Source organism: Streptomyces sp. NRRL S-31 (genome assembly GCF_000718775.1).
Lineage (GTDB): Bacteria > Actinomycetota > Actinomycetes > Streptomycetales > Streptomycetaceae > Streptomyces.
Genome location: NZ_JOCB01000073.1, coordinates 1 through 45,434, shown reverse-complemented (window position 1 = coordinate 45,434; position 45,434 = coordinate 1). Strand labels below are relative to the sequence as shown.

At 73.0% G+C, this 45,434-nt stretch carries 40 protein-coding genes, 1 tRNA gene and 2 pseudogenes; 23 read left to right on the top strand and 20 right to left on the bottom strand.

Going from position 1 to position 45,434, the window contains the following annotated elements:
* The 5 genes from IF37_RS0126020 to IF37_RS0126000 all read left to right on the top strand — a co-directional run.
* Nucleotides 1-1,317, top strand: a 1,317-nt coding sequence (locus IF37_RS0126020) for an NAD(P)/FAD-dependent oxidoreductase (RefSeq protein WP_037857046.1), incomplete at its 5' end; no start/stop codon positions are given.
* Between the two features lie 27 nt (nucleotides 1,318-1,344).
* Nucleotides 1,345-2,256 (top strand): dihydrodipicolinate synthase family protein, encoded by a 912-nt coding sequence (locus IF37_RS0126015; protein ID WP_030747270.1) that lies wholly within the window; start codon nucleotides 1,345-1,347, stop codon nucleotides 2,254-2,256.
* A 33-nt stretch (nucleotides 2,257-2,289) separates the two neighbouring features.
* Nucleotides 2,290-3,291: a proline racemase family protein gene (locus IF37_RS0126010; protein WP_030747257.1), complete on the top strand. Its 1,002-nt coding sequence runs from the start codon at nucleotides 2,290-2,292 to the stop codon at nucleotides 3,289-3,291.
* 13 nt (nucleotides 3,292-3,304) lie between these two features.
* A complete protein-coding gene (locus IF37_RS0126005; protein WP_106981853.1) occupies nucleotides 3,305-3,997 on the top strand; it encodes a GntR family transcriptional regulator in 693 nt (230 codons plus the stop codon).
* 182 nt (nucleotides 3,998-4,179) lie between these two features.
* Complete coding sequence (locus IF37_RS0126000; protein ID WP_030747251.1) at nucleotides 4,180-5,595, top strand: amino acid permease; 1,416 nt, start codon at nucleotides 4,180-4,182, stop codon at nucleotides 5,593-5,595.
* Here the strand turns inward: IF37_RS0126000 and IF37_RS0125995 are convergent.
* From IF37_RS0125995 to IF37_RS45020, 3 genes are all read right to left on the bottom strand, one after another.
* A complete protein-coding gene (locus IF37_RS0125995; protein ID WP_253915851.1) occupies nucleotides 5,575-6,777 on the bottom strand; it encodes a sensor histidine kinase in 1,203 nt (400 codons plus the stop codon). The genes IF37_RS0126000 and IF37_RS0125995 overlap by 21 nt on opposite strands.
* A gap of 82 nt (nucleotides 6,778-6,859) precedes the next feature.
* Nucleotides 6,860-8,614, bottom strand: coding sequence for a cation acetate symporter (locus IF37_RS0125990; RefSeq protein ID WP_030747245.1), 1,755 nt, complete (start codon nucleotides 8,612-8,614; stop codon nucleotides 6,860-6,862).
* Nucleotides 8,615-8,666: 52 nt separating this feature from the next.
* Nucleotides 8,667-9,044, bottom strand: coding sequence for a hypothetical protein (locus tag IF37_RS45020; RefSeq protein ID WP_030747242.1), 378 nt, complete (start codon nucleotides 9,042-9,044; stop codon nucleotides 8,667-8,669).
* A 920-nt stretch (nucleotides 9,045-9,964) separates the two neighbouring features.
* Between IF37_RS45020 and IF37_RS43810 the strand changes: the two genes are divergently transcribed.
* On the top strand, nucleotides 9,965-11,038 hold the full coding sequence (locus IF37_RS43810) for a transglycosylase family protein (protein WP_052845375.1): 1,074 nt from the start codon (nucleotides 9,965-9,967) through the stop codon (nucleotides 11,036-11,038).
* A gap of 173 nt (nucleotides 11,039-11,211) precedes the next feature.
* Here the strand turns inward: IF37_RS43810 and IF37_RS45265 are convergent, their stop codons facing one another.
* The 4 genes from IF37_RS45265 to IF37_RS0125955 all read right to left on the bottom strand — a co-directional run bounded on the left by IF37_RS45265 (nucleotide 11,212) and on the right by IF37_RS0125955 (nucleotide 14,952).
* Nucleotides 11,212-13,254, bottom strand: coding sequence for a glycoside hydrolase domain-containing protein (locus IF37_RS45265; protein ID WP_253915850.1), 2,043 nt, complete (start codon nucleotides 13,252-13,254; stop codon nucleotides 11,212-11,214).
* 63 nt (nucleotides 13,255-13,317) lie between these two features.
* On the bottom strand, nucleotides 13,318-14,328 hold the full coding sequence (locus IF37_RS0125965; RefSeq protein WP_030747236.1) for a DUF6528 family protein: 1,011 nt from the start codon (nucleotides 14,326-14,328) through the stop codon (nucleotides 13,318-13,320).
* A 9-nt stretch (nucleotides 14,329-14,337) separates the two neighbouring features.
* Nucleotides 14,338-14,535: a hypothetical protein gene (locus IF37_RS0125960; protein WP_030747233.1), complete on the bottom strand. Its 198-nt coding sequence runs from the start codon at nucleotides 14,533-14,535 to the stop codon at nucleotides 14,338-14,340.
* Nucleotides 14,536-14,643: 108 nt separating this feature from the next.
* A complete protein-coding gene (locus tag IF37_RS0125955) occupies nucleotides 14,644-14,952 on the bottom strand; it encodes a hypothetical protein (RefSeq protein WP_253915849.1) in 309 nt (102 codons plus the stop codon).
* A 209-nt stretch (nucleotides 14,953-15,161) separates the two neighbouring features.
* Here IF37_RS0125955 and IF37_RS0125950 point away from each other — a divergent pair, with 209 nt between their 5' ends.
* The 3 genes from IF37_RS0125950 to IF37_RS40935 all read left to right on the top strand — a co-directional run bounded on the left by IF37_RS0125950 (nucleotide 15,162) and on the right by IF37_RS40935 (nucleotide 18,839).
* Nucleotides 15,162-16,142 (top strand): helix-turn-helix transcriptional regulator, encoded by a 981-nt coding sequence (locus IF37_RS0125950; RefSeq protein WP_030747229.1) that lies wholly within the window; start codon nucleotides 15,162-15,164, stop codon nucleotides 16,140-16,142.
* A gap of 366 nt (nucleotides 16,143-16,508) precedes the next feature.
* Nucleotides 16,509-17,378 carry a hypothetical protein gene (locus tag IF37_RS42490; RefSeq protein ID WP_079165884.1) on the top strand — a complete coding sequence of 290 codons (870 nt, stop codon included), beginning with the start codon at nucleotides 16,509-16,511 and terminating at the stop codon, nucleotides 17,376-17,378.
* Nucleotides 17,379-17,450: 72 nt separating this feature from the next.
* Nucleotides 17,451-18,839: a hypothetical protein gene (locus IF37_RS40935; protein ID WP_052845373.1), complete on the top strand. Its 1,389-nt coding sequence runs from the start codon at nucleotides 17,451-17,453 to the stop codon at nucleotides 18,837-18,839.
* Between the two features lie 431 nt (nucleotides 18,840-19,270).
* On the opposite strand, the gene IF37_RS0125935 is transcribed toward IF37_RS40935, so the two are convergent.
* The 3 genes from IF37_RS0125935 to IF37_RS0125925 are packed head-to-tail and all read right to left on the bottom strand — an operon-like array spanning nucleotide 19,271 to nucleotide 21,587.
* Entirely contained in the window at nucleotides 19,271-20,125 is an 855-nt protein-coding gene (locus tag IF37_RS0125935) for a phosphatase PAP2 family protein (RefSeq protein ID WP_030747221.1), read from the bottom strand.
* On the bottom strand, nucleotides 20,122-20,940 hold the full coding sequence (locus IF37_RS0125930) for a polyphosphate polymerase domain-containing protein (protein WP_052845372.1): 819 nt from the start codon (nucleotides 20,938-20,940) through the stop codon (nucleotides 20,122-20,124). Before IF37_RS0125930 ends, IF37_RS0125935 begins: the two co-directional genes overlap by 4 nt.
* A complete protein-coding gene (locus tag IF37_RS0125925) occupies nucleotides 20,937-21,587 on the bottom strand; it encodes a DUF4956 domain-containing protein (protein ID WP_052845371.1) in 651 nt (216 codons plus the stop codon). Before IF37_RS0125925 ends, IF37_RS0125930 begins: the two co-directional genes overlap by 4 nt.
* A gap of 153 nt (nucleotides 21,588-21,740) precedes the next feature.
* Between IF37_RS0125925 and IF37_RS0125920 the strand changes: the two genes are divergently transcribed.
* Both IF37_RS0125920 and IF37_RS0125915 read left to right on the top strand, forming a co-directional pair.
* Nucleotides 21,741-22,412, top strand: a complete 672-nt coding sequence (locus IF37_RS0125920) for a response regulator transcription factor (RefSeq protein ID WP_052845370.1) — start codon at nucleotides 21,741-21,743, stop codon at nucleotides 22,410-22,412.
* Nucleotides 22,409-23,815, top strand: a complete 1,407-nt coding sequence (locus tag IF37_RS0125915) for a HAMP domain-containing sensor histidine kinase (protein ID WP_052845369.1) — start codon at nucleotides 22,409-22,411, stop codon at nucleotides 23,813-23,815. Before IF37_RS0125920 ends, IF37_RS0125915 begins: the two co-directional genes overlap by 4 nt.
* A 255-nt stretch (nucleotides 23,816-24,070) precedes the next feature.
* Here the strand turns inward: IF37_RS0125915 and IF37_RS46660 are convergent.
* Nucleotides 24,071-24,262 (bottom strand): annotated as a pseudogene (locus IF37_RS46660) (hypothetical protein); the annotation flags it as partial.
* A gap of 74 nt (nucleotides 24,263-24,336) precedes the next feature.
* On the opposite strand from IF37_RS46660, the gene IF37_RS0125905 reads away from it, so the two are divergent.
* From IF37_RS0125905 to IF37_RS0125890, 4 genes are all read left to right on the top strand, one after another.
* Nucleotides 24,337-25,413: a sodium-dependent transporter gene (locus IF37_RS0125905; RefSeq protein ID WP_037857043.1), complete on the top strand. Its 1,077-nt coding sequence runs from the start codon at nucleotides 24,337-24,339 to the stop codon at nucleotides 25,411-25,413.
* 254 nt (nucleotides 25,414-25,667) lie between these two features.
* Nucleotides 25,668-26,321 carry a response regulator transcription factor gene (locus tag IF37_RS0125900; protein WP_030747200.1) on the top strand — a complete coding sequence of 218 codons (654 nt, stop codon included), beginning with the start codon at nucleotides 25,668-25,670 and terminating at the stop codon, nucleotides 26,319-26,321.
* On the top strand, nucleotides 26,312-27,580 hold the full coding sequence (locus IF37_RS0125895) for a HAMP domain-containing sensor histidine kinase (protein WP_030747198.1): 1,269 nt from the start codon (nucleotides 26,312-26,314) through the stop codon (nucleotides 27,578-27,580). Before IF37_RS0125900 ends, IF37_RS0125895 begins: the two co-directional genes overlap by 10 nt.
* A 38-nt stretch (nucleotides 27,581-27,618) precedes the next feature.
* On the top strand, nucleotides 27,619-28,893 hold the full coding sequence (locus tag IF37_RS0125890; RefSeq protein WP_030747195.1) for a hypothetical protein: 1,275 nt from the start codon (nucleotides 27,619-27,621) through the stop codon (nucleotides 28,891-28,893).
* Nucleotides 28,894-29,093: 200 nt separating this feature from the next.
* On the opposite strand, the gene IF37_RS0125885 is transcribed toward IF37_RS0125890, so the two are convergent.
* Genes IF37_RS0125885 through IF37_RS45955 form a run of 5 tightly spaced genes read right to left on the bottom strand, consistent with a single transcriptional unit; the run spans nucleotide 29,094 to nucleotide 34,305 of the window.
* Nucleotides 29,094-29,855, bottom strand: a complete 762-nt coding sequence (locus IF37_RS0125885; RefSeq protein ID WP_052845368.1) for a response regulator transcription factor — start codon at nucleotides 29,853-29,855, stop codon at nucleotides 29,094-29,096.
* 38 nt (nucleotides 29,856-29,893) lie between these two features.
* Complete coding sequence (locus tag IF37_RS0125880; protein ID WP_030747189.1) at nucleotides 29,894-32,545, bottom strand: FtsX-like permease family protein; 2,652 nt, start codon at nucleotides 32,543-32,545, stop codon at nucleotides 29,894-29,896.
* The gene (locus IF37_RS0125875; protein ID WP_030747186.1) at nucleotides 32,542-33,204 is read right to left on the bottom strand and encodes an ABC transporter ATP-binding protein; all 663 of its coding nucleotides are present in this window, start codon (nucleotides 33,202-33,204) and stop codon (nucleotides 32,542-32,544) included. The genes IF37_RS0125880 and IF37_RS0125875 overlap by 4 nt, the downstream gene beginning before the upstream one ends.
* Nucleotides 33,191-33,901: an ABC transporter ATP-binding protein gene (locus IF37_RS0125870; RefSeq protein ID WP_037857049.1), complete on the bottom strand. Its 711-nt coding sequence runs from the start codon at nucleotides 33,899-33,901 to the stop codon at nucleotides 33,191-33,193. Before IF37_RS0125870 ends, IF37_RS0125875 begins: the two co-directional genes overlap by 14 nt.
* Before the next feature lie 5 nt (nucleotides 33,902-33,906).
* Nucleotides 33,907-34,305, bottom strand: coding sequence for a hypothetical protein (locus tag IF37_RS45955; protein ID WP_253915848.1), 399 nt, complete (start codon nucleotides 34,303-34,305; stop codon nucleotides 33,907-33,909).
* A 406-nt stretch (nucleotides 34,306-34,711) separates the two neighbouring features.
* Here IF37_RS45955 and IF37_RS0125860 point away from each other — a divergent pair, with 406 nt between their 5' ends.
* Nucleotides 34,712-36,037 carry a HAMP domain-containing sensor histidine kinase gene (locus IF37_RS0125860; protein ID WP_030747177.1) on the top strand — a complete coding sequence of 442 codons (1,326 nt, stop codon included), beginning with the start codon at nucleotides 34,712-34,714 and terminating at the stop codon, nucleotides 36,035-36,037.
* 354 nt (nucleotides 36,038-36,391) lie between these two features.
* Here IF37_RS0125860 and IF37_RS0125855 read toward each other — a convergent pair.
* Together IF37_RS0125855 and IF37_RS0125850 are read right to left on the bottom strand one after the other, a co-directional pair.
* Nucleotides 36,392-36,465, bottom strand: a tRNA-Pro gene (locus IF37_RS0125855).
* 144 nt (nucleotides 36,466-36,609) lie between these two features.
* Entirely contained in the window at nucleotides 36,610-37,125 is a 516-nt protein-coding gene (locus IF37_RS0125850) for a hypothetical protein (protein WP_030747174.1), read from the bottom strand.
* A gap of 130 nt (nucleotides 37,126-37,255) precedes the next feature.
* On the opposite strand from IF37_RS0125850, the gene IF37_RS0125845 reads away from it, so the two are divergent.
* From IF37_RS0125845 to IF37_RS0125835, 3 genes and pseudogenes are all read left to right on the top strand, one after another.
* Complete coding sequence (locus IF37_RS0125845) at nucleotides 37,256-37,600, top strand: cupin domain-containing protein (protein ID WP_030747170.1); 345 nt, start codon at nucleotides 37,256-37,258, stop codon at nucleotides 37,598-37,600.
* Between the two features lie 149 nt (nucleotides 37,601-37,749).
* Nucleotides 37,750-38,042 (top strand): annotated as a pseudogene (locus IF37_RS45950) (gfo/Idh/MocA family oxidoreductase); the annotation flags it as partial.
* Nucleotides 38,043-38,209: 167 nt separating this feature from the next.
* A complete protein-coding gene (locus tag IF37_RS0125835; RefSeq protein ID WP_030747167.1) occupies nucleotides 38,210-39,214 on the top strand; it encodes a Gfo/Idh/MocA family oxidoreductase in 1,005 nt (334 codons plus the stop codon).
* A gap of 49 nt (nucleotides 39,215-39,263) precedes the next feature.
* On the opposite strand, the gene IF37_RS0125830 is transcribed toward IF37_RS0125835, so the two are convergent.
* Nucleotides 39,264-39,461 carry a hypothetical protein gene (locus IF37_RS0125830; RefSeq protein ID WP_030747164.1) on the bottom strand — a complete coding sequence of 66 codons (198 nt, stop codon included), beginning with the start codon at nucleotides 39,459-39,461 and terminating at the stop codon, nucleotides 39,264-39,266.
* 124 nt (nucleotides 39,462-39,585) lie between these two features.
* Nucleotides 39,586-40,488, bottom strand: a complete 903-nt coding sequence (locus IF37_RS0125825) for a sugar phosphate isomerase/epimerase (RefSeq protein ID WP_030747160.1) — start codon at nucleotides 40,486-40,488, stop codon at nucleotides 39,586-39,588.
* Nucleotides 40,489-40,801: 313 nt separating this feature from the next.
* Here IF37_RS0125825 and IF37_RS0125820 point away from each other — a divergent pair, with 313 nt between their 5' ends.
* The 4 genes from IF37_RS0125820 to IF37_RS0125805 all read left to right on the top strand — a co-directional run bounded on the left by IF37_RS0125820 (nucleotide 40,802) and on the right by IF37_RS0125805 (nucleotide 45,433).
* On the top strand, nucleotides 40,802-42,115 hold the full coding sequence (locus IF37_RS0125820; protein ID WP_030747157.1) for an ABC transporter substrate-binding protein: 1,314 nt from the start codon (nucleotides 40,802-40,804) through the stop codon (nucleotides 42,113-42,115).
* Nucleotides 42,116-42,123: 8 nt separating this feature from the next.
* The gene (locus tag IF37_RS0125815; protein WP_030747154.1) at nucleotides 42,124-43,104 is read left to right on the top strand and encodes a carbohydrate ABC transporter permease; all 981 of its coding nucleotides are present in this window, start codon (nucleotides 42,124-42,126) and stop codon (nucleotides 43,102-43,104) included.
* The gene (locus IF37_RS0125810; RefSeq protein ID WP_030747152.1) at nucleotides 43,101-43,988 is read left to right on the top strand and encodes a carbohydrate ABC transporter permease; all 888 of its coding nucleotides are present in this window, start codon (nucleotides 43,101-43,103) and stop codon (nucleotides 43,986-43,988) included. Before IF37_RS0125815 ends, IF37_RS0125810 begins: the two co-directional genes overlap by 4 nt.
* A gap of 68 nt (nucleotides 43,989-44,056) precedes the next feature.
* A complete protein-coding gene (locus IF37_RS0125805) occupies nucleotides 44,057-45,433 on the top strand; it encodes a glycoside hydrolase family 5 protein (RefSeq protein WP_030747149.1) in 1,377 nt (458 codons plus the stop codon).
* Nucleotide 45,434: the final 1 nt, after the last annotated feature.

Sequence of the window (45,434 nt, the reverse complement as noted above, 5' to 3'; positions counted from 1 at the left end):
GGCCAGTTCCACCGGCAGCCCGCCGCCGCCCTCGGCGCCCGCCGGCCCCGGGCCCCGCGCCACGGGGAGCGCGCCTGGGAGCGGCTGCGGGCCGGCCTCGACCGGCACCGGGCGGCCGGCCGGATCACCCACCTGGCGGAACACCACGTGTGGTGCGTGGCGCGGGACCCCGCCTCCGGGGCGTTCGCGGTGCACGCCCTGCGCGGCCCCGCCGAGGAGGAGGGCGTCACCGTCCGCGCCGACGCCGTGCTGCTCGCCACCGGCGGCTTCGAGCGGGTGCTGCCCTTCCCGGGCTGGACGCTGCCCGGGGTGGTCACCGCGGGCGGCGCGCAGGCGATGCTCAAGGGCGGCCTGGTGCTGCCCGGGCGCACGGCCGTGGTGGCCGGGACCGGGCCGCTGCTGCTGCCGGTGGCCACCGGGCTCGCCGCGGCCGGTGCCCGGGTCGCCGCGCTGGTGGAGTCGGCCGGTCCGGCCGCGCTGCCGCTGCGGGTGTCCGCCCTGGCCGCCCTGGCCGCCCAGCCCGGCAAGCTCGCCGAGGGCGCCGGGTACGCGGCCCGGCTGCTGCGGCACGGCGTGCGCGTCCTGCCCCGGCACACCGTCGTGGCGGCGCACGGCACCGACCGGGTGACGGCGGTGACGGTGGCCGCGCTCGGCCGGGACGGGCACCCGCGGCCCGGCACCGCCCGCCGGCTGCGCTGCGACACGCTCGCCGTGGGGCACGGCCTGCTGCCGCACACCGACCTCGCCGAGGCCCTCGGCTGCGCCCTGTCCGGCACCGCCGTCCGGGTCGACGACGAACAGCGCACCGATGTCCCCGGCGTCTGGGCCGCCGGGGAGAGCACCGGGGTCGGCGGCGCGGCCGCGGCGCTCGCCGAGGGGCACGTCGCCGGGTGCTCGGCCGCCGCGCGGCTGTCCGGCACCGCCCCGGATCCGCGCGGCTGGGCCGCCGCCGCCCGGGCGCGGGCCCGGGCGCGGGAGTTCGCCGCGGTCCTCGACGCGGTGTACGCCCCGCCGGCGGGCTGGGCGGACCGGCTGCCGGACGACACGGTGGTGTGCCGCTGCGAGGAGGTGACCGCCGGGGAGGTGCGCGACGCCGTCGCGCTCGGCGCCGGGGACCCGCGGACCGTGAAGCTGCTGACCCGGGCCGGGATGGGCTGGTGCCAGGGCCGGATGTGCGGGCCCGCGGTGGCGGGGCTGACCGGGTGCCCGCCCGGCGCCGGACGCAGGCCGTTCGCGCGGCCGGTCCCGCTCGGCGTCCTGGCCGCGCTGCCCGTGACGGACCCCGCCGAAGACACCGCCGAAGACACCGATCAGTGATATGTCACACCCTACCAAAGGGGAATCATGTCCGACGCACCGAACCGTCCCTGGCGCGGCCTCCTCGTGGCCACCGCCCTCCCGCTGCGCGCCGACCTCTCGGTCGACTACGACCGCTACGCCGAGCACTGCGCCTGGCTCGTCGCGGGCGGCTGCGACGGCGTCGTACCGAACGGCTCGCTCGGCGAGTACCAGGTGCTCGGCCCCGAGGAGCGGGCCCGGGTGGTGGAGACCGCCGTGGCGGCGGTCGGCGGCGAGCGGGTGATGCCGGGTGTCGCCGCCTACGGCAGCGCCGAGGCCCGGCGCTGGGCCGAACAGGCCGGCGAGGCCGGCTGCGCCTCGGTCATGCTGCTGCCGCCCAACGCCTACCGCGCCGACGACCGGTCCGTCCTCGCCCACTACGCCGAGGTCGCGAAGGCGGGCCTGCCGGTGGTGGCGTACAACAACCCCGTCGACACCAAGGTCGACCTGGTGCCCGAGCTGCTCGCCCGGCTGCACGGCGAGGGGCTGGTGCACGCGGTCAAGGAGTTCTCCGGCGACGTCCGCCGCGCCTACCGGATCGCCGAACTCGCCCCCGGGCTGGACCTGCTGGCCGGCGCCGACGACGTGCTGCTGGAGCTGGCGGTGGCCGGCGCCAAGGGCTGGGTGGCCGGCTACCCCAACGCGCTCCCCCACGCCTCGGCGGAGCTGTACCGTGCCGCCACGGCCGGCGACCTCGGCACCGCGCTCCCCCTGTACCGGCTGCTGCACCCGCTGCTGCGCTGGGACTCGCGGGTGGAGTTCGTGCAGGCGATCAAGTTGTCCATGGACATCGTCGGGCGGTACGGCGGCCCGGTGCGCCCGCCGCGCGTCCCGCTGCCGCCGGAGCGGGAGGCCGCGGTCCGCGCGGCGACGGAGAAGGCCATGGCCGTCAGTCTCGTCGGACACGGACGAGACTGAAGCGGCCGGCAAGGCCGACAAGGAGGCCGGAACATGCGCAGCAAGCTCGTCCTGCACGCCGTCGACTCGCACACCGAGGGCATGCCGACCCGTGTGGTCACCGGCGGGATCGGCACCGTCCCCGGCGCGACGATGAACGAACGGCGGCTGTACTTCCGGGACCACCGCGACCACGTCAGACGGCTGCTGATGGACGAACCGCGCGGCCACGCCGCGATGAGCGGCGCGATCCTCCAGCCGCCGGCCCGCCCCGACTGCGACTGGGGCGTGATCTACATCGAGGTCTCCGGCTATCTGCCGATGTGCGGGCACGGCACGATCGGGGTGGCCACCGTGCTGGTCGAGACCGGCATGGTGGAGGTCGTGGAGCCGGTGACCACCATCCGGCTCGACACCCCGGCGGGGGTGGTGGTCGCGGAGGTCGCGGTGGAGAACGGCGCGGCGCGCGACGTGACGCTGCGCAACGTCCCCTCGTTCGCCGTCGGCCTGGACCGGCGGGTCACCCTGCCCGACGGCCGCACGGTCACCTACGACCTCGCCTACGGCGGCAACTTCTACGCGATCGCGCCACTGGACGCCTTCGGGTTGCCCTTCGACCGGGCCCGCAAGGACGACATCCTGGCGGCGGGGCTCGCCCTGATGCGGGCGATCGACGCGCAGGGGGCGCCGGTGCATCCGGAGGACCCCTCGATCCGCGGCTGCCACCACGTCCACCTGCTCGCGCCGGGCGCCACGGCCCGGCACTCCCGCCACGCGATGGTCATCCACCCGGGCTGGTTCGACCGCTCCCCGTGCGGCACCGGCACCAGTGCCCGCATGGCCCAGCTGCACGCGCGGGGCGAGCTGCCGCTGGGCACCGAGTTCGTGAACGAGTCCTTCATCGGCACCCGCTTCACCGGGCGGCTGCTGGGCACCGCGGAGGTCGCCGGGACGCCCGCGGTGCTGCCCAGCTTCACCGGCCGCGCGTGGATCACGGGCACCGCGCAGTACCTGCTGGACCCCACCGACCCGTTCCCGGCGGGGTTCGTCCTCTAGACTCACCCCGGTGATGCGTGACATGGCACAGGACACCGCGGGGGCGGAGACGCCCGCGCTCCCCCGGCTCGGCGGACGGCGCAGCTACCGCGAGCGGGTCGCGGACGCCCTGCGCGCCGCGCTGACCGCGGGCGAGCTGCGGCCGGGCGAGGTCTACTCGGCGCCCTCGCTGGCCGCCCGCTTCGGGGTCTCGGCGACGCCGGTGCGGGAGGCGATGCTCGACCTGGCCAAGGAGGGGCTGGTCGACACCGTGCCCAACAAGGGCTTCCGGGTCACCGTCGTCTCCGACCGGCAGCTGGACGAGTACACGCACGTCCGCGCGCTCATCGAGATCCCGACGGTGGTGGACCTGGCCGGCACCGCCGACCGGGTCTCGCTGGAGGCGCTGCGCCCGGCGGCCCGGGAGATCGTCGCCGCCGCGGCGGCGGGCGACCTGATCGCCTACGTCGAGGCCGACAACCGCTTCCACCTCGGTCTGCTCGCCCTCGCGGGCAACGCCCACCTGGTCGAGGTGGTCGCCGACCTGCGCAAGCGCTCCCGGCTGTACGGGCTGACCGCGCTGGTGGAGGCGGGCCGGCTGCTCGCCTCCGCCGAGGAGCACCTGGAACTGCTGGACGCCCTGCTGGAACGCGACGGCAAGGCCGTGCACGCGGTCATGACCCGGCACCTCGGCCATGTCCGCGGCCTGTGGGCCGCCGGGGACTGACCGCCGGCGGGCGCACGGCACCGCACATCTCGCTGCCCACAGGGCCTCTCACCTCAGTTTTTCCCTGTTCCGGGAGGCGATACCGGACAAGGAACGGCGATTTTGCGCCAGACCGGGGCATCCCCGACCATGGCTGCGTCCCGGCACCCTGGGACAGCTGTTCGTTGAGAGGCGCACCACCCATGCACGTCACCGGAACCGCCCCGCAGCCGGCTCCGGCCCCCTCGGAGTCCCCCGCCGCACCCGGCGCGGAACTCCGCCCCGGCAGCAAGCACGCCCGGAGCTTCGGGCTCCCCGTCGCCACCGCGCTGGTCATGGGCAACATCATCGGCGGCGGCATCTTCCTGCTGCCCGCCTCCATCGCCCCGTACGGCACCGTGAGCCTGGTCGCCTTCGGGGTGCTGACCGTCGGCGCGATCGCGCTCGCCCTGGTCTTCGGCCGGCTCGCCGCCCGGGACCCGCGCACCGGCGGCCCCTACGTCTATGCCCGCGAGGCGTTCGGCGACTTCGCGGGCTTCCTCGCCGCCTGGTCGTACTGGATCACCACCTGGGTGTCGAACGCCGCGCTCGCCGTCGCCGCCGTCGGCTACCTCGACGTGCTGATCCCGGTGGGCGGCCACCGCTGGACCGCCTGTCTGGCCGCGCTGGCCCTCCAGTGGCTGCCGGCGCTGGCCAACTTCGCCGGCACCCGGTACGTGGGCGCCGTCCAACTGGTGTCCACGGTGCTGAAGTTCGTACCGCTGCTGCTCGTCGCGGTCGGCGGGCTGTTCTTCTTCGACCCGGACCGGCTCGGCCCGTTCAACTCCAGCGGCCAGGGCGCGATCGGCGCGGTGTCCGCCTCCGCCGCCCTGCTGCTCTTCTCCTACCTCGGGGTGGAGTCCGCCGCCGTCAGCGCGGGCGAGGTCCGAGACGCCCGCCGCAACGTGGGCCGCGCCACCGTCATCGGCACCGCGGGCGCCGCGCTGGTGTACCTGCTGGGCACGCTGTCCGTGTTCGGCACGGTCCCGCACGACCGTCTGGTGGCCTCCACCGCGCCGTTCTCGGACGCCGTGAACACGATGTTCGGGGGCGGCTGGGGCGGTACGGCGGTGGCGCTCGCCGCGCTGGTGTCGATGACCGGCTGCCTCAACGGCTGGACCCTGCTGAGCGCGCAGACGCCGTACGCGGCGGCGCGCGACGGCCTGTTCCCGAGCGCCTTCACGCGCCGCCGCCGGGGCGTGCCGACGGTCGGGGTCGGCGTGACGGTCGTCCTCGCCTCGCTGCTCACCGTCTACAACTACTCCTCCGGCTCGGGCCGGGTCTTCGAGGTCCTGGTCCTCGTCACCACGTTCACCGCGACCGTGCCGTACCTGCTGGCCGCCGCCGCGCAGATCTTCCACCTGGTGGCCGGCCGGAGCGAGTCGGTTGACCGGGCGCGGCTGGTACGGGACTGCGTGGTCACCGCGGTCGCCGCCGTCTTCTCGGTCTGGCTGATGGCGGGCGCCGGCTACGCGGCGGTGTACCAGGGCGTGCTGTTCCTGTTCGCCGGGATCATCGTCTACGCGGTGATGGCGGCCCGGCGGCAGCGCACGCGGACGTCAGCGGCCGGGGCGCCCTGACCCACCGGTGTCCCGCGCCGCCGTGCGCGGCGGCGCGCTGTGCACCCCGGGCCGGTACTTGGGAACCCGCAGGGTGATCTTCATACCGGCCCCGACGCCGGTCTCGATCACCAGCCCGTGCTCGTCGCCGTAGACCTGGCGCAGCCGCTCGTCGACGTTGCGCAGGCCGATGCCCGACGACGGGGTGTCCGCACCGCTGAGAATGCGGCGCAGCCGGTCCGGCTCCATGCCGACCCCGTCGTCCTCGACGACGATCCGGGCCGTCGCCCCCTCGTCCTGCGCCGTGAGGGTGATCCGGCTGCGCTCGACGCTCTCCTCCAGCCCGTGCTTGACCGCGTTCTCCACCAGGGGCTGGAGGCACAGGAAGGGGACCGCCACGGGCAGCACCTCGGGGGCGATCCGCAGCGTCACCTCCAGCCGCCGCCCGAACCGGGCGCGGACCAGCTCCAGGAACTGCTCGACGGAGCGCAGCTCCTCGGCCAGGGTGGTGAACTCACCGTGGCGGCGGAACGAGTAGCGGGCGAAGTCGGCGAACTCCAGCAGCAGGTCGCGGGCGCGTTCCGGGTCGGTGCGGACGAAGGAGGCGATCGCCGCCAGGGAGTTGTAGACGAAGTGCGGGGAGATCTGCGCGCGCAGCGCCCGGATCTCCGCCTCGATCAGGCCGGTGCGGGCCCGGTCGAGGTCGGCGAGTTCGAGCTGGACGGACACCCAGCGGGCCACCTCCTCGGTGGCCCGGACCACGGGGGCGGACTCCCGCGCGCCGAGCACGACGAGGACGCCGGGCACCCGCCGGTCGACGGTGAGCGGCGCCGCGGCGCCCCAGCGCACCGGGCAGTCCGGGTCCGGGCAGCCGACCGCGAAGGTCTGCGTGCGGCCGGTGTCCAGCACCTGGCGGACCCGCTCCAGGACCGCGTCCTCGTGGTGCCGGCCGGGCCCCTCCCAGGCGAGCAGCCGGTCCTCGGCGGTGAGGCCGAGCGTGGCCGTGCCGAACAGCGGCCGGAGCCGGCGCACCGCCTTGCGGGCCGCCTCCCCGGTGAGCCCGGCGCGCAACGGGGGCGCGGCGGCGGAGGCGGTGTGCAGGGTGCGGAAGGTGGCGCGTTCGACGGGGGTGCCGAGGTCCGAGGCGTCCCGGGCGGCGCGGCGGGCGAGGAGGCGTCCGGTGGCGAGGCCCGCGACGAACAGCAGGGGGGCGCCGGCGGCGACGAGGGGGAGCCCGTTCACGGGCGGGCGCGGTGGGGCGTACGGGGCGCGGGCCGGCGGTTCGTCATGGGGTCGTCACTCCTCGGCGGGCGGGGCGCGCGGTCCGGTCGGCCGGGCGTTCGGGCAGGTGGAGGCGGGCCATGGCGGCCTCGGTGCCGGGCGGGACGCGGTCCCGGGTGGCCAGGGACACCAGGATCATGGTCAGGAAGCCGAGCGGTACCGACCACACGGCCGGCCAGGCGAGCAGGGCGTGCGGCCAGCCGCCGGCCGGGGGCCCGGCGATGGTGAGGGCGACCGCGGCGAGGGCGCTGCCGCCGCCGGTGAGCAGTCCCGCGACGGCCCCGGGGGCGGTCAGCCCGCGCCACCAGATGCCGAGCAGCAGCAGCGGGCAGAAGGAGGAGGCGGCCACGGCGAAGGCGAGCCCCACGGCGTCGGCGACGGGCAGTCCGCCGGCGGCCACGCTCACCGTGCCCGGCACGGCGACTGCCAGCGGCGTGGCCAGCCGGAAGTGCCGGACGCCGAGCGAGGGCAGCACGTCCTGGCTGAGTACGCCGGCCACGGAGAGGGTGAGCCCGGAGGCGGTGGAGAGGAAGGCGGCGCAGGCGCCGGCCGCGATCAGCGCGCCGAGGAGGTCGCCGCCGAGGCCGCCGAGGAGGCGCTCGGGCAGGACGAGGACGGCGGCGTCGGTGTTGCCGGTGAGCAGCAGGTCGGGGGCGTAGAGCCGGCCGAGGAGACCGTAGAGGGGCGGCAGCAGGTAGAAGCCGCCGACGAGGGCGAGCACGATCACGGTGGTGCGCCGGGCGGCCCGGCCGTCGGGGTTGGTGTAGAAGCGGACGAGGACGTGCGGCAGTCCCATGGTGCCGAGGAAGGTGGCGCAGATCAGCCCGTACGTCGTGTAGAGCGGGTGCTCGTCCTTGCCGCCGGACAGCGGTGCCGTCCAGCCGGAGGCGGAGCCGGGCCGGCCGTCGCCGGGCTCGCGCTCGGGCACCGGGGTCCCGGGCGGGAACCGGAGGGTCGTGCCGGCCCCTATCTCGTGCACGCCGGGGTCCAGCACCAGCGGTCCGCCGGTGTACTCCTCGCCGTCCACGGCACCGGTCGCCCCGGCGCGCAGCGGCGCCTCGATCCGGACGCGTACGGTGCTCTCCACGGTGACCTGGGTGTACCGGCGGAAGGTCGGCGGCTCGTCCACGGCGCGGGCGGGGCCCGGATCGCCGCGCCAGGCGAGGAGCAGGAAGACCGCGGGCACGAGCAGCGCGGCCAGCTTCAGGCAGTACTGGAACGCCTGGACGTAGGTGATGCCGCGCATGCCGCCGGCGGCCACGGCGAGGGTGACGACGACGGCGACGAGCACGCCGCCGAGCCAGCGCGGGGCGCCGGTGACCAGGCCGAGGGTCAGGCCCGCGCCCTGGAGCTGGGGCAGCAGGTAGAGCCAGCCGACGCCGACGACGAGCACGCCGGCGACGCGCCGGGCGGCCCGGGAGCCCAGCCGTGAGTCGGCGAAGTCGGGCAGGGTGTAGGCGCCGGAGCGGCGCAGCGGGGCGGCGACGAACACGAGCAGGACGAGGTAGCCGGCGGCGTAGCCGACCGGGAACCAGAGCATCTCGGCGCCCTGCGCGGCGACCAGTCCGGCCACGCCGAGGAAGGAGGCCGCCGAGAGGTACTCGCCGCCGATGGCCATGGCGTTGAGGTACGGCGGGACGGTGCGGGAGGCGACGTAGAAGTCGGACGTGGTGCGGGAGACGCGCAGCCCCGCCGAGCCGATCACCAGGGTGGCCACGACCGCCGCGGTCACGGCCACGATGCCGTAGGTCTGGTTCACCCGGCGGCCCCGGGGGCGCGGTGGGGGCCGCGCGGCCGTGTGCCGGTCACCGTCAGCTCCTTCCGAGGAGGTCCGCGGCGTCCCGCTCGGCGCGTTCGGCGCGGACGACGTACCACCGGCCGACGAGGACGAGCAGGGGGTAGACGGCGACGCCGAGGACGGCCCAGACGATCACCGCGCCGCCCGGCCGGGTCGCCGGGTCCGGCAGGGCGGTGAAGGCGAGGGGCAGCGGCCCGAGCAGGGCGAGGAGTACTCCGAAGGCCGTGAGCCCGAGCTGGAGTTGACGCCTCATCAGGGAGCGCAGGGTGAGGGCCTCGACGGCGGGGAGTTCGTCGTGCGTCCGGACGGGGCGGGTGGGTGCGCGACCGGCGCGGGGGGTCCGGGGGGCCGCCGTGACCACTTCACGCCGAGGAGTCCCAGGTGCACTCATACCGCGTCCTCCGACCCGGGAAGATCAGACTTCGCAGTGGAGTGTACGCACCGGGGGGCGGAAGGGACAGGTTCCGGTCACGCCCGGCGGGAAGGACGTCCGGACCGTCGAGCCGGGAGCGGCGGAGCCGGACGCGCGGGCTGTTCCGGGTCGTTCCCGAAACGCCGTCACCGTCCGCTCACGGTCGCACGGCTGAGGACGTGGCGTTGATGAACGGCATCGCGCCGACACCAGGCCCGCTGCTGCCGCTCTCGGCCCCGCCGGGTCCCCCCGCGATGCCCGCCCACGTCTTCCTCGCGATGGTTCGGGGCGGCGAACACGCCTGCGGCCCCGCCCCGTTGTCCTGCGAAGAGACCCGACGCCTGACCATCGCGGTCACCGACCGCCGCGCCCCGAGGGCTGGTCCACCGGCTCGGCTGGGCGCGTCGGCGGCGGCTTGCCCGGCGGCCATCCCCCACCGGCCTGACCGGCGGCAGGCCGCGGGGGCACCGCTGCGCCGGTGTCGCGCGTGCGGATCGGCACCGCACGGCCGCGCCGGCTCGTGAGGGCGGGGCGCTTCGCACTGGCCCTTACCGTCCAGGGCCCGTTCCGGCCGACCGCGCCCCCTTCTCCCGGGTGAGGGCCCCCGCCAGGCTGGGGCGAGCGATGAATCCCGCAGAACGATCCGCCTCCTGGAGTACGCCGTGAATCGCCTGCCCGGCCTGCCGAGGCTTTCCCGCCCGTTGGGTGCCCCGGGGGTGGCGGTGGGCGCGGCCTCGCCTCTGCGCGGCCTCTCCGGCGCCCGGCGGATCGATGGCGGGGGCGGCGTGCGCGCCGGCACCCTCGCCTGATTCCTCGCCGCGCCGTTCCCCGCCGCTTCCGCAAGGGACGGTTCCCCCTTTCGGAACAGCACTCCCCGTTCTCCCAGCATCGGAGTAGCCATGCCTCGATCCAGTACCGCGCGCCTGCCCCTCATCACGCTGTCCCTGGCCGGCGCCACCCTGGCGCTCCTGCCCGGCACCGCCGAGGCCGCGTCCGTCACCACCTGGGAGAAGGTCGCCGACTGCGAGAGCGGGGGCAACTGGAGCATCAACACCGGCAACGGTTACTACGGTGGCCTCCAGTTCTCCCTGAGCACCTGGAACGCCTACGGCGGCAGCGCCTACGCCGCCTATCCCCACCAGGCCACCGAGAACGAGCAGATCCTCATCGGTGAGAAGGTGCTCGCCGCGCAGGGCGAACAGGCATGGCCGCTCTGCGGTCCGCGGGCGGGCCTGGGTGCGGACACCGCCGACCCGTTCCCGGCCGACCCCGCACCGCCGTCGGGGAAGGTGTACGACCGCACTCGGTCGGCTTCGGGCGCCTGGTCGTCGGCGGCCAACATCGACGGCAACGCGGCGATCACGGAGATCGCCGCGTCCGGCCTGCCGGACGGCTCGATGCACGTGCAGTCCGTGGTGAACGGGAAGGTGTACGACCGCACCCGGTCGGCTTCGGGCGCCTGGTCGTCGGCGGCCGGCATCGACGAGAACGGCGCCATCACGAAGATCGCCTCGGCGAGCCTGCCGGACGGCACGCTACACGTGCTGACGGTGGTCGATGGTGACATCTGGGACCGCACCCGCTCCGCCTCCGGCTCGTGGTCCTCCGCGACGAAGATCGACGACAACGGCGGCATCAAAGACCTCGCCGCGTCCGGCCTGCCCGACGGCACACTGCACGTACAGGCGCTCGTCAACGGCGACATCTGGGACCGCACCCGCTCCACCACCGGCTCGTGGTCCTCCGCCACGAAGATCGACGACAACGGCGGCATCGCGACGGTCTCCTCCGGCGCGGTGTCCGACGGCACCATGCACATCCAGGCCGTCGTCAACGGATGCGTCTGGGACCGCAGGATGTCCGCGGCCGGGAGCTTCTCCGGTGCCACTCGGATCGATGACAACGGCGGCATCATCGCCACCTACGCGGCCGGGCTGCCGGACGGCACCTTCCACGTCGGCACCATCGCCTGATCCGCCGCCGGAGCCTTCGGGACAGGGGGGCACCGGCCGCTGGGATCGCAGCACCGGACACAACAGGCGCGAGGGCCCGTCGTCGGCTGTCGGCGCGGAGACGGAGGTCGTCGTCCACGCCGGGCCGGCGGGGGCCCTCGCGCGATGTCCCGGCTTCTGCGGCGGGACGGTGCTCAGACGATCGTCTGGAGGTGCACGGTTCCGTCGGGCAGGCCCGAGGACTGGACGGCGAAGACGCCTCCGTTGGCGTCGATCTTCGTGGCGGAGCCCTGCCAGGTGCCGGAGGCGCTGCGGGCGCGGTCCCACACGCCCGAACCCGGTACGACCGCGTCGACGGTCATGCTCCCGTCGGGCAGCGCCGCCGCGCTCACCGCGCTGATGTCGCCGTTGGTGTCGAGACGGGTGGATGCCTGCCAGTCGCCCGCGACGGTACGGACGCGGTCCCAGATGCCCGAGCCGGGCACGACGGTCTCGATGCGCTGGGTGCCGTCGGGCAGCGCCACCGCGGCCAGCGCGGTGATGCTCCCGTTGGTGTCGATCTGCGTCGCGGAGGTCTGCCACGCGCCGGAGGCGCTGCGCACCCGTTCCCAGACGCCGGAGCCGGGCACGAGCGCCTCCAGGTGCAGGCTGCCGTCGGTGAGACCCGCCGCCGCGATCCGGGTGACGGACGGGTTGTCGTCGATCTTCGTGGCCGCCGTCCAGGTCCCGTCGGTGTTCCGTGTGCGGTCCCACACGCCCGAGTTCTTCACGACCACGTCGACGTGGAGCGTGCCGTCCCTGAGCGCGGCGGCGGCCACGGCGACGATGTTGTCGTTGTCGTCCGTCTTCACGGCGTTCGCCGCCCAGGTCCCCGAGGCGGCGCGCACACGCTCCCAGACGCCGGAGCCGGGAACCACCGTGAAGGTGTGCAGGGTGCCGTCGGGAAGCGCGGCCGAGGCGACGGCGGTGATGGCGTCGTTGTCGTCGATCTCGGTGGAGCCGGCTGCCCAGGTGCCGGAGGAACCGCGGGTTCGGTCCCAGACGGTGCCGTGCGGGACGGCGGAGGCGGTCGGGGCGACATCGAGGTAGTCGGAGTCGATGTTGATCGAGACGCCGCCGTAGGTCTCCGTGTGTCCGCCGCTGTACTGGTGGACGCGCTGGTGGTTCGCCCACAGCGTGGACGGGACGGCCGGGTCGCCGGTGTCGGCGCTGCCGTTCCACAGCGCGTCGTAGACGACGTCGGGCATCTGGTAGCCGCTGCCGTAGTGGTCCGCCAGGTCGGAGATGCCGGAGCTCGAACTGCTGTAGACGCCGGAGTCGTAGCCCCGGGCGTGGAGTTCCTTGGTCCAGGCGGACAGCAGGCTCAGCACCTCGGAGGAGTCGGAGGAGCTGTACGCCTCCATGTCGTAGTAGAGCACCGAGCCGGCCGGGAAGCCGAGCGAGGCCGCCTGGGTGATCGCGTCGTCGGCCGCGCTGGTGCCCTGGGCGGTGGGCGAGGTGATGCCGGCAGCCTGGACGCCGACGTAGATCGGCATGAAGTGCCAGCCGGCGGCCGCCTGTTGGGAGACCCATGAGGCGGTGAGGTTGGGCTGGCCGCAGGCGCGGTAGGCCCCGCCGATGTAGATGCCGACGGCGCCGTACGGGGACGAGCTGTTCCAGGTGTTCATGGCGCTCGACGAGGGCGCGGCGCAGGCGTCGAAGCCCTTGCCGGTGTAGTGGGTACTGGCGCCGGAGACGGACGCGGCGGTGAGCGCGGCGGGCGCGGGCTCGGGCGCGGAGGCGGCCTGGGGCGTGAGGCCCGCGTCCGCGGCGATGTCCTCGATGAGCCCCGGGTCGCTGTCATAGGTGCCGGTGAGCCGCAGCTGGCTGTCGCCGGCGGCCAGTTGGTGGGCGGCCCTGTCGGTGCGCGCCTGGTCCACACCTCGGGACCCGGCGGGCTGTACGAGCAGTGCCTCGGTGCGTCCGACCAGGTGGGAGGGGCAGTCCTGGTCCGTGGAGGGGGTGCCGTAGTACAGGGTGTGGCGGTCGAAGCGGACGCAGGTGTGCGGGGCGTCGTCGAGGTCGACCGTGTCCCAGCCGGCCGGGACGGTGAACTGGTGGCCCCGGTAGGTGACGGTGTGGGACGGGGGCTGGGCCGCGTGGGCGGCCGGGAGCGCGATGGCGGTGAGCACAGCCGCGGTGGCGGTGACCGTGAGGGGTCTGCGCAACGCTCTGCGCAGGGCGGCGGGTACGGGCACGGAGAATCGCTCCATTTCCAGGCACGGGCCTGACGAGGGAGGGGGCCGGGTCGGATCAGCGGGCTACGGCTGCCACCAGCGGGCCTTGTAGATGCCGCCGTCCGCGAGCGTGTACGGGGCGACGGTGCCGGAGGCGTTGCGGACGTGGCGGGTCAGCCAGTCGGGGCTCAGATCGCCGTCCGGCATCGTGAAGATGACGCTGCTGCCGTAGTTGCTCACGGCCTTCACACCGCCCCACAGGCCGCAGGCCGAACTGCCGTAGGGCGTGAAGGTGCGCGCCGACTTCGAGTACTGGTACAGCGCCGACCCGGTGGACACCCACAGCAGGTCGGACGAACCCGCCACGGTGCCCACGTCGTGGCCGTCGGGCGTCGGGAGGTCCACGGAGGCGGAGGTCTTCTCGGTGAGGCCGGGCTGCGCCGGGGTGCCGTCGAGGGTGTACGCGGCGAGCTTGCCGCCCCCCACCGCCCACAGCACGTTCGCGCCGGAGTCCCAGTGCACACCGTGAGCCGTGGTCAAGGGAGTGGTGAACTGGGCGGTGGCGGCGGGGCCCTGGGAGGCGGCGTAGACGCGGACGGCGTTGCCGGTGCTGCACGCCACGGCGACGTTGCCGTCCGGCAGCAACTCGATGCTGTGCGGGTTGAGGTCGTCGCCCGGTCCGGAGCCGGCGACCAGACCGGCCCAGCGACGGTTGCCGGTCGGGTACTCGACCACGGCCGCGAAGCCGTACGAGGCGGTGACGAGCAGCAGTACGGAGCCGCCCGACGTGCGCGCCTTCACCTCGCTGACATAGGTGAAGCTGGAGGCCGGCTGGAGGTCCGCGTACCGGGAGTCGCCGTCCGGGCTGAACGACCACCGCACGACCGACGGATCGGCCACCGGATCCCAGCCGGTCCTCGACGAGTCGAGCAACAGCACCTTGCGGGCCTTCTGGTCGCCGACCAGAACCGGGGGGAGCGTGGCGGCGCGGGCGTTGCCGCCGAGCGGCAGAGCGGCCCCGACGGCGGCACCCGCTCCGGCGAGCAGGAGCGAACGTCGGGAGGGCAGGCGTGAGGGCGGGTCGGAGGATGCCATCGTGGTGCCTCACTGCCAGATCATGTCGTCGGTGGCCATCGCGGTACCGGCCGGCTGCTCGTCGGTGGCGGTGACGGCGGGCGACTGTTCCCGGGCGGTGACGGCGGTGGAAGCGGGGTGCGCGATGTGAGCACCGGCGACGGCGAGGACGCCTCCCAGGGAGAGGGTCGCGACCGCGGCGGCGACGGCGAGGCGCAGTTCGGGCATGACGAAACGTCCTTCTGGTCAGGGGAGTCGGAAGTACCGGCCACGGACCGAGGTCAGCGGACAACCTCTTCGGACACGTCCCGCGGTGACGCGCCCTGTGGCCCGGAACTAATCTCCGTCCTGGTCAGGACGTTCGGAAGGGCTGATGTCAGGCCGGAAGGGGCTGTGGCCCGAAGGGGCCAGCAGCGGTACTTCGGCGCCCAGCAGCGACCAGCCGGCGAATGCGGGCACGTCGGCCAGCGCCCGCAGGCAGAGGTCGGCCGCCACCTGCTCGGCCTCACGCAACGACTCCACGCGCAGCCACAGTCCGACCACCGCGCAGGGCTGGGCGGCCGGTTGGAGGCTGATGTGCTCAAGCCGGTCCTCGGCCCGAGCGGCGGCGCGCAGCAGGTCGGCGGCCACGGGGGGCAGAGGCACGCCGCCTCCCGGCGGGCGCAGTCGTGCGTGAACGAGATACATACTGGTCAACGCTTTCAAAAGGATTGCATTTCACGCTACTTGCCGGGCTTGGACGGTTGTACCGGAGGCCGGAAAAGGCCACACCGCTTCACACATCGACCACAACCAAGCATGCTGTGCGATGATCCTTTCGATTTGGGGAACATCGCTGATGGCCGGGGGGATGAATGCTGACAGCACTGGGAGTCGACCCGGTCACGGAAGCGGTCTACCGGGCCATGCTCAAGCACCGCGCCGAAGGCGTTGCCGAGTTGGCGACACGACTGGAACTGACAGAGGACGAGGTGCGCCGCGCACTCGACCGGCTCAGCGAACTCGCCCTGGTCCGCCACTCCTACGACGCGTCCGGTGCCCTGCACGCCGTCAGCCCCGAGGTGGGCCTGGAGTCGCTGCTCGCCCGGCAGCAAGCCGAACTGGCCGCTCAGCAGCAGCGCGTGGAGGCCTCCCGGGCCGCGGCCGCCCAGCTGATCGCCGAGCACGCCGCCCAGCGCACCACCGCCCCCGGTGTGGAGCAGCTCACCGGCATCGACGAGATCCGTGACCGGCTGGCCCGGCTCACCCGGGACGTGGCCGAAGAGGTCATGACCTTCGCCCCGGACGGTGAGCACACGCCGCAGTCCATCGCCGCCGCCCGGCCGCTGAACACCTCGCTTCTGGAGCGTGGCGTGCGGCTGCGCACCGTCTACCTCGACAGCGTCCGCAACAACCCGCGGACACTGGAGTACTTGGAGTGGCTGAGCGGGCGCGGCGGTGAGATCCGTACCATCGCCACCCTGCCCACCCGCCTGATCATCGTCGACCGCAGGCTCGCGGTCTGCCCCGTCAGCAGCGACGACACGGCCGCCGGCGCGGTCCTGCTCAGCGGCCAAGGCACACTGACCGCGATGTGCGCGCTCTTCGAGAGCGTCTGGCAGGCCGCCAAGCCGCTCACCGAGAACGGCCGGCGTGGCCCGGAGGGGCTCACGGACACCGAGGCGGCCGTGGTCAGGCTGCTGGCCGAGGGCCACACCGACGAGGCCATCGCCAAACGTCTGGGCGTCTCTCCCCGTACCGCCCGCCGGATCGCGACGGGACTCATGCACCACCTGAACGCGCGCAGCCGCTTCGAGGCCGGGGTACGCGCGGCCCAACGCGGCTGGCTGGGCTGAGCCGAGGCAGCAAGGCCGGCCGAGCCGGCACCCGCCGACACCGCCCCTCCCGGCCTCCCGCCGGAACTCGCCCCCGCTCGCGGTTCCGCCGACGCACGGTCGTCCGCCCGTGCCGATCCCCCTGCTCGTCCCTCTGCCCACACCGGGCGACCTGCTGCTGGCCGGAACCGTCCGCGGACGCATCTGTCCAGCTCAGAGCCATACCGCTGACTCCGTCCAACGGTCAGTCTCTTTACGGCGCCTGCGGCGAGAGCCTCATGCCGCAGACCGTTCCGGCGCCCGTCGCCGTCCCTTCGGCGCGTCGACGAACCGTGCCCGCCGCACGCCGTCCTGCCGGCACGCCCCCGCCCGTGAAGGAGACTTGCCATGTCCAGCCGCGTTCGAGGCCGCCTCCGCGTCACAGCCCTTGCCGCCGTGCCGCTCGCCGCCGCGGCGGCCGTCGGTGCCGTCAGGTACGCCGCCGATCCGGCGCCCCCCGCAACGGCCGCCGCCACGCTGCCCGTTGCGACGGCCTCCCCGGTCCAGGCCAAGCCGGACACACGCGGCGACTGGACCACCACCGCGCCCGGTACCCCGGCCGCCCCCGCCCACAGCCCGTCCGCTGCCCACCCCACGTCGAAAACCACGTCGAAAACCACGTCGAAGGCCCCGAAGAAGGCCACGAGGAAGGTTACGAAGAAGGCTTCGCCGGCCGGGCGTCCACTGCCCGCCGCGCAGCTGCCCGACGCCCACCACTCGGGCTGGAAGGAGGTCGGTCCGCCGCGCACCCGGCCGACCGGCCAGGACGTGGGCGTCAGCGAGTGCGGCTGGGTGCACGGGGCCGTCAGCTGGCGGCAGCAGGGTTACGTCGGCAAGACGAACACTCCGGCCATCCAGGACACGTTCACCTTCGACTCCGCCACGGCCGCCGACGCCGCCTACCGCGACCTCGTCACCGCCTTCGACGGCTGCCGGCACGACCTGCGCGCCTTCCAGGCACAACGCGGCGCACCACGGGACGCCGTGGTCACAAGGACCGCGTCCACGACCGGCGGAACCGCCTACGCACGCTCCTGGACGGCCGTGGCGGGCATCTCCATGCCCGGTCGGCAGACCAACCACTACTACGTCGTCAGGCGTGGGGCGGCGCTGACGGTCGTGCAGTACACCGAGCCGGGCGAGACCGCCGCGGCCGACCCGGCCCACCAGCGGTCGGGTGACCGGGCGGAGCTGTCCGTCATCGCCGCGCACATGTGACCCCCATCGCCGCGCACATGTGACCCCATCGCTCCGCTCCGCTTTTCCCTTTCCGAAGAAAGCGAGTTCACCATGCGGATTGCCCGCACGTCCCGACTGCGCGCCCTGGCCGTCCTCGCGGCCGTCACGGCCACCACGACCCTCGGGGCGGCCCTGCCCGCGCACGCGGACTCCGGCGTCGACGGACCCATCACCCGCAGCGAGGTGCTCAACAGGGCGCAGAGCTGGGTGGACGCCGGCGTACCGTACAACCAGGGCGGCTACTACGGCGGTTACCGCGAGGACTGCTCGGGCTACGTCTCGATGGCCTGGCACCTGTCGTCGAGCCTGGTCACGTGGACCCTGCCGGACGTCTCCACCAAGGAGAGTTTCTCCAGCCTCCTGCCGGGCGACATCATGGACTACACCGCCGAGCACACCTTCATCTTCGCCGGCTGGACGAACAAGTCGAGCGGGGACTTCACGTACTACGCGGAAAGCAACCCCAACAACCCCACCCACGGCCCGACCCGCGCCAACATCAACTGGTCGAGCATCGAAGGCTGGCCCACCAGCTACTACGGCGCGTACCGCTACAAGAACATCGTCGACGACCCGGTCACCCCGGCCGGCACGGTCTGGGACCGCACGCGCAGCGCCTCGGGCACCTGGGACGCGCACGCCACCGAGATCGACGACAACAACCACATCACCGCGGTGGCGTCGGCGACGCTTCCGGACGGCACCGTGCACGTGCTGACCATCGTGCCCGGCTCGGGTGTCTGGGACCGGGTGCGCAGCGCCTCCGGCACCTGGGCGGGTTCCGCCACGCAGATCGACTCCAACGGCAACGTCTCGGCGGTCTCGGCCGCCGCCCTGCCCGACGGCACCCTGCACGTACAGACCCTCATCCCGGGCGCCGGTGTCTGGGACCGCACCCGGAGCGCGTCCGGCAGCTGGTCGGCCAGCACCCAGATCGACTCCAACGGCAACATCACCGCGCTATCCGCCTCCGGCCTGAAGGACGGCACCCTGCACGTCCAGGCCCTCCTGCCGAACTCCGGCATCTGGGACCGTACCCGCGGCTCCTCGGGCAGCTGGAGTTCCGCCACCAAGATCGACGACAACGGCGGTATCTCCGCCATCGCCTCGACGGCGCTCCCGGACGGCTCGATGCACGTCGACGCGGTCGTACCGGGCTCCGGCGTCTGGGACCGGGTGCGCAGCGCGTCGGGTACCTGGGCCGGTTCGGCCACACAGATCGACTCCAACGGTGACGTCACCTCGGTGTCCACGGCCGCCCTCCCGGACGGCTCGATGCACGTCGACGCGGTCGTACCGGGCTCCGGCGTCTGGGACCGGGTGCGCAGCGCGGCCGGTGCGTGGTCGAGCGCCACGAACATCGACAGCAACGGTGACATCTTCGACACCTACACGGCCGGGCTGCCGGACGGCTCGATGCACGTGGGCACCATTGCCTGACCGGCGGCGAGACGCGTAACCCTCGACCGCCGGTCGAGATGATCAAGGGCCGGTTTCGGATACCTCCGAAACCGGCCCTTGACCTGCGACTCTCACGAGTCGGGACGACAGGATGTGAACCTGCGACCCCTTGCCCCGGACACCGTGTGGCCCCCAACTGGCCCCCAAGCCGTCCCCGTCGCTCCCTGCAACGGGACCCGCACGTCGCCGCGCCGCGGGCGCCTGGTACCGCGCCACGGACGACTCCGTCGTCGCGAGCGCGCTGCGGCTGATGCACGACCACCCCGCATCACGCCCACTCGACACCGGGCCGCCGCTCCGCGCACCCGGGAACCGAGGCTCGGTGAGGCCAGGGCTGAGTGGAAGTAGCGCAGGCTCTGCACGCCCCACGTGAGTCGCGGGGCGGGCAGATCGCCGGGACTTCAGGGAAGTCAGCGTCCGCTGACGGCGAGTTCGTAGTCGCCGATCAGGTCGCCGAGGAGAGTGCCGGCGGTGAGGTCGCCGGTGACGTGGCCGGCCATGTAGAGGCGGGAGTAGAGGACCTCGTCCCGCATCCACCGATAGTCCTCGGCGCGGTGCGGGGAGAGGGCGCTGAGGAAGGTGACAGCCGCGGCGGAACGGGCCGCGTGCCGGGAGGGGTAGGAGTACGGGCCCTTGGCGCCGGGCTTGATGTGCTTGTCGGGGCGCAGGCTCGGGTCCAGGACGAACGGGGCCGGCTGCTTCTCCTTGGCCGCCAGTCGGTCGCTGATCGTCTTGGCCATCTTCAGCGCCGCCTTGAGCTCGGCCTTCTCCGCCCTGCCCTGCGCGGCGGGGATCAGTTCGCGCTGGTCGTGCAGGTAGAGCTTCCAGACGTCCTTCTTGCCGTAGAGCTCCAGCCAGGTCGCGGCCTTCTTCCCCGCCGCCGTGCGGGCCTTCGCGAGCCGCTGGTCCTGACGGAGTTCGGCGGTGCGCTGCGCGGCCGACGGCGGTGCCGGGATCTGCTGGGCGGCCCAGGCGGCGAACGCCTTGTCATCGCGGGTAGTGCCGTGTGCCTTCTTCCACTGGGCGAAGAGGGCGTCCGCCTTCTCGCGCTGGGCCGCCGCCTGCTTGCCGATCGTGGCGATCTCGGCGTCGGTGAAGAGCGTGGGCGGCGGGTTCTGCTTGATCAGCGCCGTCGCGCCGGGCTTCTTCTTCGCGCCGGTGGCGGCCGAGACCAGTTGCGGTCGCACCACGCCGACGGCGACGGCCGCAACGGCGAGCAGCGCGATCAGGGCGTACGGCCATGTGATGCCGCGCGGGACGTTCATGCGGCGGGGGTCCTTTCGTAGAGCGCTACCGTGCTCGCCCCGGTGGTGAAGTGGGTGCGGGCGAGGCGGCGTACGTCGTTGTCGGGGAGGCCGGGGGTGAGCAGGGACTGGCCGATGACGTACTTGCTGAGGGAGACGGGCCTGCCGCCCAGGCTCTGCAGCAGCCGGTCGGCCGGGGCCGGCCGGACCCCGCCCTTGGTCTCGATGAGCACGTGGCCGGAGTCGAGCGCTGCGGTGCGGTCGCCGTGGTGGCAGGTGAGTGCACCGTCGAGGGTGACGCGGGTTCCGTGGCCCAGGTCGGCGAGGGCCGCCCGAACGTAACGGACCTCCGCCGCGGGCGCCAGTTCCTCGGCCGTGACGGGGATGCCGGCTGCGGCCAGCACCTCGTCCACGAACTCGGTTGCCCGCGCGTCGAGTTCGCCGTACGCGGCGGCCGGGACCTTCAGGGCGTGCTTGACCGTGGCGCCGCGGCCGTCCTTGGTCTTCACCTCCACCCGGCACAGCCCGTCCTCCGCGTACAGGCGGGTGCGGACCTTCCAGCACCTGCGGCGCCGCTGCACGTGGGCCCGCCAGGCGCCGAGCCGCTCGGTGTCGAAGTAGGTGCTGAGGTAGCTGGTCGTACGACGGCCGGACAGGTCCAGGACGCGGTGGCTGTCCGCGAGCCGGGCGACGAGGTCGCGGGCGCGGTCGAGCGGGAGGAGGTACTTGCGGTCGGTGCGGTGCTGGAGGGCTGCCGCTGCGTCGACCTCGGCCAGCGTCGCGCCGCGCAGTGCCGAGAGGCCCAGCCCGGCGGCGAAGGTGGACGCGGAGGTCATGACGTCACCTGCTCGCGCTGTTCGGCGTCGGGAGCGGCCACCGGCTCGCCTGATGGAACGGGATAGCGGGCGGAGACCCGGGTGGTCTCACGGACGTAGTCCACTTCGTCGACCACGACGGACAGGGGCGCCCGGCCGAAGCGGAGCGCCACGTCGTGGGCGATGAGTGCGGGCTCCGGGTAGATCCGATCGAGGGTGAGTCTGACCGTGCGGGTCGGGGGCTCGTAGGACTTCGGGTCGTCCACCAGCAGCACCGCCAGCAGTACCACGGCGTCCAGTGCGGCGACCAGCCACATCTGCCGGTGCGGCAGCCCCGTGCACAGGGCGGTGACCAGGGTCACGAAGGTGTAGGCGACGTCCCGGAGGGTGAACGCGGCGCTGCGCAGGCGGACCAGGGAGAGGATGCCGAAGAGGCCGAACCCGACCCCGGCCGGGAACTTCCCGGCACTGATCGTGCTCATCGCGGCGAACAGGCCGGTGTTCAGCGCGACCAGCACCAGCGGCATCGCCGGGGCGCTGGGGCGGCGCCGGTAGAGCCAGCCGACCAGGATCAGCAGCGCCATGACGTCGAGACCGCCTCGGGTCATCAGGTCCATGGGCGCGATGTGGCTGGTGATGCCCTTGGCGGCGAGCACCAGTGCGTGCATGTCTGTCCCTTCCGTCCCGGCGCGTGGGAACGGCGGACCGGTCGCGGTCCGCGGTGCACCGCGACATGGACGACGGTAGGGATGTCACATGAACAGACCATGAAGCCTCCCGGATGCCTCGGGCGGGGCGCGCGGCCGGTTAGCCTGGCCGCCATGCACTACCTGGTCGTCGACGACGAGACCCGCCTCACGGACCTGGTCGTCCGCTACCTCACCGAATCCGGACACACCGCCGAGGGCCACTACGACGGACCGTCCGGGCTCGTCGCCGCCCGCGACCCGCGTGTGGACGCCGTGGTCCTCGACGTCATGCTGCCGGGCATGGACGGGGTGGAGGTGTGCCGGACACTGCGCGAGGAAGGCATACACATCCCCGTCATCCTGCTCACCGCGCGCGCCGCAATCAGTGAGCGGGTCGCCGGCCTGGACGCCGGTGCCGACGACTACCTGGTCAAGCCGTTCGCCATGGAGGAGCTTCTGGCCCGGCTGCGCGCGATATCCCGGCGCCGCCCCGAACACTCCGGGCGCCTGAAGGTCGGCGACCTCGTCCTCGACTCCGGGCAGCAGCGCGCCTGGCGGGCGGGCACCGAACTCGACCTCTCCCGGCGCGAGTTCGACGTACTCAGGGTCCTGATGGAGAACGCCGGGTGCCTGGTCACCCGCCTCCGGCTCCTCAACGAGGTCTGGGACGGCGAGACCGACCTGCGCAGCAACGCCATCGACGTTCACGTCTCCAAGGTGCGCGCCAAGGTCGACCGCGCCTTCGGCCGTACGACGATCACGACCCTGCGCGGCCGCGGCTACCGCCTGGAGACCACCCCATGACCCTGCCCGGCCGGTTGCGGCCGTGGTTCAGGCGGCTGCCCGTCGTCACGCGCCTCGTGCTGGCCGTCGCCATCACCATGTCCCTGGTGCTGACCGGGGCGGCCGGACTGGTCTACTGGCGGGTCAGGACCGCCCTCGACCAGCAGCTGAACGACGACCTGACCACCTACCGGCACAGTCTCGACCAGGCGGTGCGCGCCGGAACCCGGGTCCCTCCCGGCCCCAGCGGCAGCCTCCAGCAGGTCCTCGACGCACACGGCCGGGTCCTGCGCTCCAGCGACTCCCTCAGCCACCAGCCGCTGCTCACCCCCGCCGAACTCAGCGCCGTCTCGCGCGGCGCCACCATCCGGCGTGACGTCGGATCCCTGCTCCCCATCACCCCCGGCACCCTGCGCCTCCAGGCGAAACGCGTCACGGCGGACGGACAGCCCCGGATCGTGATCGCCGCCGTCCGGCGCGGCCACCGCGACGAGGCGCTGCGCGAACTCCTCGCCCAACTGGCCCTCGCATCCGGCCTGACCCTCGTCGCCGCCTCCTACGTCGGCTACCGCACCGCCCGCGCCGCCCTGCGCCCCGTCGAGCGCTACCGCAGCGGTGCCGCGACCCTCGCCGACGGTGCCCAGAACCTGCGCCTGGACGTACCCGCCGACCACGACGACGAGATCACCCGCCTCGGCCACACCCTCAATCACATGCTCGACCGCCTCGAGGAGTCCGCCGAACGCGAGCGCCGCTTCGTCGCGGACGCCAGCCACGAACTGCGCACGCCGCTGTCCCTGCTGCGAGCCGAGGTCGACGTCGCCCTGCACCGACCGCGCTCCGCCGGGGAACTCACCGAGACCCTGCGCTCCGTGGACGCCGAGGTCCAGCGCCTGATCGACCTCTCCAACGCCCTGCTGGACCTGGAAGAACTCGGCAGCACGCAGCACATCACCCGTGCCCCCGCGGAACTCGCCCACCTCATCGCCGCCGCCGTCGCACCGCATCTGCGTACCGCCGAGCTGTCGGGGCGTACGGTGACCGTCGACGCGGCCCGCGTGACCGTCGACGTAGACGCCCGCTGGCTGCGGCCCGCGATCGGCAACCTGCTCGACAATGCCCTCCGCCACGGCCGGGGAGCCGTCCGCCTCACTGCCACCGTCCACGACGGCAGGCTGCGGCTGTGCGTCACGGACGAGGGGACCGGATTCCCGCCCGAGTTCCTGCCCCGGGCGTTCGACCGCTTCGCCCGCGCCGAGGCCAGCCGCACCAGCGAGGGCTCCGGCCTCGGGCTTGCCTTCGTCCACGCGGTGGCCACCGCCCACGGCGGCACCACCCACGCCGAGAACACCGGGCGCGGCGCCTCCGTCATCCTCGACCTGCCCTGCCGACCAGGGCACGAGCCCGGCCGCCGCGTACGGTGAGGGCATGGCCCCGCGGGCACCAGCGGCGTGCCCTGGCGCCGCTTCCTCGTCCTCAACGCCCTCGGGGCCACGCTGTGGGCCGGCCTGTGGGCAACCCTCGCCTACGTGGCGGGCATCCACGTCACCGCCCTCTACGACGAGGTCACCCGCTGTCAGCTCTACGCGCTCATCGCCCTCGGCGCCCTCGTGGCCGCACTCGCGCTCCGGCATGGCAGCGGTGCACTCCTTGAGCCGCCGGCCCGCCTCGGCGGCCTCCGGCGCGCCGAACACATCGCGGGCCGTCAGGTCACGGTGCCAGCGCTCAGCCCGAGGACGCCCTTCTCGTTCGGAAGGCCGGCGGTGGTCTCGCCGACCGTGGTGCACAGTGGCATCGGGTGCCTGAACACATCCTGACTGCCGCCGTGTATCACCCGCCCCGCCGGTTCCGTGCGCGCACCATGGCTCCATGCGCACGCACGCCCACGGTCTCCGCATAACGGTCTTCCGTCCCGCCCCCGCCCCCGCGACGGAAGAAGACCGCCATGCACGCACCGGCTCCCACCGCCGCACCGGCGCCCACTGACCGTGCGACCGCCTGGCTGCGGCGCCGTCTGGGCCGGGCCGTCGTCCTGTCCTACGCCGCAGCCCTGCTCGTGCCGGGCCCCGGCCTGTGGCTGCGCCACTCCCACGCACTGCCGCTGGGACCACCGATCAGGCTGCCGGTGTCCACCGCACCATGCCTGCTGTGGCTGGTGTTGTTCTCATCCGGACTCCAGGTCCCCGTCCGTGAGCTGGTCCGGGTCCTGCGGCGCCCGAGTGCGCTGCTCGCCGGGCTCGCGCTGCACCTGGCGATCCCGTTGCTGGTCATCCCGCTCATCGCGGTCCTGCTGCACGCCTCGCCCGACTCCGACGGCGGCAGCGGCCTGATCGCCGCGATGATCCTGATCACGGCGATGCCCGTCGCGGCCGGCGCCACGGTGTGGACCGGCAAGGGCGACGGCGACCAGCCGACCATGGTCGGCCTGGTCCTCGCCTCCACCCTCATCAGCCCACTCACCACACCGCTGCTGATCGAGCTGCTGTCTCCGCTGCTCACCGGCGGCTACGCCGGCTCGCTCGCCGCGAGTGTCCACACCGCGGGCGGTGGCTTCACCTTCGTCGGCGTGGTGCTGCCCTGCGCGGCGGGCGTCCTGGTCCGGCTCGCCCTGCCCGCGTCGCTGCTCGGCCGGGCGCTGGGCGCAGTCGTGCCTGTGGCCCTGGCCGGCTCACTGGTCCTGACGTACGTCAACGCCAGCGGCGCCCTCGGCTCCTTCGTCGCCCGGCCACGCCCGCTGCTGCTGGGCGCCGCGCTGGTCGTGGCTGCACTTGTCTGCCATCTGTCGTTCGTGCTCGGCCGCTGCGCCGCGCGGCTGCTGCGGCTGGACCTGCCCGCCGCCTCCTCGCTCACCCTCGCCTGCGGCATGAACAACAGCAGCGCCAGCGCCGTGCTGATCACCGCCGTGCTCCCGGACAAGCCACACCTACTGCTCCCGGTCCTCGCCTACGGCCTGTTCCAGAAGACAGCCGCCAACCGAGTCGTACGGGTCCGGCCGTCCACAGTCCTGCGTTCCATCGCCTAGAACATCGCGCGCACATTCAGCCGCGAGGGCGGAAGTCGGATCGGGCCATCCGGGGGCCGCCTGGCTGCGCCTGCGTGCAGGGCCGGGCCCCCGGTCAGGGCTTCGGCGCGGCACGGATGAGAGCGCGCAGTTCATCGTCGGTGACGGCCGCCATTCCGTGATGTGCGGCCTGCGCCTTTCGGCTGCGGCCCCAACCGTCAGGGGGTTGACCTGGGAAGATGGAGAACTGGGCCGGGAGTATCTAGGGTCGGCCCGTGGCTTTCATCATGGTGTGCGAAGACGACGCGGCGGTCCGCGGTGTCCTCAAGCGCGCCCTGGAGCACGACGGCCACACCGTCTCCGTCGCCGCCACGGCCGACAGCCTGCTGCGGCAGCTCGCACCGGCGCCCCATCTGGTCGTCCTGGATCTCGGGCTCCCGGACGCCGACGGCCGCGACGTCTGCCTGGCCCTGCGGGCACGTGGTGTCGACGCGCCGGTGTTGATGCTCACCGCCCTGGACGGCCTGCACCACAAGGTGGGCGGCTTCGAGGCCGGCGCCGACGACTACATGACCAAACCCTTCGACATCCCGGAACTGCTGGTCCGCGTCCGGGCGCTGCTGCGCCGGGCCACCGTGGCGCCCGCACCGCGCGAGGTCGTCCTCGATCCGGCGAAGCACGTGGTGACCTACGATTCGGTGAGCATGGGTCTGACCCCGACCGAGTTCCGGCTGCTGGGCCGTTTGATCGCCTCGCAGGGCGACGCGGTACGGCGCCACGCCCTCGTCGCTGCCGGCTGGCCGCACGGGGCGCAGGTCAGCGACAACACCCTCGACTCCTATGTGCGCCGGCTGCGGGCCAAGCTCGGTTCGCTGGGTGTGGCCGAGCGTCTGGCGACCGTCCGCGGCGTGGGCTACCGATGGCAGTGACGGGATTCCGTAAGCGGGTCGTCGCACTCACCGTGCTGATCGCCACCGCCGTCGTCGCGATCCTGGTCGTGGTCTCGCACGTGCTGCTGAGCCGGGTGACGGACGCCGACGCGCACGACCTGGCACGTACCCGCGCCGAGGCGGTCGCGGCGAACGTCACCGCCGAAGGCGGCCGCGTCGTACTGACGGAGAACGGCAGCGAGGCGCTGGACGAGGTCGCCTGGGTGTATGCCGACGGCCGCCTGGTCGACGGAAACGTCCCGCCGAGCCTGGTCGATCGCGTCGAGGAGCTCGCGGACTCCGGGCGACCGCAGACCGCGACGGTCGACGATTACCTCCTGTACGCGCGGCAGATCCCGATCCACGGCCACCACGTCATGGTGGTCGTCCGGGTCGACCTCACTCCCTACGAGACATCCGAGCAGCGCAGCCTGACCTTGTCCCTGATACTGGGCGGCCTCACGGTCCTCCTCGCCGGCGGGGTCGCACACCTCGTGGTGCGCCGCGCGCTGCGGGTCGTGCACGAGATGGCCGCCCTCGCCGACGACTGGGGCCGGCACGAACCCGGGCGCCGCTTCAACCTCGGCGTCCCCCGCGACGAGTTCGGGGAACTGGGGCGGACCCTGGACCACCTCCTGGAGCGCGTGGACAACGCGCTGGCGGACGAGCGCCGGCTCACCGACGAGATCGCCCACGAGCTGCGGACACCGCTCACGGTCCTGCGGGCCGAGGCGCAGCTGGCGCAGCTGTCCGGCGAGCCGGTGCCGACGGAGGCGGTGCTGAGCGAGGTCGACCGCCTCGATACGGCGATCACGACGCTTCTGCGCGCCGCGCGCGCACGGACGGACAAGGGAACCCGGTGCGATCTGCGCTCCGCCGCACGGCAGGCGATCGCCGGCCGCGCGGTCGAGGTCGCCTTCCCCGCGAAGGTCGAGGTCGCCGTGGCGGCCGACGTCGCCGTGTCGCTGCTGTCACCCCTGCTGGACAACGGCCTGCGGCATGCGAAGTCCCGGGTGTGGATCACCGCCCGCGACCAGGGCGAGGCCGTCGTGGTCGATGTCCTGGACGACGGCCCCGGATTCGATCCCGCGGACGTCGACCGCGTCTTCGAAGCGGGGGTGACCGGTGGCGACGGGTACGGGCTGGGGCTGCCGGTGGTCCGGCGCATCGCCGCCTCGGCCGGTGTGGAGGTCCGCGGGATCGCGGACGGCCGCGGTCACGTCGAGGTGACACTCCCGGCCGCCCGCGCAGCCACGTAGTCAGGTTATGTGCAGATTCCCCGCGTCAACCTCCCCGCATGACAACGACAACGGAAGCACGCACGCGCAGCGGGCGTCTCATGCTCAACAAGGTTCCCGAGGTCACCGTCTGGTTCTGGGTGATCAAGGTCCTGTGCACGACCGTCGGTGAGAGCTTCGCCGACTGGATCAACATGAAGCTGGGCGTCGGCCTGGTGAACACGGCATGGATCTTCACCGCGGTCTTCGTGGTGGTCCTGGCCGTCCAGCTGCGGCTGAAGCGGTACGTCCCGTTCCCCTACTGGCTGACGGTGGTCGTTGTCAGCGTCACGGGCACCCTGTACACCGACATCCTCACCGACCAGCTCAACGTGCCGCTGTGGATCAGTTCCGCGGTCTTCTCGGTACTGCTGGCGGTGGTCTTCGGCGTGTGGTGGCTGCGGGAGCGCACCCTCTCTATCCACTCGGTCACCACGCTGCCGCGGGAGTCGTTCTACTGGCTCGCCGTTCTCGTCACCTTCGCGCTCGGCACCGCGACCGGCGACTGGACCCTGGAGCTCACCGGCTGGAGCCCGGGAGTCTCGGTCCTGTTGCCGCTCGGCCTCATCGCGGCGATCACACTGCTGTGGAAGTTCGGCGCCAACCCGGTGCTGTCCTTCTGGCTCGCCTACATCCTGACCCGCCCGCTGGGCGCGAACATCGGCGACTGGCTCGCCTCCCCCAAGGTCGCCCAGAACCCGGGCGACCCGACCGGTCTCGCTCTGGGCACGTTCACCACCAGCCTGATCTTCCTCGGCCTCATCCTGGCCACGGTGGTCTACCTGACGGTGACGCGCTCGGATGTGACCGAGAGCCACGAGGCGACCCACGACGCACCGGCCACCGGCGACCCGCGCAAGGAGCGCGTCGCGCTGGCCGGCTTCGGACTGCTCGCCGTCGCCACCGCGGGCTTGCTGGTCTGGGCCCACGGCCAGCCGCACGTCGGCCCGGCACCGGAGGAGGACAACACCTCCGCCGTCCGGATGGCTCCCGGCCAGGCGGTGAAGAAGTTCCCGCCCGCCAAGGTCGCCGCGCTGAAGACGCTCGCCTCCACCTCGCTCAAGGACGCACGCTCGGGGGACGCGACCGGGGCCCACGCGGCCGCCCAGAAGCTGCGTGACCTGTGGGACGCCGACCAGGCGTCGTTGCAGCCGCTGGACCAGACCGGCTGGACCTCCATCGACGCCCAGATGGACAAGATGCTCAAGACGTTCGGCATCGACCACTCGAACCCGCCGATGTCGCCTGCCCAGCAGGAGAAGGAACTGGACGCCCTCCTGACGGACATGGGCTGACAGGCCGCACAGCACCCGGCCGGCCCACCCGGCCGACGGGCTCGGTGTGCCGAGGCAGCGCAGAGAACCGCGCTTCCTCGGCACATGCCGGGGCGTTTCGGACACCGCCATGCGGCCGCAGCCTCGCGTGGAGCGGTCGCTGACCGGATGGCGTGGGCCGGATGAGTGAGGGCCCTACCGCGCGAGCAGGCGAGGGCCGCTCAGCTCATCGCTCCAGCCCCGTCGCTCCAGCCGCAGCGCTCGAGACGGTAGCCATGCCCTCGGAGCGTGCTGATGTGAGGCAACCGGCAAGGGCGGTCGGATTCCTCGGCGGCCTGGGTGAGACGTCGGCGCAGGCCGGCCATGGTGACGTCCAGGGTCTTGGTGGGGCCGAACCAGTTCTCGTCCCACACCTGCGCCATCAGCGTTTCTCGCGAGACGGCGGTGCCGGGGTGCCGGGCGAGCAGGGCGAGAAGGTCGAATTCCTTCGGCCGTAGAGGGACGTCCGTGTCGTGCAGGGTGCAGCGGCGGGACGCGGTGTCGATGACGAGGTCGCCGAGCCGTAGGGGTTGCCGGGGTGGTGACGTGCTGGTCTGGCGGCGCAGGTGGGCGCGCAGGCGTGCCAGGAGGACGGTGAGGCTGAAGGGCTTGACCAGGTAGTCGTCCGCGCCGGCGTCGAGGCCGGCGATGACGTCGATGTCGTCGGCACGCGCTGTGAGGATCACGATCAGCAGGTCGGGGAAGCGGGTGCGCAGGGTGCGGGCGAGGTCGAGGCCGTCGAGGTCGGGCAGGCCGAGGTCCAGCAGGACGGCGTCATGGGAGGTGCGGGTGGCCTCGGCCAGCGCCGAGGCGCCGGTGCGGCTCCAGGTGGGGGCGTAGCCGTTGACGCGCAGGCCGGTTTCCAGGTGGCGTCCGATGGTGTCGTCGTCCTCGACGACCAGGATGTGCAGACGGCTGCGGTCCGGTGCGGCAGGCGTGCCCATGGCAACAGAGTAGGCAGGTCGCTGCCCCGCTGGCGGGCTCACAGGTCGCGGAGTTCCTCCACCGCGGGGCGCCGGGCACCGCGGATGCCGTTCAGGGCTGCGGCCAGTACGGCGATCAAGGCGGCCAGTCCGGCCAGGGTCAGGTAGACGCCGGGCACCGCCAAGGCGGCGGGCGGCGGGTCGAACACGCCGGTCAGGACCTTGACCAGCATCTCCGACAGCGCCCATCCGATGACCGCGCCCCCGGCCAGGCCGCCCGCGGCCAGCAGCAGGGCCTCGGTGAGGACCATGCCGCGCAACTGGCGTGTGCGTGCGCCGAGGACGGTGGCGATGGCGAAGGTACGACGGCGTTCGGCGAGCCCGAGGGCGAGGACCAGTCCCCCGGCTCCGGCGGCCAGCAGGACCGCGAAGGCGAGCTCGATGCGGGTGAGTCCGGCCAGGTCGATGGAGGTCAGGCTGGTGCCGACGGTGCCGCGGGTCTGGGTGAGGTCGCTGACGGTGGCGCTGGTGCCGAGCTGCGAGCGCAGGCGCGCGGCGATCTGCTTCTGGTGGGTGCCGCCGGTGTCGAGGAGGAAGGCGCCGACCGCGTCGCTGCCGGTCGCCTTGGCGATGTAGGAGGCGTTGGCGACGAAGAAGCTGTCCTTCGGTGCCGTGGGGAACTCCTTGGCGATGCCCGCGTAGTGGAAGGGGACGGTGCGCAGGGCCTTGGTGCGGGCGTCCTGGATGCGCAGGTTGACGGTGTCGCCGGGCGCGAGCTGGAAGTCGTTGACGGTTTCGACGCTGACCAGCAGGTTGTCCGGGCGCTGGGCCAGCTTGCGCATGAGCTGCTGGGTGGTGCCGCCGGCGAAGTAGGCGTCCTGGAGTGAGGTGGCCCGGGCGATGGTGCCGGGGCGGACGCCGTAGAGGTCTTGCAGGTCGGAGCCGACGTAGGCGAAGCGGTGCTGGAGGGGTTCGACGTGCCGTACGCCGGGGACTTTCAGCGAGCCGGCCGCACTGGGTGCGACTCGGGAGCCGGGTGGTTCGGTGACGGTGACGTCGGCGCCGTTGGTCAGGCGGGCGTCGACCTCGGCCTGCTGCCGGTAGGTGGCGTTGAAGACGGCGGTGGACAGCGCGAAGGAAACCGCGAGGGCGAGCAGCACCACCGAGCGGGCCAGGGGGCGGCGGCGCCGGGAGAGGGTGGCGGCGGTGGTGCCGGCCAGGGTCGCGGTCAGCGGGCGGGCCAGCCGGGCCAGGGCGGGGCGGCCGTGGGTGAGGGCGAGGAGCGTGAGCCGCCACAGCAGAAGGGCGGCGCCGGTCCACAGCAGAGCGGGGCCGAGGAAGGCCCAGTACGACACGGAGATGCTGGGCACGCCCTCCGGGGCGAGGACGAGGGCGTACTGGTTGCCGGAGGAGGCGCGGAAGACGAGCCAGGAGCCGATCAGGAGGGCGAAGTCCAGGCCGTACCGCATCCACCAGGGGTTTCGTGTGCTTCGGGCGCCGGACTCCTTGCGGGTGTCCGCGACGGTCACCGTGCGCAGGTCGCGCAGGGCGGGGACGAGGACGGCTCCCGCGGCCACGACCGCGCCGAGGACGAATGCGATGCCGTACCAGCCGGCCCAGGTGCCCGCGCCCGCTCCGAAGGAAGCAGCACCGAAGGCGAGGCGGCCGGTCAGCGCGGCGACGCCCAGTCCGGCCAGGCCGCCGAGGAGGCCGATCAGCGCCGCTTCCAGCCCGGCGAGGGCGGTGATCTGGCGGGGGCGCAGGCCGCGCAGCCGGAGCAGGCCCTGCTCCTGCCGGCGCCGCTCAGCGCCGGCGGCGGCGACCGCGGCAGTCAGCGCGGCGGCCAGGACCGCGCCGGGGACGCCGAGGAAGAGGAAGAGGATCTGGGCGTACAGGGCGTCCTGGCGGGCGGAGTCGAGGGCGGCACCGACGTTGTTGCCGACCAGTGCGGCGCCCGCGGCGCGGGCCTCCAGGTTGTGGGCCGCGCGGGTGACCGCGGTGAAGGCGGCGGCCGGGTCGGAGGGCAGGCGTGCGTCGTCGCGCGCCACGTGGATCTGGGTCGTGACCGCAGAGGCGCCCCGGGTCAACGCTGCGAACCTTGCGGCGGGCAGCAGGACGACGTTGTCCGGGGGTGCGGTCGGCTGGGACTGGCTGGGTGCGCCGACGGTCTGGAAGAGGGAGTCGGCCTGGGGCAGGTCGACCACGCCATCCACCCTCACCGGCCTCAGCCCGGTGCCGGGAAACCGGACGCCGATGGTGTCGCCGGGAGCGGCGTGCAGGTTCGAGGCGGTCTGCTGGGCCAGCAGGACACCGTTCGGGGAGCCGGAGAGAGCGCGGATGGCGTCGGGGAAGAGGGCGCGGTAGCCGTCAGGCAGGCCGAGGGCCATGCCGGGACCGGTGTTCTGGGTGCTGCCCTGGACGTGCGCGGTGAAGCCTGTGGTGTGGGCGAAGCCGACGGGCAGGGCGGCGCGGGTGCCCGGCGCCGTGCGGACCAGGGACATCACCGCGCCGGGGTCGGCACCGGGCTGTACCTGGACCTGCCAGTCGACGGCGACCGAGCGCACGGCACGTTGGGTCATGGTCGCCTTCGACGCCGTGAGGAAAGAGCCCAGCGCGGCGACCAGGGCGACCGCGAGGGCGATCCCTGCCAGCGCAGCCAGCAGACGTCCGGTGCGGTGGCGGGCCAGGCCGGCCGTCCACGCGCCGATCATGGCACCTCCTCGGGTGCGAGCAGCCGGCCGTCGCGCATGGCGCGCCGGGTGGTGAGGCGGGCGGCCACGGCGGGATCGTGGGTGGTGACGACGAGGGCCGCGCCCGTGTGGTCGGCGGCGGTGAGGAGGGCGTCGAGGACACGGCCGCCGGTGGCGTGGTCGAGGCGGCCGGTGGGCTCGTCGGCGAGGATCAGGCGCGGGGACTGGGCCAGCACCCGGGCGACGGCCACCCGCTGGGCCTGACCGCCGGAGATCTCCTCGGGCAGCCGGTCCGCCAATCCGGCCGCGTCCACCAGCGCGAGCGCCGCCAGGGCGGCCGGGCGGGCCTCTTGCTCCGTCCGGTCGGCGAGGACCAGGGGCAGGGCGGCGTTCTCGACCACGTCGAGCGCGGGAATCAGGCTGTCGCCCTGGAAGACCAGTCCGATGTCGTACGGCCCCAGGGAGGCGGCCCGGGTCACCGTGCCGCTGGTGGGTTGCTCGAGCCCGGCCAGCAGATGCAGCAGCGAGCTCTTGCCCGATCCGGAGGGGCCGACGACGGCGAGCCGATCGCCGGACCCGATCTCCAGGTCGGCACCGTGTACGGCCACCACCGCCTCTGTGCCCCTGCCGAAGGTGAGAGCCGCGTCGATGCAGGTCACGAGCGCTTCATCCCGTGACATCGGGCACCCCCTGCGCCGCGGGACAGGAGGCGTCGGTTGCCCTGCCGTCCTCCAGCCTGATCACCCGGTCCGCGCTCCGGACGACTTCCGCGCTGTGCGTCACGATCAGCACCGCGCACCCCTGTGCGGCCCGCTCCCGCAGCATGGCGAGGACCACCCGCTCGGTCTCTCCGTCGAGTTCGCCGGTCGGCTCGTCGGCCAGCAGGACAGCGGGCGCGTTGGCCAGTGCCACGGCCAGCCCGGCCCGGGCCAGCTCGCCACCGGACAGCTGCCGGGGCAGCGCATGCATCCGTTCGCCGAGGCCCACCAGGGTCAGCAGCTCCCCGGCCGAGGTGACGGGTCTGCGGGCCGCGGCGCGCTGCGGCAGGCGTACGTTGTCCCGCACGCTCAAATGCGGCAGGAGATTGCGGCTCTGCAGCAGTACGCCGATGTGCCGGGCGCGCAGCCGTGCCCGCTCGGTCTCGGGCCGGTGACTGAGGCGTGTGCCGTCCACGTGGACCTCGCCGCCGGAGGGCTCGTCGAGCCCGGCCAGACAGGCCAGCAGGGTGGACTTGCCGGATCCCGAGGGACCCACGACCGCCACCGTCTCGCCCCGCCCGACCCGCAGCGACACCCCGCGCAACGCGAGCGTCTCCTCCTCGCCGGCCCGGTAGAAGCGGTACAGCTCACGGGCAGCCAGCACCGGCTCGGACGCCATGGTGCTCACCGCCAGGCGAAGGAGTCGCTGATGATCCGCCACGGGTCGACGTTGTCGGCGTTGACCGGGCCGGACAAGGTCAGATCCACCTCGTGGCCCGACTTGTGGAAGGCGTACCGCTCGAACCCGTCGCGCACCACCTTGCCCGTGACCGGGTCCTTCGCCGAGTCACCCTGATAGGTCAACCGGACGACACGGCCCGCGTGCCGAGACACTTCCGATACCTTCGGCGCGGCGAACTTCGGCACCTGGGAGCGCAGCTCGGGGACCACCGTCTTGGTGACCGAGTCGACCGTGGGCGCGGTGGACGCCGAGACCGCGGTGATCCTCACGGTGTTCAACTTGTCAGTGAACACCGTGCTGCCGCCCTGCTCGGTACGGGCCCAGCCCTCAGGCACCTTCACCGTGAATCCGGAGAAGGACCCACCGGCCGGCCGATAGGCGACGTACACCTGGTTGTCAGGGATGTCACCGGGCGGATTGGACTCGGTCGGAGCGGGTGCCGGGTTCTGCTGCCCGTTTCCGGCACGCGCCGAAGAAGCCGGCGGTGACGATGTCGTCGAGCCGGAACCGGAGTGCGAGCCTGAGCCGGAACAGCCCGCGGTCACCGCCGCCACGAGCACCAGACCGACTGTCGCGGACGTCCGTGCGTATGCCGCCATCACCACTGCCCTCCGAGGGATCCCCTGGACCGGACGGTCATGGCAGCCACGCTAGGGTGCGGCCGGTTAACGCTCTGCTCGCCGAGGGTTAGACGACGGCAAAAGCGTGAGTCCCGCGCGTCCCGCCGAACCGCCGCATGATGAGGGCATGAGACAGCGCGTGGTGCGAGTCGCCCTCACCGCCGCGTTGGTCGCCGTGGTCCTGCTCGCCGTCCCCCTGGCCCTGGCCATCAGGTCGTCCCTGTACGCCGGAGAGCGCGACACCCTGGAGCGCGCGGCCCTCGCCGCGGCCGTACGGGTGAGCCCGGACTATGCGAGCGGTGACCCGGTGGAACTGCCCGGGGCGCCGGCCGGGGGGCATCTGGGCCTGTACGACCCGCAGCAGGCCAAGCGCGCGGGCGGCGGCCCCGGGCTGGGGGACGCGCCGGTCCGCCGCGCCTTCGGCGGAGAGGTGGTCCGGGGGCAGTCGGGCGGCGATCTGGTCGCCGCCGTACCGGTCTCCCACGCCGAGCGGGTGATCGGCGTGGTCCGCGCGTCCTCCCCCGCCGGCGCCGTACGCGACCGGGTCCTGGCGGCGTGGGGCGTACTGGTGGGCGTGACCGTGGTGGCGCTGACCATCGCGGTACTGGTCGCCCGCCGGCAGGCTCGGGCACTGACCGCCCCGCTGGAGGACCTCTCCCGCCACTGCCGGGCCGTCGCCGAAGGGGACCTGAACGCGAGGGCGGCCCCCAGCAGCATCGCCGAGATCGATCAGGTGGCCCGCACGCACAACGCGATGCTTCGCAGCCTGTCCGAACTCCTGCGCCGCGAGCGCGACTTCGCCACCAACGCCTCCCACCAGCTGCGCACGCCGCTCACCGGCTTGCAACTCACTCTGGAGGCGGGCCTCGCGCTGGACGACGGCGCCCGGCTGCGTGCCGCCCTGTCCGAGGCACTGGACACCACCCATCGCCTCCACCAGACCGTGGAAGAAGTGCTGCGCCTGTCCCGCTCCCCGGACCCGCCCCGCCCCGTCACCGGGGACATCGCGGTGGCACACCTCCTCCAGGAGACGCGAGAGCACTGGCACGGCCTGTTCGCCGCCGACGGCAGACGCCTGGAGTGCGGCACACATGGCGGACCCGCGGATGTCCTGGTCCCCCGCGGCCCCGTTTCGGAGGTGCTCGGAGTCCTGCTGGACAACGCACGGGTGCACGGGCGCGGAACCACGCGACTGGTGGTGCGGGACCTGAACGACGCCCTCGCCTTCGACGTGAGCGACGAGGGTGCCGTGGAGGGGGAGCCTGCGCAGCTGTTCGACCGTGGGCACACCGGAGGCGGCCACGGGACGGGCATCGGACTCGCCCTCGCTGGTGAACTGGCCCAATCCATCGGCGGCCGACTCTCCCTCACCAGAAGGGCTCCGACCACGTTCACCCTCCTCGTCCCGGTCCGCGGGTCCGGCTCCGAGGGCAACGCGCCGGCCGGCAGATGAGTGCCTCTCTCCGGCATGCTCGGCTCCCGGGTGTGGCTTGTTCGCCTGCCCTGGTGTCGAGCCGGCAACGGTGGGCCCGGATCCACGACGGGCACCCCGCACAGACGGTGGATCCGCGATACCGCCGGGCCTGAAGGTCCCGCAACCGTGCCCTCGCCGGAGCGGGCCTTCCCGACGAGGAGGCCCGCTCCGGTCGCCGAGCGCCGCCACGACCCCCGGCACACCGGCCCGGGCCCGATCGTCATGACCCGCTGACACCGGTCAAGGGAGCCTGGTCCCCCACTGGTCCCCGGAAACGGTCAGGGCCGGTTACGGATTGCTCCGAAACCGGCCCTGACCTGCGACTGTCTCCAGTCGGGACGACAGGATTTGAACCTGCGACCCCTTGACCCCCAGTCAAGTGCGCTACCAAGCTGCGCCACGTCCCGCCGCGGTCGCACGCGGAGGCTTCCGCGTGATCATGCGAGTCAACCCTACCGCACCCGGGCGGGTGCCCGTGCCGGGTCCGGCACCGCCGGAACCCGGACGGAACCCGGACCCGCCACCGCCCCGCCCCCACCGGTCCCGGGCACCTACTTGATGAGCGTGTTCGCCACCACCACGATCAGGCCGAGCAGCGCGTCCCCCAGCCCCATCAGGACGGCGACCGGCCAGCGCCGCGCCGACCAGCGGGCGGTGAGGAGGCCGAGCCCGAACAGGATCACGATGTTGAGGGCGAACGCCACGTACTCGACGCCCTTCGCGGGCCACCAGCCCCACCGCGCGCCCGCGAGGAGGAGGACCGTGGGCAGCACGGCCGCGACCAGCGGCCACTCGTCGCGCACCGCGAGCAGGGCCTCCCGCCGGCCGTGCGGGGTGCGCTCGGCGATGTAGTGGGCGTAGCCGTGGGCGAGCGCGGAGGCGCCCGCCGTCACCAGCACCCACGCGGCGTCGTAGCCACGGACGTCGGCGGACGTGTGCCCGTACCGGGTGAGCGCCGCGACCATCGAGCTGGCCAGGACGGCGCCGTACACCCCGCCGAACAGGACCATCTCGCGCGTCCCGTGCCGCCGGGGCGGAGCCGGGCCGGCCACCGTGGAGTCGGCCATGCCCCCACGATCACCCGGGTCCTCCGCCCCCGCCAGTCGGCGACGCGCGACGAAGTGTCCCGCGACCAGGCCGGATGCCCCACATACTGTCCACGGCCCGGCGGCCCGCGCGCCGACTAGGGTCGCTCGCATGACGCACAGCTTCGCGCTCCACATCCCCGACACCGACCTCGAACCCGAGCCCCTGGACCCGGAGCGGATCGTCTCCGGGCACCCCGAGGTCACCGGACGGGTGGTCTGGGAGTCGCCGGACGGACGGCGGGTCCGCGGGATCTGGCAGATCACCCCGGGCGTGGTCACGGACACGGAGGCGGACGAGCTGTTCGTGGTGATCAGCGGATCGGCGACCATCGAGGTGGCGGACGGGCCGACGCTGCGGGTGGGCCCGGGGGACATGGCGGTGCTGCGCGCGGGCGACCGTACGACGTGGACGGTGCACGAGACGCTGCGGAAGGCCTACGAGATCACGCTCTGAGACCGGCCGGCGGCGCCGGCGTGCCCCGGGGCACGCCGACCGTCCGGGTGTGCCGCGCGCGGCGGCGTCGGACCGGTGGTTGACAGCCTCGCCATGTCAGCACAAAGGTGGCGTGCACAGGTCGTGGACCGGTCCGGTGAGGGGCTGCCGTGGTGGATGCGCTGGGTGTCGCCGTCATCGGATTCGGCTGGACGGGCCGGGCGTACAGCCGGGCGTACGCGCGGCTCCCGCGCCCCTTCCCGCTGCCGGCCCCGCGGCCCCGGCTGGTCACGGTCGCCGCGGGGGTGCCGGGGAGGCGGCCGAGCGGTTCGGGTCCGCCCCGGCGACCCGCGACCGGCGGGAGGTGGCCGCCGATCCGCGCGTCCGCGCCGTCGGCGTCACCGTGCCCGACATCCCGCACCGGGAGACCGGCGTGGCACCGGCCGCGGCCGGCGAGCACCTGCTGCCCGCCGTGACCAGCCCCGACCGCCCGGACGGCGGGTGACCCGTGCGGCGTGCGCCGCGGCGGTCGTGCCGGGCGCCCGGGCCGGTGACCGACGGCGACCGGAACGTGCCCGGAGGCCCCGGCCGGGCCTCCGCACCCCACCCCAGGAGCACCAGGAGCACCTCATGCGCATCGGAATCCTCGGCCTCGGCCGCATCGGCGCCTTCCACGCCGAGACCCTCGCCGGTCTCGGCGCCGTCGAGTCGCTCGTCGTCAGCGATCCGTTCGCGGACGCGGCCAAGACCGCCGCCGAGCGGTTCGGCGCCGAGGTCGCGGACTCGCCGGAGGCCCTGCTGGCGGCCGGCGTGGACGGCGTCGTGGTGGCGGCCGCCACGGACGCCCACCCCGCGCTGATCCGGGCCGGTGTCGAGGCCGGCGTCCCGGTCTTCTGCGAGAAGCCGATCGCCAGGACGATGGGCGAGGGCCTCGCGGTGCTCGGGGCCGTCCGGGGCGGCGGGGTCCCGGTCCAGATCGGCTACAACCGGCGCTTCGACGCGGGCTTCGCCGCCGCGCGGGCCGCCGTACGGGCCGGTGAGCTGGGGCCGCTGCACACGGTGCGGTGCACGACGCTGGACCCGGCGCCGCCGCCCGCCGCGTACGTCGCCGCGTCCGGCGGCATCTTCCGGGACTGTTCCGTGCACGACTTCGACGCCGTCCGCTGGGTGACGGGCCGTGAGGTTACGGAGGTGTACGCGGTGGGCGGCAACCGGGGTGCCGGGTACATCGCGGCGGCGGGCGACGCCGACACCGCCGGGGCGGTCCTCACCCTGGACGACGGCACCATCGCGATCGTCTCCAACTCCCGCTACAACGCCCGTGGTTACGACGTGCGCATGGAACTGCACGGCTTCGCCGACTCGATCGCCGTCGGCCTGGACGACAGGCTGCCGCTGCGCTCGGTGGAGCCCGGCTCGACCTTCCCGTCCGGCCCTCCGCACGACTTCTTCATGGACCGCTTCGCCGCCGCCTACCGTGCCGAACTCGCCGCGTTCACCGAGGTCGTGGCCGGCACCCGCCCGTCCCCGTGCACCGTCGAGGACGCTCTGGAGGCCGGCTGGATCGCCGAGGCGTGCGTGCTGTCCCTGCGCGAGCACCGGCCGGTGACGACGGCGGAGGCGCGGGGCGTCTGAAGCGCCCGGGGCGGCGCCGGGCCGGTGCCCGCCGCCGCCCCGGGCCCGGTCAGCCGCAGTACCGGATCAGCCACTCGTCCGCGTGGTACGTGTCCCGTGCCGGGTCCGGCCGGGTCGCGGGGTTGGTCTCGACCGTGTCCTGCGGACGTATCCGCTCGGGCAGGCGGCCGAAGCGCTCCCGGCGCCGGACGCCGTCCGCGTCGGCGGTCTCCCGGGACGCCTCCTGGGCTGGTGTGCGGTGTGCCATGTCGTCCTCCCGTCCACGCGGGCCTGCCCCGTCATCTGTCCGAACGCCCGCGTGCCCCCCTTGGTTCCCGGCCCCGCCGGGGCCGAATCCGTCGGGGTACCGCAGGATCCGCGCGCCCGGCCGCTCAGGCGCCGCAGGACCGCAGGAACCGCCGGGTGCGCACGGCGATCGGCAGCGGCGCGTCCGGTTCGCACGGGTACATGTCCTGCTCGACGATCGCGAAAAGGTCCACGCCCAGCGCCTGCGCGGCCTCCAGCACCGGCGCCAGCTCCGGTACCCCGGACGGCGGTTCGCACATCACCCCGCGCCGCACGGCCGGGCCGAACGGCACCCCCTCCGCCCTGACCTGGGCGAGGATCTCGGGGTCGACCTGCTTGAGGTGCAGGTAGCCGATGCGCTCGCCGTAGGTCTCGATCAGCTTGACGCTGTCGCCGCCGCAGTAGGCGTAGTGCCCGGTGTCCAGGCAGAGGCGGACGAGTTCGCCGTCGGTCGAGTCCAGGAAGCGCGTGACGTGGGCCTCGGTGTCGATGTGGGTGTCGGCGTGCGGGTGCACGACGATGTCCAGCCCGTAGGTCTCCCGCACCTCGCGGCCGAGCCGTTCCATCCCCGTCGTCAGGTGCGCCCACTGCTCGGCGGTCAGCTCGGGCGGCTCCAGGATCTCGGCGGTCCGGTCGTCCCGCCAGAAGGTGGGGATCACCACCAGGTGCCGGGCGCCCGTCGCCCGGGTGAGCGCGGCGACCCGGGCGACGTGTGCCCAGGTGTCCTCCCAGACGGCCGGGCCGCGGTGCAGGCCGGTGAAGACGGTGCCCGCCGAGACCTTCAGGTTCCGCCTGGCCACCTCGTCGGTGAGCCGCGCCGGGTCGGTGGGGAGGTAGCCGTACGGGCCGAGTTCGATCCAGTCGTAGCCGGCCTCGGACACCTCGTCGAGGAAGCGTTCCCAGGGGACCTGCCGCGGGTCGTCGGGGAACCAGACGCCCCAGGAGTCGGGGGCCGAGCCGATCCGGATGCGGTCGAGGGCGTGGGGCATGTCAGGGGTTCCCTTCGGTAGCAGCTCCGCGTGCGGGTACGTCTCACCGGCACCCTCTCCCTTCCCGTCCGGCGCCCGGGAGACGTCGGCCCAGTACACCGCACCCGAACGGCGCTGGTGACTATGACGATTACGTTTCGGGCAAGAGACACCCGAGTCCGAACGGGCCTATTGACTCATGAGCGGATCTGGGGCTGTCATTACGGCCACGATGTTCGGTCGAGTTGGTTTCTGAGTGGTTTCTGAGCGATTTCGAACCTTTCGGTTATCAACTCACTCCCTTGGCCGAACCCTGTTTGCGTCAGGAGCCGTCATGCGCCCCTCCTCGTCCGGCCTTTCCGTTCCTGGTCCCAGCCGCCGTTCCCTGCTGCGCGGAGCGGGCGGCACCGCCCTGCTCGCCGGGGTCGGCACCCCCCTGCTGTCCGCCTGCGGAGGGAGCGGTTCCGCCGCCGACCCCAAGACCGTCACCGTGGGTTCCAACGCCTCCGACGCGGTGCCGAAGAAGGCCTTCGAGACCGTCTACGCCGCCTTCGAGAAGCGGTCCGGGCTGTCCGTCGAAGTGAACACGAAGGACCACAACACCTTCCAGCAGCAGATCAACTCGTATCTGCAAGGCACTCCGGACGACGTGTTCAACTGGTTCGCCGGATACCGCATGCGGTTCTTCGCGGCGAAAGGACTGGCCACGCCGATCGACGACGTCTGGGCGAAGATCGGGGACAACTTCCCCGAGGCGATGCGCAAACTCAGCAAGGGCGAGGACGGCAAGTACTACTTCGTACCGATGACGACGTACCCGTGGGCCGTCTTCTACCGCAAAAGCCTCTTCCGGCAGCGCGGTTACGAGATCCCCGCCACCTGGGACGAGTTCGTCGCCCTGCTGAAGCGGATGAAGAGGGACGGCCTGGTCCCGCTCGCCTTCGGCGACAAGGACGCCTGGCCGGCGATGGGCACCTTCGACCAGATCGACTTCCGCCTCAACGGCTACGACTTCCACGTCCGGCTGATGGCGGGCAAGGAGTCCTGGACCGACGCCAGGGTGAAGGCCGTCTTCGACCACTGGGCCGAGATACTCCCCTACCACCAGGACGGCTTCATGGGCCGCACCTGGCAGGACGCCGCGCAGGGCCTGGTGGCGAAGAAGGCGGGCATGTACCTCCTGGGCTCCTTCGTGGCCCAGCAGTTCACGGACCGGGCCGACCTCGACGACCTCGACTTCTTCCCCTTCCCGGAGATGAATCCCGCGTACGGGCGGGACACGGTCGAGGCGCCGACCGACGGCTTCATGGTCGGCAAGTCCCCGAAGAACCACGCGGGAGTGGTCAGGCTGCTGGAGTACCTGGGCAGCCCGGATGCCGAGGAGCTGTACCTGAGGACCGACCCCAGCGTGGTGGCCGCCTCCGGCAAGGCCGACACCTCCGCCTACTCCGCCCTCCAGAAGAAGGCGTTCGACATGATCGGCGGCGCCAGGAACCTCACCCAGTTCATGGACCGCGACAGCCGCCCCGACTTCACCGCCACGGTCATGCAGCCGGGCCTCCAGAAGTTCCTCCAGAACCCGAAGGGCGTGGACGGCCTGCTGTCGTCCGTCGAACGCCAGAAGAAGACGATCTTCGCGTCCTCGTGAGCGGCCCGATGACCATCGACACGACCACGAAGGCCGCCCCGCCGGCGGCCGCGCCGCCGCCGGGCCCCCGGCCCGGGAAGAAGCGGGTCACCGAGGGCCACCGGCGCCTGCTGACCCGCCGCGACCGGTACACGCTCGCCGTGATGGCGGGCGTGCCCACGGTCCTGCACGTGATCCTGGTCTGGGTCACCGCGCTCGCCTCGATCGCCCTCGCCTTCACCTCCTGGGACGGCATCGGCTTCGACTCGATCCGCTGGGTGGGCCTCGACAACTTCCGGCAACTCCTCACCGACAACCCGCAGTTCTGGCCGGCCGTCCAGCACAATGTCGTCTGGTTCGCGGCACTGATCCTGGTGCCGACGCCGTTCGGCCTGTTCCTCGCGGTGCAGTTGGACAAGCGGATCCGGTTCAGCCGGGTCTACCAGACGGCGTACTTCCTGCCCGTCGTCATCTCCATGGCGTGCATCGGCTTCGTCTGGCAGCTCGTCTACAACCCGGACACGGGCCTGATCAACAGCCTCGTCGGCGCGAACGAGCCGGGCCGTTACATCGACTGGATCGGCGACCCCGACCTCAACCTCTGGGCCGTCCTCGTCGCCGCGTCCTGGCGGCACACCGGCTACATGATGATCCTCTACCTGGCCGGTCTGAAGAGCGTGGACCCGACGCTGCGGGAGGCGTCCGCGCTGGACGGCGCCGGCGAGTGGCAGACGTTCCGGCACGTCGTCTTCCCGACGCTGCGCCCGACCAACACCGTCGTCCTCGTCGTCACCATCATCGAGGCACTGCGCGCCTTCGACCTGGTCTTCGTCTTCAACAAGGGCGCGCAGGGAACCGAGTTGCTCTCCATCCTGGTCACCGACAACATCATCGGCGAGTCCAGCCGCATCGGTTACGGCTCCGCCATCGCGGTCGTCCTGCTGGTGACCTCCCTCGCGGTGATCGTCCCGTATCTGATCGCCACCTTCCGGAAGGAGCGGCGCGCATGAGCGGCACCACCGTCCCGTTGAGGCGGCGCGCCCCGGCCCGTCCGGCCCGGGTCCTGCTGCACCTCTTCCTCGCCGGTACGGCGCTGGCGTGGCTGGCCCCGCTGCTGTGGGCGGTCTTCTCGGCCCTGCGGCCGTACGGCGAGACCAGCGCCAAGGGGTACGTCTCCTGGCCGGACAAGCTGACCCTCGCCAACTTCACCGACGCCTTCCGTCAGTCGGACATGCTCCACTACTTCGGCAACACGCTGGCCATCGCGGTCCCGGCCGTGCTGCTGACCCTGTTCCTGTCCTCCTGCGTCGCGTTCTACGTCAGCCGGTTCGACTTCCGCCTCAACCTCGCGCTGCTGCTGGTGTTCACGGCCGGCAACCTGCTGCCCCAGCAGGTCGTCATCACCCCGCTGTACCGGCTGTACCTGCTCACCGACCTGCCGGGGATCACCGCGAGCGGCAAGCTGTACGACTCCGCGCTGGGCCTGGTCCTGATCCACGTGGCGTTCCAGTCCGGCTTCTGCGCGTTCGTGCTGAGCAACTACATGCGCTCGCTGCCGCACGAGCTGACCGAGGCGGCGCTGGTCGACGGCGCCTCGGTGTGGCGGCTGTACTGGCAGATCACGCTGCCGCTGTGCAAGCCGGCCATGGCGGCGCTGGCCACCCTGCTCTCCATCTGGATCTACAACGACTTCTTCTGGGCCCTCGTGCTGATCTCCACCGGCGAGAAGATGCCGATCACGTCGGCGCTGAACAACCTCTCCGGGCAGTACTTCACCGATCCGAACCTGGTCGCGGCGGGCTCCCTGCTCACCGCGATCCCGACCCTGGTCGTGTACTTCGCGCTCCAGCGCCAGTTCGTCAGCGGCCTGACGCTGGGTTCCGGCAAGGGCTGAGTGCTCGACGTGAGGTGCACGCGAAGCCGGGAACGCGCGACCGGCCGACACCGCCTTGGAGGTCCCCCGTGCTGAGAGCGATGCTGACGGCGGGCGCGGTCCTGACCGCGCTGCTGGCCCCCGCCACCGCCCGCGCCGAGGGCAGCGCGCCGGGCATCCCGCCGCTCACCGACCGGCACGGGCGGACGCTCACCCTGCGCGGCTGGAACATCGAGGACAAGGCGCACCGGGGCGAGGCGGCCCTGTCCGGCATCACCGAGCGCCATCTGCGGGACATGCGGGCCCAGGGCTTCGACTTCGCCCGGCTGCTGGTCTTCTGGGACGACCTGGAGCCCGAGCCGGGCCGCTACAGCCGCCGCTACCTGGAGAAGATCGAGCGGGTGCTGGACTGGGCGCGGCGCCATGACGTGAAGGTCGTCATCGACGCCCACCAGGACGTCTTCGGGCCCGCCTTCGGCCACCGCGGGATACCCGGGTGGGCGACCAGGACCGACGGGCTGCCCTTCACCCCGCACCCGGACGACTGGTTCGCCGAGTACTTCGAGCCCGCCGTGCAGCGCGCCTTCACCCATCTCTACGAGGACGACGACCTGCGCCGCGCCCAGGCCCGGATGTGGCGCACCCTCGCCGCCCGCTTCGCCCGCCATCCGGCCGTACTCGGCTACGACCTGATCAACGAGCCCATGGGCGAGCCGGAGCCGGGCGAGGACATCGTGTCGGCCGCGCGCCGGATCGAACGCGACCAGCTGACGCCGATGTACAACCGCCTGGCCGACGCCGTCCGGCCGGCCGACCCGGACGCCTGGGTGTTCGTCGAACCGACCCCGGTGGTGGGCGAGGGCGTGCCGACCGGCCTCGGCCGCGTGGACGATCCCCGCGTCGTGTACGCGCCGCACTTCTACGACACCGCCATGGAGGCGGGCGCCGACTACGACCCCGGGGCCGGCTGGATCGAGGCGTACGAGCGGGCCGTCACCGCGTACCCGAGGCGGTACCGGGTCCCGGTGGTGGTCGGCGAGTGGGGGCCGCCGGACAGCTCCCTGCCGCACATGAACCGCTTCTACCGGGACGCGCTGGCCTCCTTGAGCCGGTACGCCTCCGGCTGGGCGGGCTATGTGTGGTGCTACGGCGGCGGGTACTGCGCGGTCGACGGCGCGGGGGCCTTCCGCGCCAACAAGGAGCTGACCGCCGAGCCGTACGCCGAGACCGTGGCGGGCACGGCCCGGTCCGCCGGGTACGACTCCGCGACGGGCGTGTACCGGCTGGTCTACCGCCCGGCCCGGCACGGCTCCCGGGTGACCGGGCTGTCCCTGCCGCCGGGCGCCTGGCGGATCACGGCCGGCGGCGGCGCCGGAGTGGTGCGCCGGGCGCCCGGCCGGGCCTGGGTGCGCGCGGTCCCGGGCGGCCTGGCGACCGTCACCGTGGAGCGCGCCGGCCCCCGGTGAC

Excerpts from the sequence above, each read along its gene's own strand:
- IF37_RS0126015 (WP_030747270.1), top strand. The coding sequence starts at position 1,345 with ATGTCCGACGCACCGAACCGTCCCTGGCGCGGCCTCCTCGTGGCCACC.
- IF37_RS0126010 (WP_030747257.1), top strand. The coding sequence starts at position 2,290 with ATGCGCAGCAAGCTCGTCCTGCACGCCGTCGACTCGCACACCGAGGGC.
- IF37_RS0126005 (WP_106981853.1), top strand. The coding sequence starts at position 3,305 with ATGCGTGACATGGCACAGGACACCGCGGGGGCGGAGACGCCCGCGCTC.
- IF37_RS0126000 (WP_030747251.1), top strand. The coding sequence starts at position 4,180 with ATGCACGTCACCGGAACCGCCCCGCAGCCGGCTCCGGCCCCCTCGGAG.
- IF37_RS45020 (WP_030747242.1), bottom strand. The coding sequence starts at position 9,044 with ATGAGTGCACCTGGGACTCCTCGGCGTGAAGTGGTCACGGCGGCCCCC.
- IF37_RS43810 (WP_052845375.1), top strand. The coding sequence starts at position 9,965 with ATGCCTCGATCCAGTACCGCGCGCCTGCCCCTCATCACGCTGTCCCTG.
- IF37_RS0125965 (WP_030747236.1), bottom strand. The coding sequence starts at position 14,328 with ATGGCATCCTCCGACCCGCCCTCACGCCTGCCCTCCCGACGTTCGCTC.
- IF37_RS0125960 (WP_030747233.1), bottom strand. The coding sequence starts at position 14,535 with ATGCCCGAACTGCGCCTCGCCGTCGCCGCCGCGGTCGCGACCCTCTCC.
- IF37_RS0125950 (WP_030747229.1), top strand. The coding sequence starts at position 15,162 with ATGCTGACAGCACTGGGAGTCGACCCGGTCACGGAAGCGGTCTACCGG.
- IF37_RS42490 (WP_079165884.1), top strand. The coding sequence starts at position 16,509 with ATGTCCAGCCGCGTTCGAGGCCGCCTCCGCGTCACAGCCCTTGCCGCC.
- IF37_RS40935 (WP_052845373.1), top strand. The coding sequence starts at position 17,451 with ATGCGGATTGCCCGCACGTCCCGACTGCGCGCCCTGGCCGTCCTCGCG.
- IF37_RS0125935 (WP_030747221.1), bottom strand. The coding sequence starts at position 20,125 with ATGAACGTCCCGCGCGGCATCACATGGCCGTACGCCCTGATCGCGCTG.
- IF37_RS0125930 (WP_052845372.1), bottom strand. The coding sequence starts at position 20,940 with ATGACCTCCGCGTCCACCTTCGCCGCCGGGCTGGGCCTCTCGGCACTG.
- IF37_RS0125925 (WP_052845371.1), bottom strand. The coding sequence starts at position 21,587 with ATGCACGCACTGGTGCTCGCCGCCAAGGGCATCACCAGCCACATCGCG.
- IF37_RS0125920 (WP_052845370.1), top strand. The coding sequence starts at position 21,741 with ATGCACTACCTGGTCGTCGACGACGAGACCCGCCTCACGGACCTGGTC.
- IF37_RS0125915 (WP_052845369.1), top strand. The coding sequence starts at position 22,409 with ATGACCCTGCCCGGCCGGTTGCGGCCGTGGTTCAGGCGGCTGCCCGTC.
- IF37_RS0125905 (WP_037857043.1), top strand. The coding sequence starts at position 24,337 with ATGCACGCACCGGCTCCCACCGCCGCACCGGCGCCCACTGACCGTGCG.
- IF37_RS0125895 (WP_030747198.1), top strand. The coding sequence starts at position 26,312 with ATGGCAGTGACGGGATTCCGTAAGCGGGTCGTCGCACTCACCGTGCTG.
- IF37_RS0125890 (WP_030747195.1), top strand. The coding sequence starts at position 27,619 with ATGACAACGACAACGGAAGCACGCACGCGCAGCGGGCGTCTCATGCTC.
- IF37_RS0125885 (WP_052845368.1), bottom strand. The coding sequence starts at position 29,855 with ATGGGCACGCCTGCCGCACCGGACCGCAGCCGTCTGCACATCCTGGTC.
- IF37_RS0125880 (WP_030747189.1), bottom strand. The coding sequence starts at position 32,545 with ATGATCGGCGCGTGGACGGCCGGCCTGGCCCGCCACCGCACCGGACGT.
- IF37_RS0125875 (WP_030747186.1), bottom strand. The coding sequence starts at position 33,204 with ATGTCACGGGATGAAGCGCTCGTGACCTGCATCGACGCGGCTCTCACC.
- IF37_RS0125870 (WP_037857049.1), bottom strand. The coding sequence starts at position 33,901 with ATGGCGTCCGAGCCGGTGCTGGCTGCCCGTGAGCTGTACCGCTTCTAC.
- IF37_RS0125860 (WP_030747177.1), top strand. The coding sequence starts at position 34,712 with ATGAGACAGCGCGTGGTGCGAGTCGCCCTCACCGCCGCGTTGGTCGCC.
- IF37_RS0125850 (WP_030747174.1), bottom strand. The coding sequence starts at position 37,125 with ATGGCCGACTCCACGGTGGCCGGCCCGGCTCCGCCCCGGCGGCACGGG.
- IF37_RS0125845 (WP_030747170.1), top strand. The coding sequence starts at position 37,256 with ATGACGCACAGCTTCGCGCTCCACATCCCCGACACCGACCTCGAACCC.
- IF37_RS0125835 (WP_030747167.1), top strand. The coding sequence starts at position 38,210 with ATGCGCATCGGAATCCTCGGCCTCGGCCGCATCGGCGCCTTCCACGCC.
- IF37_RS0125830 (WP_030747164.1), bottom strand. The coding sequence starts at position 39,461 with ATGGCACACCGCACACCAGCCCAGGAGGCGTCCCGGGAGACCGCCGAC.
- IF37_RS0125825 (WP_030747160.1), bottom strand. The coding sequence starts at position 40,488 with ATGCCCCACGCCCTCGACCGCATCCGGATCGGCTCGGCCCCCGACTCC.
- IF37_RS0125820 (WP_030747157.1), top strand. The coding sequence starts at position 40,802 with ATGCGCCCCTCCTCGTCCGGCCTTTCCGTTCCTGGTCCCAGCCGCCGT.
- IF37_RS0125815 (WP_030747154.1), top strand. The coding sequence starts at position 42,124 with ATGACCATCGACACGACCACGAAGGCCGCCCCGCCGGCGGCCGCGCCG.
- IF37_RS0125810 (WP_030747152.1), top strand. The coding sequence starts at position 43,101 with ATGAGCGGCACCACCGTCCCGTTGAGGCGGCGCGCCCCGGCCCGTCCG.